We start from the raw sequence: 52,869 nt of genomic DNA on the forward strand, positions 1-52,869 counted from the left end.
GGGGTTTCATCATGACGGCACTCGCTGGCTTGGTTCGATGTCAGGATTTTACCCAGCCGCAGGCGTCTCGGCCGAGGTTTTTAGAGGTGGCCTTAGGCCATGTCTACAGTTTCCAGAGAATCTTTTTCGAATCGATCCCCCAATCGGACCCGATATGCGGAAGAACTTGAGACAACCTGGGCCGGGACTGGCCCAAAACGATGCTGTCCTCGCGGCTGGAAACCAACGGCTGCGGGAGCACAAGCTGATCGACATCGGTCCGGCGGTGGAGTGCAGTCGGGTGACGACTCTTCTCGGGCGGCCTTACCCGGTCCAGTTTCGACATCAAGGCGCAATCGATGCCTGGACGCGGGCGCTCGGGACGACCGAGGTCTGGCGTCGCTGGCAAGATCCAGGCACGCTGTGTTGGCAGATCAGGAAGGAGATCCTGCGGCAGTTCGAACTCGCACGTCCCGAGCGCCCGCTATCGGGGGTGATGGCCGAGATGCTCGCCGAGGATATGCAAAGGCTCGCGGTCGAGATCAGCGTGAACCTGAAATACCATTTGCAAAAAGGGACGGTGATCGAGGCTACGCCGGCACTGGAAACGCTGTTGACGCACTCGGACGTGGCCTCAGTCTGCCGATGAGCATGGTGGCGCCCCCTTATCGCGCCCAGTACCTGCGCTTCGGAGAAACGGCGATGCGTTACCTGAAGGTGCCGGTTGCACAGGCTGCCGACCATTTCTTCGACGGGGTGTTCTGTTTCCTGACGCCGCCCGCCGAGCCTTGCGCCGCCGGGGAGGCGCGCTGGACTCTGGAACTCGTCTTCGCCAGCAAGCGCCGGGATCTCTACAGGGGCCATGTCTCGCTGCTCGGCGAGACCGACAGGGGAAGCACCACGGTAGGCGAATGGTTGACCAGGGTGCTTGGCGCCGTCAAGGAGCAGCGGGACGGGGAGTTCCATCGGCCGATGTACGCTGCGGTCAGCTACGTGGTGAGGGTGTTCCTGTACATGGCGTTGAAACAGGCGCGCGTGACCGAGCACCGGGACCACGGCGAGGCACTGCGCCGCGCCGCCGGCCTGGGTGAGCGCAAGCGCGCCAAACTCTTGCAGAGATCGGCTTCCCTGTACGACGGCATTACCGTCGGTCCCGAGTCTCTGCCGTCAAGCGCTTCGGCTTGCGCGTCTGGAGGTGGCGTGACCCCGCACTGGCGCCGTGGGCACTTCCGGATGCAGCCCTGCGGTGCCGGCAACCAGCAGCGTAAGCTCATCTTTGTCGCGCCGGTGCTGGTGCATGCGGAGCATCTGCAGGGCGAGGTGCCCACGCCAAAATCCTACCGGGCCGGCGCGGGCGCAGTCACTGCGGCTTGATCCATGCCTAGCCCCTGTGATTGGCAGGACGCGGGTACCGGCAGGTGCAGCATGGCCTTGATTTCGGGGCGGCGGGCGACGCCATTCGTCCCGGTCAGGAACGTGCTCCAGCCAAGCCGGCGTGGCGTCGCCCTCGTGCTCAGCGTGAAGCGTTCGATGCAGGGAGGCGCCAGCAGCAGCCGTAGTTCGTAACGCACCGTTGGCGTCGCAAACAGGCTGGCCATCTCCGCCAGGGCCGCCAGCGTACTTCCCCCAGGAAGAAAACCCTGGACCTGAGCCTCATCCAGAGGGCCAATGTGCAGTCGGGCGCGCAGGTCGTGGCGCCACTGGCGCACGCCGAGCGCCGCACTGCTGCCCAGCGTCGGCGCCGTGACGCCGAGCGTACTGCGCCGGTTCAAGGGGACCGGCGCCCAACAGCCCACGAACTGCTCCAGTTGGACCGGAAGCCCGAAGTAGGCGCTCAACACCTGTTCGACCGTGCCTGCCGAAACCGGCCGGGTCCTGAGCAGGCCCGAGAAGTAGGCTGCCGTCTCCTGCCTTACCTGAGTGGCCGGATACGTGCGTCCGATGGCGGAGGTGGATTTCACGCCCGCCATGGCGGTCAGCATGGGAAGCAGGCGGTCCTGGCCCTGGACGTCGAGGCTATGCTCGACCCGGTACTTGGCCCAGGCTTCGTAGAACAGCCCAATCAGGCGGTTCGACAGCACGTCGAGCAGTTCGCGCTGGTTCGCGTCGCCGTCATGCGCCTTGCGGGCGGCGATCCGCTCGGTATCGTGGAGGGGAAGGGTGCCGCCGGCACCCAGCAGTCCAATGAATGCCGGCGTGATCCGGATGCGTTTCAGTCCGCCCTTGCGCAGGGAGGCAAGAGAATCCGGCACGTCCGGCTCGACCTCGAGCGAATGCACTTCGCTGGCCGGGAACGAGAGGGACAGGTTGTTCTGGAACCTGAGCACCTCGCGCATGGCACGCTCGTAGGGAATGCCCTGGCGCCGCAGTTCGCGCAGCAGGAGGTTGAGTAGCTGCGTGAATTCGAACTGGTGCGGTTCGGCCAGCAGCACGCCGATCACACTAGATTCATGCGTCCGCTTCGTGGCTTGCATCGGAACAGTTCCTTTCCGCTTTGCTGAGACAGGATGACGAGTTCGACAAAGCTGTTGATATGCACGTATAGCGCGAAGAACTGGTCGAGGACCTGCACGAACAAATGCAGGCCGGCGCCGGCGTAGGCTTCTTCGTCGAGCGTGAGGCGGATCTCGGTGCCATGCACCAGGGAGGAGCCGCGTTTGTGCCGCATCCAGGCCGTGGTCTCGCTCTGATCGAGGGCGACAATGCCGCCGATCTGCCGGCGCGAGACCGGCGACGGTGCGAAGTCGTACAGTGCCAGCATCTCCCGCAGGCCGTGCGCCCCTTCCAGCACCAGCGAATGATGGTTGAGCGCGAGGTGCGAGATCAGGCGCCAGTGCATGCCGGGTGTGTGCGCCAGCCGAACCGGACGCGTCGGCCTGCGCAACAGGCGGATCACGTTGCCACCCGTTGCACCGGGAACGGCCAAGTCTCCGTCCGGCGCGCCGATCTTGAGCGAGCATGGCAGGTCGCGGTTGGTGCAATTCAGATCGATGGACAGGACGTTGCGTTCTATTTCGAGCGGCTCGCAGTCGGCGTTGACGAGTGTGATCGATTTCTCATGGCCGGGACTGCAAATGGCAAGGGTTTCGTCATGGCGCATCAGCCAGTAGCGTCCACGTCCGGTGAGGCTTTCGTCGCCGTGCTGAAGCGAATAAAAGGGGCGAAATTCGGTGACGGTCGTGCCCGAGCCTTGCTGGCGCACCAAGTGCACCTGGTCGACCGAGTACACCTCGTACGCTTGCGGATGATTGCCGTGGGCCAGCAGGGTGTAGTCGGCCGACAGCTGGTCATAGGTGATCGGCACGCCCGGTTGCCTGAACAGGTTCACGACCGGCGTGCAGCCGGGCAGAAGATGCTGTTTGGACAGGCTCGCCAGCATTCGCGCCTTGTCGCCCTCGGGACGAATGTCGGCGATCGCCAGGCGCAGCGTGAAATGCGTGCGGCCGGCGGGTACACGTGCAAGCAACGCCCGGATGTCAACGTCGAGGAAATTGAATTTCTCGGGAAAAGCAAAGTACTCGGCGAGAATGCGGTAGGCCGTGTGGGAACGTGCATCAAACGGAACGAGCGCATCATCGTCAGCGAATCCTGCGGGCGTGACGGGAATGACCGGCAACCGTTCCCAGGGCCCGTCGTCTTCCAGTTGAAGATACGCGCACCGGGTGTACATGAATAAGGCATCGCGTAGTGCCGCGCAGAACGACGCATCGCCATCGGCGTACAGGCGTATGGCGGCAGCCGTGGAAGCGCAGAGCGGCTCACCTGGCCGCGCCGATGCGAACTTCATCGTCAGCGTGGCGCCGACGCCCGCGGGCAGGCGGGTAGCGACAGGTGCGCAGACGGCGGTGTCGAAGCTCGCGTCAAGCAGCACGACGGCCGAAGGCTTGACGTCGTAGACGGTCTTGAAGGTGCAAGCGACGCCGGCTACTGGCGTGGATGCGAGCAGGGCGCCACGAGGCATGTCGGGAATCGTTCCTGATTCTTCTTTTCCGCCTGGCTCTCCCAGCACGCGCGCGATCGCGCACGAGGGAAAAGGTCGCAGGTAATGAGGAAACAGCAGATTGAGCAGCGCCTCGGTGAACTGCGGATACGAATCGTCCACGCGCTTCGCGACGCGTGCGCTGAGCAAGGCGACGCCCTGGATCAAGCGTTCCACGTGCGGGTCGTCGCACGTGTCTCCGCCCAGCTGCAGTTTCGCCGCGACCTTGGGGTAGCGCTGCGCATACTCCCGGCACAGCGACCTGAGGGTGACGAGCTCGCGCTCGTACTTCGTGAACAGTTCATCCATGGGATCGGTGCTTTTCGCGTTCTAGTCCGTGCCTTCGATCGAATACTGCTGGAGGGAAGGCCGGAACACGGCGTTGAAGGACATCGGTTCGCCCAAGTGCGCGCCTTTGAGGCGGGCGGTGATGACGAAGTCGACGCGGTTGATCGCCCCCTGTCTCGGTCGCAGTGTCACCGCCACCTGATGCAGTCGCGGCTCGTGGCGGACGATTGCCATCTGGACGGCTTTGCAGATTTCCTGCTGATCGTCGTCGCTGCCCATACACATGCTGGCGAAGTCGATGAGGCCATAGTTCACGATCGATCCGGATACTGCCGAATAGGATTCCAGCGACGCCAGCGACAGCGCCGACCGGGTATTGAGGAGCGCCTGCAGGTCGCGCGTGACGCTGCGCATGGCTTCTTCCATTGCCCGCGCGCGCGTTTCGCGCTTGTTGCCCGATGGCGGGGCGTCATCCTCGTCGAGGCGATCGAACAAGCCGCGGGTAAAACCTTGCATGGTGTTCTCCTCCAAGGGGCCGGAAGCGACCACGGCAGCCATTATCGAGCCTTGCATGTGAAAAACGTTGCGCATCCACAATGGAGTGACGTGCGCAGGCCATTGGCACAACAGGATGAGCAAGATCAACGACTTCGACGAGTTGCGAAGTCATGCTTCCAAGAATCTGTCTGGTAAAAAACACTTCGAGGAGGAGCTCATGAGCGCGGCATCCAAGATCATGTGGTTGGAAGGCCTGACGTTAGGTCCGCAACATTTCCAGCGCCAGGATCTGTACCACGAAGCGCGGCTCAAGCGGATAGCCTCGGCCCTGAACCCGTACTTCTGGGGCGTGTGCGCGGTGCAATGGAATCTGGCCGGGCTGGGCAATAGCCGTCTTGGTGCGAGCGCGATGTCGATCATTTTCCCGGATGGGGAAATCTACGAGGCGCCCGAAGCCGACCTGTTGCCTGAGGCGGTCGACCTCTCGCGCCTGCCGGCTGACATCAGTACGTTCACGTTTTACGCCGCGCTTGCCCTCGTCAAGCCGCACGGCGGCAATGCGGACGAGAATGGGCGCTACGTGTGCCGCGAAATCGAAACAGTCGATCTGTTCAGCGAGGCCCTGGCGATCGAAGTGCCGTTCCTCAAAAAGCAGCCGAGGTTAATTACACACGCCGAGACGAGTGGCCTGCATGACAGCGTTCCCGTGGTTCGGATCCGGCGCGCGCCGGAAGGCGGTTTCGAGATAGACCCTTCATTCATTCCACCGAGCGTGACGATCGGCGCCGCCCCGGCCCTTCGCGGCTTGCTGGATGAACTGGTCAGCGTGATGACAGCGAAGATCGAATCGCTTCAGCGTACGCACCGCAAGGCGAGCAGCGAAGTGTACGAAGTCGGCGCGGGCGACATTTCGTCGTGGTGGATGCTCAATATCCTGAGCACGGCCAACGCCCAGCTGATGCACTGCGCCCGGTCCCCGGGATTGCATCCGGAAGCCATGTTTCGGCAAATGCTATCTGCCGTGGGCGGCCTGATGACGTTTTCCGACCGCTTCAAGACAGCCGATCTGCCGGCCTACCGTCACGAAGCGCTGGGTGAGGCGTTTACGGAGCTCGATGGATTGTTGCGCGATCTGGTCGATACGGTGATCGGGACAAAATATTTCATCATTCCGCTGGTCGCCGAGCAGGGCCGGCGTGCGTATTCGCATGCGGTGCTGGACCCGGCAAAAGTCACGCAACAGACACAGCTATGCCTGGCAGTCACCGCCGATATGCCGGGACTCGAACTGGTGGCGACGGTCCCCATCCGGCTCAAGGTTGCCGCACCCGATGCCATCGAAAGTATTGTCAAGTCGGCGTTGCCGGGTGTGCCGCTGGCGCATATGCCTCAGGTACCGCCGGCGATCCCGGTGCGGCCCAATACCTATTACTTTTCGTTGTCGACGAAGAGCGTGCTGTATGAAAAGACCTTGGAAGCCGGGGCGCTGGCGGTGTACGTCCCGGATGGCATCCCGGGACTGAAGATCGAGCTGATCGCCATTGCCTGATCCGGGCCAAGGCTGACGTCGGCCGGCGTATTACGCATCAATGCTCTCGGATTGCGAATATTTATGATCGTGCTTGCGTCGCATCGGCTGCGACCGGGAAGAATTCCGCAATGTTACCCAGGGTTCCATGGGTTCCCTGCGGCGTTGATGACCCGGTAGGGAATCTCGACGACGTCAGGGTACGACCTGCAGGAGATGGGCGGCTGGAAGTCAGCCGCGATAGTGCGGCGGTATGCGCACCTGGCGCCGGCGCAGATGGCGCGTCACGCAGCGGTAGTAGATGGGCTGCTGCGCGTCACAAGCACGGCACAGTAGGTAGAAGAGGGGACTGCCGCAGATACAAAAAAAGCGTCACGATCACTCGTAACGCCTTGATTTGATACTGCAAATTCGTGGTAGGCCGTGCGTGGCTCGAACACGCGACCAACGGATTAAAAGTCCGCTGCTCTACCAACTGAGCTAACGACCCGAAAGAGGCAGCATTATAGCCGACGCTTCCGGTTCGCGCCAGGGCTATCTGATATTTTCGACATGAACACAGGTCACGACAGCGCGGACGTCACCTTCAGCACCTCATCCGCCGTCGTCACACCCTCGACCACTTTCATCGCCCCCGCAATGCGCAGCGGCTTCATCCCATCCTTCACGCTCTGCTCGCGCAAGGTCCGCATCTCGCCAGATTCGCGGATCAGGCGTCCGAACCCTTCGCTCACCGTCAGCAGCTCATAAATGCCGGTCCGCCCACGATACCCGGTCTGCCGGCATTCCGGACATCCCACCGGCCGGTACACGGTCGACGGCTTCGCGATCTTCCACGCCCCGCCGATGCCGTCCCACACCTCGTCGCTCAATTCCCCGCCCGGCGCCTTGCAGACCGGGCAGAGCGTGCGCACCAGCCGCTGCGCCATCACGCCGATCAAGGTGGCTTCCAGCAGATAATCCGGCACCCCCAGTTCCAGCAGGCGCACCACCGCCGACGGCGCATCGTTGGTATGCAGGGTCGACAACACCAGGTGTCCCGTCAGCGCCGCCTGGATTGCCATCTCGGCCGTTTCCAGGTCGCGGATCTCGCCCACCATGATGATGTCGGGGTCCTGCCGCATCAGCGAGCGCACGCCATCGGCAAACGACAGGTCGATCCCCGGCTGCACCTGCATCTGGTTGAACGCGGGTTCCACCATCTCGATCGGATCCTCGACCGTGCACACGTTCACTTCGCTCGTGGCCAGCGCTTTCAGGGTGGTGTACAAGGTCGTGGTCTTGCCCGATCCCGTCGGCCCCGTCACCAGAATGATCCCGTGCGGGCGCTGCGTCAGCGCATCCCAGCGCTCTGCATCATCAGGCGGGAAACCCAGTTCCGGCAGGGTCTTGACCACAACTTCCGGATCGAAGATGCGCATCACCAGTTTTTCGCCAAAGGCGGTCGGCATCGTCGACAGCCGCAATTCCACTTCCTGGCCGCCGGCGGTGCGCGTCTTGATGCGGCCATCCTGGGGCCGGCGTTTTTCGATCACGTCCATCCGCCCCAAGAGCTTGATGCGCGCGGTCATCGCGATCATCACTGCCGCCGGCACCTGATAGACCTGGTGCAGCACCCCATCGATGCGAAAACGCACGGTCGCGAATTCGCGCTTGGGTTCGAGGTGGATGTCCGAGGCGCGCTGCTCGAAGGCGTAACCCCAGAGCCAGTCGACGATATTGACGATGTGCTGGTCGTTGGCGTCGAACTGCTTGTTCGATTTTCCCAGTTCGACCAGCTGCTCGAAGTTGTTGCGCATCGCGACGTCCTGCCCGCTGCTGCGGGCGGCGTCACGGATCGACTTGGCCAGCGCGAAGAACTGCGCGATGTACTGGGCGATGTCGAGCGGATTGGCCAGCACGAGCTCGATGCGGCGGCGCGCGACCTTGGCGATCTCGGGTTCCCATTCGGTCAGCGACGGATCGGCGGTCGCCACCACCAGCGTGGTCGCCGTCATTTCCACCGGCAGGATATTGAAGCGCGCCGCGTAGCTGGCCGACATCACGTCCGCCACCTTGGTGAAATCGATCCTGAGCGGGTCGATGCGGATGAAAGGCAGGCCCACCTTGGCCGCGCACCATTCGGTCAGCACATCCAGCGTCAGCAGCCGGTGCGGCGGCAGGTTCGACACCAGTTTGCACTGCGCCACCGCCGTCAGCGGATGCATGATGCCCGGCGCATTTTTCAGGATGCCCTGGGCCCGGGCGAAATCGGCTTTGACGGTGTCCTTGGTGACGATCCCGTCGGTCAGCAGCCACGAGAAAATCGATTGCAGGTCGAGCTTGCGCAGGCTGGCGGGTTTTTGCGGGATGGCGTTCACGGTGGCCCTGGCTGAATGGTCAATCGGTGGCGAGCAATCCCTTGACCCAGGATTTGGCAGGCAGCTTGGTTTGCGCCACGATCTGCGCGGCGCGCGCCTCGAGCGCGTCCTTGTCGAGCGTGGGGCGGGTCTTGAAGCACAGCGCCACCACGTTCCCGTCGTGCACCTCGGGCAGGCAGATCACGTGGCCGAAGGCGAACTTCATCGCCTTCAGGTTCTTGGCGAAGCTTGGATGGTCGCCGAACAGGTTGACGGTCATGATGCCGTCCTGCGTCAGGCAGGCGGCGCAGGCCTGGTAGAACTCGGGCGTGTCGAGCACCGGGCCGCGCGCGGTGGCGTCGTACAGGTCGCACTGCAGCACGTCATAGGCCTCATGGTTGGCCGGATCCCCGACGAAGTCGAGCGCATCCATCTCCAGCACGCGCAGGCGCGCGTCCTCGGGCGGCAGCTTGAACATCGCGTTGCAGATCGTGATCACCGACGCGTTGAGCTCGACGGCGGTCACGCTCGCTTGCGGGAACTGGCGATAGCAGAACTTGGTCAGGGCGGCCGTCCCCAGGCCGAGCTGGGCAATGGCCTGCGGCGCCTCGATGAACAGCATCCACGCCATCATCTGCTGCGCGTATTCGAGCTCGAGCCAGTCGGGCTTGCGCAGGCGCATGGCGCCCTGGACCCATTCGGTGCCGAAGTGGAGGTAACGGACACCGTTCTGTTCGGACAGCGTGACGGGTGCGAATGTCGGCTTGCGCGCGGGACGGCGCGAGGATTCGACTTGTTCGATGGATTTGCGTTTGATGAGCATAGAGAAGCCTGATGGAATCGCCCTATTATCGGGGGACGGGTTCCCCCAGCGCAAGCTCGGGGCCGAATACGACAACGCGGCCTCATGGGCCGCGTTGCTCGATTCTCAACGGTTCGCCGATGCGCGATCAGTACTGGCTGTATGCCTGCTGCCCGTTGTAGCTGTCCAGCGGCTCGACCGAGACGCGCAGGCGCACGCGGTTGCCCGGATCGCGGTTCATCAGCGACGTGTAGGTCTGGCCGCGGTATTCATACGTCACGTTGTAGCCGGCGGTGCGCGACTCGATCGCTTCCACGGTGCGGCATTGCTGCACCGCTTGTTCTTGCACGGTGCTGCCGACCGGGCGGCCATTGTTCTGCACGCGGTCGCCCACCATGGCGCCAGCGATCGCGCCGGCCGCCGATGCGGCGACTTTACCGTTGCCACCGCCGACCTGGCTGCCCAGCAGGGCGCCGGCGATACCGCCGATGATCGTGCCGCCGGCGCCGCGTTCCTGCTGCACCGGCACTTGCACGTAGTCGGTGCGGCATTCCTGGCGTGGGGTACGCACCTGCTCGAGGCGCGGCTCGACGCGCACCACGCGGCCGAAGTCCTCGAAGTCGGCGGCCTGGGCCAGCGGCAGGGTGGCGACGCCGAGGGCCGAGATGATCAATTTGGCTTGCAAGTTCATGGGAGTACCTCGTTGAGTGGTGCGACTTGATTCGTCGATTGGTTGCAGACTTCATGGTACGCCTATCGCAAAAAACCATCGAATCCACGTGGCAACAAAATGTAACAGCGAATAAAGCCTGGTCCAACACGCGCCAGAATGAAACCGGCCCCCGGAAGGGCGTTTCTGTGTCACATATGTACGTACCGATTCTTACAAATGGGCATCGGAAACTCACATTTGGGTTGCTTCCAATACCACAAAACGTTACCCTTACACAAATCATGGACTTATTGGCGTATAGCAACGACAGCGAGGTAAGAAGCAGCAGCGCTCCCCAGCGCCGCGAGGGGTGGCGCGATGGCGCGTTATTGACAGGTCGATTTGAGGAAAAAATGAGTTTGTTGATGAGAGTGGCGCCAAATCTTGTTCAAGCCATTCGCGCGTTTCGCGTTGCCGATTTGCAACAGGAGGCTGGGCGACTCGGACATCATTTCCTGTACGCCCACTGCGCCAATACGCTCACCAAGCAGCAGGTGTGCGCCCGCATCGGCGAGAATTTTTATTTCCCCAAACCGTGCAGCAAGAATTTCGATGCGCTGCGCACCTGCCTGACCGAGACCATCCACGAGGCCGGCCCCCAGCCGGGCTTCATCGTCGTGCTCGAGCAACTGCCGAGCGCGCAGAAGTTCGACAAGGAAGCGCGCGAAAACCTGCTCGACGTGTTCCGCGACGCGGCCGAATTCTGGGCCGAGAAAAAGGTGCCGTTCCGCGTGTTCTACTCGTTCGCGACGGTCCCGCCGACCGCCTGAGTCCCTCGAAACCCTCCCCGTAAGGGACCCGAGGGCTGCGGCCGGCAGCCGTCCTTACGGTACAATGCCGGCTATGAAAAACATCGTGATTCTCATCTCCGGCCGCGGAAGCAATATGGAAGCGGTCGTGCGCGCGCTCGATGCCGAAGGTTGGCCGGCCCGCATTGCAGCGGTGATCAGCAACAAGCCCGACGCCGGCGGCCTGGCGTTTGCCCAGTCGCGCGGCATCCCGACCGCCGTGGTGTCGAACACCGATTTCGCCACCCGCGCCGAATTCGACGCCAGACTGCAGGAAGTGATCGACACCTTCCAGCCCGACCTGGTCGTGCTGGCCGGCTTCATGCGCATCCTGACCGCGCCATTCGTGGAACACTATGCGGGCCGGATGCTGAACATCCACCCGTCGCTGCTGCCCCTGTTCCCGGGGCTGCACACGCACCAGCAGGCGCTCGACGCCGGCATGCTTGAGCACGGCGCGACCGTGCATTTCGTCACCGCCGAACTCGATCATGGCCCGTCGGTGCTGCAGGCCAGGATCCCGGTCCTGCCGGGCGACACGCCGGACCTGCTGGCCGAGCGCCTGCTGGCCGAGGAACACAAGCTCTACCCACGCGCCGTACGCCTGTTCGTCGAAGACCGCCTGGTCATCGAAGACGGCGCGGTGCGCATCGTCGCGCCCACGGACCACCCCCAGGCCGACGCCATCAGTATTTAATCAAGGATTTACATGAGATTGCCTCCAGCGATCGTCGCCAAGACCGAAGAAGTCTTGCGCGAGATTCTCCGTTTTACCTCGCCTGCCGATGTCACCCTGTCGCGCTTCTTCAAGGACAATCCACGCTTCGGCGGCCGCGAGCGCGGCGTCATCGCCGAAGCCGTGTACGCCGTGCTGCGCAATAAATCGTTCTTCACCGACTTCGCCGGCCATGGCAACACGCCATCGATGCGCAAGCTGGCCCTGCTGGGCCTGGCCGAGACCGTCGGCATCGACAGCATCGGCGGCCTGAGCGACGACGAGACCGATTTCCTCACCCGCATCAAGGAAGTCGACCGCAACCTGCTGCCGGGCCCGATCCGCGCCAATCTGCCGCAATGGCTGTTCGACAAGCTGGTGGCCCAGTTCGGCGAGCAGGAAGCGTTCGAGCTGGCGGCGGTGCTGAACACCCCGGCGCCGCTGGACCTGCGCGTCAATTCCATCAAGGCCGAGCGCGACGACGTGATCGCCCAGCTGGCGCAAGCGCCGATCGTGGCCGAGCCGATGCCGTTCGCGCCGCTGGGCCTGCGCGTGCAAAAGAAGCCGGCGCTGCAAAACCTGCCGCTGTTCAAGGAAGGCGCGATCGAAGTGCAGGACGAGGGCAGTCAGGTGCTGGCCCAGATCGTCGGCGCGCGCCGCGGCGAGATGGTGGTCGACTTCTGCGCCGGCGCCGGCGGCAAGACGCTGGCCCTGGGAGCGCTGATGCGCAATACCGGCCGCCTGTATGCGTTCGACGTGTCCGAGAAGCGCCTGACCAAACTGAAGCCGCGCATGGCGCGCAGCGGCCTGTCGAACGTGCATCCGGTGGTGATCGCGCACGAGCGCGATGCCAAGGTCAAGCGCCTGGCCGGCAAGATCGACCGCGTGCTGGTCGATGCGCCGTGCTCGGGCCTGGGCACCCTGCGCCGCAACCCGGACGTCAAGTGGCGCCAGCAGCCGGGCGCCATCGCCGAGATGCAGGAGAAGCAAGCTTCGATCCTGGACGCGGCCTCGCGCCTGGTCAAGAACGGCGGCCGCCTGGTGTACGCCACCTGCAGCCTGCTGAACGAAGAGAATGACTTCATCGTCGACGGCTTCCTGGCCAAGCATGACGACTTCGAGCTGGTGCCCATGCGCCAGGTGCTGGCCGAGCAGAAGATCGCGCTCGAAATGGACGACTACCTGAAACTGCTGCCGCACAAGCACCAGACCGACGGCTTCTTCGCCGCCGTCCTGCAGCGCAAGGCGCTGGTCAAGCCGGCCAAGGTCGTCGCCGCTGACGACGCCGACGCGGACGCCGCCGCCGCTGACGTCAGGGCCGAGTAAGGAGTCGCGATGCCGCTGTCCGACCTGGTGAGCGTTCTGCTGGACGATGCGCGCCGTCCCGCCATCGCCTGGCAGATCGTCGCCCTCGTCCTGTGCGTGGCGCTGGGCTGGGGCCTGGCGCGGCTGATCCACCGTTCGCTGCTGAAAGACCGGGCCCAGACGGCCGGCCTGATCAGTGTCGGCCTGGGCAGCTTCAGCCGCGTGCTGTGGCCGCTCCTGACCGTCGGACTGCTGGCGCTGGCCAAGACCGTGCTGGCGCAGTACCAGGGCGTGTCGCTGCTGCGCGTGGCCCTGCCGCTGTTCATGTCGCTGGCGGTGATCCGCACCTTCTTCTACCTGCTGCGGCGCGCTTTCGCGCGCCACGGCCAGCTGGGGGCGGCATTGCAGACCTTCGAGAAGGTGTTCGCCTTCGTGGTCTGGATCGTCGTCGCCATGCACCTGACCGGCATCCTGCCGGACGTGATGCGGGCACTCGAAAATACCGTGCTACCGGTCGGCAAGAACAAGATTTCGATCGCCGACCTGCTGCAGGGCGCGATCTCGATCGTCGTGCTCATGATACTGGCGCTGTGGGCCGGCGCCTCGCTCGAAGAACGCCTGATGGGTTTCGAGCGCATGCACAGCTCGCTGCGGGTGGCGATGGCGCGCGTGGGCCGCGCGGCCCTGATCCTGGTCGCCGTGCTGTTCAGCCTGTCGCTGGCCGGACTCGACCTGACCGTGCTGTCGGTATTCGGCGGCGCGCTGGGCGTCGGCCTGGGGCTGGGCATGCAGCGCATCGCCAGCAACTACGTGTCCGGTTTCATCATCCTGTTCGAGCGCAGCCTGTCGATCGGCGATCCGATTACGCTGGACAAGTATTCCGGCAAGGTGGCGCGCATCAATACCCGGTACACCGTGCTGCGCGGCGCCGACGGCACCCAGACCCTGCTGCCGAACGAGATGCTGATCACGGGCGTGGTGCAGAACCAGTCGGGCGCCAACCGCAACGTGCGCGCGGTCACCAAGCTGGTCGTGTCCTATGACAGCGACTTGTCGGTGGTGATGCCGCTGCTGGAAGCGCAGCCGCAGGGTGTGGCGCGCGTGCTCGAGACGCCGGCGCCGAACGTGCTGCTCAATGGTTTCGTGGCCGACGGCTACGAGCTCGAACTGGGCTTCTGGCTGGGCGACCCCGAGAACGGGCAGGGCGGTCCGATCTCCGACGTGAATCGCAAGATCTACGCACTTGTGCATTCCGGCGCGATCAAACTCGGACATCCGTCGATGGACACGCGGCTGCTCGACGCCCATATTACGAAGGTGGTGGGGCGGACTCCTCAGGAATAAGGCCGGGACAAGACCGGGACTGGCGCAAATTTGGGCGAGTAAAACTGCCGTGCGGCAGTAGAACCACGTAAAATGCCCGGTTGAGATGTGCGATCACGGTGGTTGCACATCGGATAAGCCCTTTGGAGACTGAATGAATTTCTTTGACGACGCCCTGCACGCCGTGCTGTCGTTCCTGTCGACCGGCCTGCTCGATTTCTCGGCATGGCAAGTCGTGATTTATACGCTGGTGGTGACCCATATCACGATCGCCGCCGTGACGATCTACCTGCATCGTCACCAGGCGCACCGTGCGCTCGACCTGCATCCGATCCCGAGCCACTTCTTCCGCTTCTGGCTGTGGCTGACCACCGGCCAGGTCACCAAGGAGTGGGCGGCGATCCACCGCAAGCACCACGCCAAGTGCGACACCGAAGAAGACCCGCACAGCCCGCAGACGCGCGGCATCCGCAAGGTGCTGTTCGAAGGCGCCGAACTGTACCGCGCCGAAAGCAAGGTCAAGGAAACCATGGACAAGTATGGCCATGGCACGCCGGACGACTGGATCGAACGCCATGTGTACACCGGCCGCAGCACGCTCGGCGTGGTTTCGCTGCTGGTGATCAACGTCGCCCTGTTCGGCGTGCTCGGCCTGACCGTGTGGGCGATCCAGATGATGTGGATCCCGATCACGGCGGCCGGCATCATCAATGGCCTGGGCCACTGGTGGGGTTATCGCAACTACGATTGCAACGATGCCGCGACCAATATCTTCCCGTGGGGCATCCTGATCGGTGGCGAAGAGTTGCACAACAACCACCACACCTATGCCACCTCGGCCAAGCTGTCGAGCAAATGGTATGAGTTCGACCTGGGTTGGGCGTATATCCGCATGCTGGAAACGGTCGGCCTGGCCAAGGTGAAGAAGGTGGCGCCGAAGCCGAAGCTGGCCAAGGACAAGGCGCAAGCCGACTTCGACACCCTGCAGTCGGTGATCGCCAACCGCTACGACGTGATGGCCAAGTACGCCAAGTCGGTACGCCACGCTTTCCACGAAGAATTCGAGCACCTCAAGCACAAGGCGCAACTGGAATCGCGCTTCCTGAAAAGCTCGCGCAAGCTGATGCAGCGCGAGCCGGCCAAGCTGGAATCGTCGCAGAAGCAGCAGCTGGTCGAGCTGTTCCGGCACAGCAAGGCGCTGGAAACCATGCACAACATGCGCGTCGAACTGGGCGCGATCTGGGAGCGTTCGCATTCGACCCGCGACCAGCTGCTGCACCAGCTGCAGGACTGGTGCAACCGCGCCGAAGCCTCGGGCATCAAGGCGCTGCAGGAGTTCTCGATGCGCCTGCGCACCTATGCCTGACCGACTGCGTCGCTAGGGGTATACAACAACGGCTTCTTCGGAAGCCGTTGTCGTTGGTGGCTTACGCGCTGCGCCGCAGCGGCGGCCAGGTCAGGTAAGTCAGCGCCCGCCACACCCATTCGAGCGGCCCGTACTGGAAGCGCGCCAGCCACCAGTGGCTGAACACGATCTGCAGCGCGCACAACAGCAGCGCGATGCCGACCTGTTCGCTCCTGCAGATGCCCCACCAGCCGAGCCCATGGGCGTAGAACAGCAGGGAAAACACCAGCGACTGCATCAGGTAATTGCTCAGCGCCATGCGGCCAAACGGCGCCAGCATGCGCACCCGGGCCAGGACGCCGCTGCCGTGCAGCGCCAGCAGCACCGCCGCGACGTAGCCGAGCGAGGCGGGCAGGCTGCCCAGGGTCATCAAGGCGTTCGCCAGGTCGTAGCCGCCGTCGTCGACGCCGGGAGGACGGCCGGTGCTGATCAGGCTGCTGAGCAGGCCAAGCCCGACCCCGAAGCCGATCCCGCCCACGGCCAGGCGCTGGAACAGACGCACATGGCGTCCGGCGTTGGCGATCACGCCGGAGCGCACGAACCAGACCCCGACCAGGAACACGCTCACGCCGACCACCACGAAGCCGGTTTCATCGCGCATGCGCGCCTCCAGGTGGCCCAGGCGCATCGCCACCGCGTCCGCGTAGCCGCCATTGGTGAGCACCTGCTTTTCTTCGATGCTGCGCGCCGTGCGCTCGCGGTATTGCAAGAGGGTGGCGGACGCGGCGTCGGTCTGTTCGCCGGTGGCGCTGGTGACGCTGGAGACGGGCCCTGACTGGGGCGCGAAGTGACGCACCGCGCCGTCGAGCGAAGTGAGGCCATAGGTGAGCACGAAGATCGCGACGCCGGCGCGCAGCGGCCGCGCCCGTTCTGGCTGGTCAAAGCCCCAGGCCAGCAGTCCGAGCAGCACGAGGGCCGCCCCGATCGCCAGCAGCGCCCCCATATCGCCCTTGCCGCCGGCGAAGTCGAGCATGGCCGCCAGCAGCATCAGGCTGCCCGGGACGATCGCCACCAGCGGGAACAGCGCGCGCTGCTCGCTGCGCAGGTACACGCCCACCAGGCCGGTGAACACGAGTGGCGTGACCAGCCAGCCGGCAAAGCCGAAGCCCGGCAGCTGGGCCAGCAGGAAGCAAGCGGCCAGCGCGCCGATCAGCCAGCGCGCGCGGGCGAACAGCATCAGCATCAGGGCCAGCGCGCCGATCGCATAGCTGATCAGGATGTCGCCGCTCCACAGCAGCAGGTAGTGCAGCAGGCCGAACAGGCCGAGGACGGCGATCCGGCGGCCATAGGCAGGCAGGAAGGGACGCTCGGCCGTGCGCGAGCGTTCCAGCATCAGGGCGAAGCCCATGCCGAACAGCAGCGAGAAAATGGTCCAGAACTTGCCGCTGACAACATAAGCGACGAGGAAGGCGGTCAGCCAGTCCAGGCCGTGCAGCCCGGCCGGGATGCCGTTGCCGGATTCGGCCACCGGGCGGTTGAAGAATTCGACGTTGGCGATGCAGATGCCGATCAGCGCGAAGCCGCGCAAGACATCGAGGGCATCGAGACGGTCGTGGGTGGGGATGGGAACGAAGGTGGAGGAGGAAGGCGAACTGGTCATTCCCCGATGGTAGCGCGGATTGACGGGACAACAAAAAACCGCCGGGCTTGCGCGCCGGCGGCTTCGTCAAGAAGACAAGATCGATTATTTGATCTTGGTTTCCTTGTAGATCACGTGCTTGCGTGCCTTCGGGTCGAATTTGGTGATTTCCATCTTCGCCGGCATCGTGCGCTTGTTCTTGGTGGTGGTGTAGAAGTGACCGGTACCTGCGGTCGATTCCAGCTTGATTTTGTCGCGGCCAGTTTTTGCCATGATAGCTCCCTAATTAAACTTTTTCGCCGCGGGCGCGCATGTCGGCCAGCACGACGTCGATGCCGAGCTTGTCGATCACGCGCAGGCCGGCGTTCGACAGACGCAGCGAAACCCAACGGTTTTCGGATTCGACGTAGATACGACGGTTCTGCAGGTTAGGCAGGAAACGACGCTTCGTTTTGTTGTTAGCGTGGGAGACGTTGTTACCAACCATCACACCCTTGCCGGTTACTTGGCAAACACGTGCCATAGTGCACTCCTTAAATATGTTCCAGAATTGGAAAAACGAGAGTATAGCGTGAAAAGCAAAGCGGAATCAATCACTTACGAAAAACAAAGGTGTCTTAACGCAGTGGAAAAATTTAACAATTCCCGATGAGTGTCGTAACTCGCTGTTTACGCTGTGTAATTTCAAGCAAATATGAGGGGCTGCGCCCGGACGCGGGCGCGGCCCGTTGAGGTTTATCGGTCACAGCTGTCCATTCTCGGCAAACGAGTGCACCTGGTTGCCCGCCACCACGAAGTGGTCCAGCACCCGGATGTCGACCAGCGCCAGCGCCTGCACCAGCGCGCCGGTCAGGCGCAGATCGGCCTCGCTCGGCTCGGCCACGCCGGACGGGTGGTTGTGCGCCAGGATCACCGCCGCGGCATTCCTGCGCAGCGCTGCCTTGACCACCTCTCTTGGATAGACGCTCGTCTGCGTGAGCGTGCCCCTGAACATCTCTTCGCAATTGATCAGGCGATTTTTCACGTCCAGGAACAGGACCATGAACGATTCATGCGTCTGCAGCGCGAACTGGCTGCGCAGGAAGTGGCGCACCGCTTCGGGCGAGCACAGCGCTTCGCGCCGGAACTGCTCGGCCACCGCGCGCCGCGCCAGCTCGAGCGCGGCCTGCAGTTGCGCGTACTTGGCCGGTCCCAGGCCGTGCAGCCGGCCGAACTCGCCCGATTCGGCATGCAGCAGCCGGTGCAGCGAGCCGAAGTGCGCCAGCGTGTCGCCCGCCAGCGTCACCGCGCTCTTGCCGGCCACGCCCACGCGCAGGAAGATGGCCAGCAATTCGGTGTCCGACAGCGCATGCGCTCCATCGCGCAGCAGGCGCTCGCGCGGACGGTCTTGTTCGGGCCAATCGCAAATTCCCATGTTTGATTCCTCGCCAAAAAAAGAGGCAGCCAAGGCGCAAGCCGCGCGCGTGGCTTACAATAGCGGTTTGCCTGATCAGGTATGCCCGTCACCACAAAGAACATGTCCAACGCTGCTCCCGTCGTCAACGAATCCTCTTACCTGACTCTGCATTACCGTCTGGCAGTTGCCGGTGGTTCTGATGTGATCACGACCTTCAATGGCACGCCCGCCACCTTGCTGCTGGGCCAGGGCCAGTTGGCGCCCTTCCTCGAGGCGCTCCTGATCGGCCTGCCGGAAGGCACGCACCAGACCTTCGAGCTCAGCGCTGCCCAAGCGTTCGGCGAGCGTAACCCGGAGCTGATCCAGTCGGTGTCGAAGGCGACCCTGGAAGACAATTCGGTGCCCGGCACCGAATACAACGTGGGCGAAGTGGTCGAGTTCAATGCGCCGAAGGGCGGCCGCTTCGCCGGCGTGCTGCTCGAATTGCGCGACGATGCGGCGCTGTTCGATTTCAACCACCCGATGGCTGGCCGCGCCCTGCAATTCGAGGTGAAACTGATTTCGGTTCTGTAAGAATGACAGGAACAATCATGGAAAACGAAATTCTGCTGGCCCAGCCGCGCGGCTTCTGCGCCGGCGTCGATCGCGCGATCGAGATCGTCGAGCGCGCCTTGAAACAATTCGGCGCGCCGATCTACGTGCGCCACGAGATCGTGCACAACGCCTACGTGGTCGAAGACCTGCGCACCAAGGGCGCGATCTTCATCGAGGAACTCGAAGACGTCCCGCCTGGCAACACCCTGGTGTTCTCGGCCCACGGCGTCTCGAAGGCCGTGCGCGCCGACGCCGAGGCGCGCGGGCTCTCCATCTTCGACGCCACCTGTCCGCTGGTGACCAAGGTCCACGTCGAAGTCGCCAAGATGCGCAAGCAAGGCGCCGAGATCATCATGATCGGCCACGACGGCCATCCCGAGGTCGAAGGCACCATGGGCCAGGCCGAAGAGGGCATGCACCTGGTCGAGACGGTCGACGACGTGCAAAAATTGCAGGTGCGTAATCCCGACCTGCTGGCCTATGTGTCGCAGACGACCCTGTCGGTCGACGACACCCTGGACATCATCGCCGCGCTCAAGGTGCGCTTCCCGAACATCATCGAGCCGAAGAAGGGCGACATCTGCTACGCCACCACCAACCGCCAGGAAGCCGTGAAGTTCATGGCGCCGCAGGTCGAGGTCGTGGTCGTCGTGGGCAGCCCGAACAGCTCGAACTCGAACCGCCTGCGCGAAGTGGCCGAAAAAATGGGCACGCCGGCCTATATGGTGGACAACGCCGGCAACATCGACCCCAGCTGGATCGCCGGCAAGAAGCGGATCGGCGTGACCGCCGGCGCCTCGGCGCCCGAGGTGCTGGTGCAGGCCGTGATCGACCGCCTGAAGGAACTGGGCGCGGCCAGCGTGCGCGCGCTCGAAGGCGTCGAGGAGCACGTGACCTTCCCGCTGCCGAAAGGCCTGGACGGCGCACGGACCGAGCCGGCAGCGCCTGCTACCTGAACTTTATTTCTCGTTTTCTCAGAAAACAAAATTTGCTACCGTAGCGATTTACCGTGATTAGTTTTCCAAGAGCCAAGTTATGATGGCGGGCTCGGAAAATTTGTCATGGTGAGCAGACCATGAGCGGCACTTCGGGAGTCATCCCGCAGTGCCGTTTTTACTGGTCGCTTCACTCGATACAGGCAGCTCAATACAGGCGGAACGATGGAAACCTTTATTCAACAGCTACTGAACGGCCTGGTGCTGGGCAGTATGTATGCGCTGGTCGCGCTCGGCTACACGATGGTGTACGGCGTGCTCAACCTGATCAACTTCGCCCATGGCGACGTGCTGATGATCGGCGCCATGATCGGCCTGACGATCCTGCAATTGCTCGAGGCTTATATTCCCGGCTTGCCGGGCTATGTCCAGCTGGCGGCCGCCATCCTCGGCGCGATTCCCCTCACCATGCTGGTCAGCATCCTGATCGAGCGCGTCGCCTACCGCCGCCTGCGCGATGCGCCGCGCCTGGCGCCCCTGATCACGGCGATCGGCGTCTCGATCCTGTTGCAGACCTTCGCCATGATGATCTGGGGCCGCAGCCCGCTCCCGTTCCCGCAACTGCTGTCGTCCGAACCGATCATGATTGGCGGGGCCATGATCTCGCAGACGCAAGTGCTGCTGCTGGTGCTGGCAGCCGTCGCCATGGGCGCCCTGGTGCTGCTGGTCGAGCGCACCAAGATGGGCCGCGCGATGCGCGCGGTGGCCGAGAACCCGCGCGTGGCCGGCCTGATGGGCGTGGACGCGAACCGCGTGATCGTCGCCACCTTCGCCATCGGCGCCGCGCTGGCGGCCGTCGCCGGCGTGATGTGGGGCGCCAACTATGCGTCGATCACCTTCACCATGGGCGTGCTGCCGGGCCTGAAGGCCTTCTGCGCCGCGGTGCTGGGCGGGATCGGCAACATCTATGGCGCCATGCTCGGCGGCCTGCTGCTCGGGATCATCGAAGCGCTCGGCGCCGGCTACATCGGCGACCTGACCGGCGGCTTCCTCGGCAGCCACTACCAGGACATCTTCGCCTTCGTGGTGCTGATCCTGGTCCTGACCCTGCGTCCGTCCGGCATCATGGGCGAGCGCGTGGCCGACCGCGCCTGACCACGAGGAGAACACCATGGCACTCCTGACCTTCGACACCCAGCACAAGCCGCGCCAGGCGTACGTCAGCATGGCGATCGTGCTGGCCATCATGCTCGCGTTCCCCTTCGTCGCCTCGCAGTATGGCAACTCGTGGGTGCGCATCATCGACATCGCGCTGCTGTACATCATGCTGGCGCTCGGCCTGAACATCGTGGTCGGCTTCGCGGGCCTGCTCGACCTGGGCTATATCGCCTTCTTCGCCGTCGGCGCCTACCTGGTGGGCCTGTTCTCGTCGCCGCAGTTCGCGGCGCTGCTGGAGTCGCTCATCTATTATTCGCCGGCGCTCGGCGAAGCGCTGGTGGCCTTCTTCGGTCCCGAGATCGCCCAGAACGGCATCCACCTGTCGCTGTGGGCCATCGTGCCGCTGGCGGCGTTGTTCGCCGCGCTGTGCGGCGCGCTGCTGGGCGCCCCGACTCTCAAGCTGCGCGGCGACTACCTCGCCATCGTGACGCTCGGCTTCGGCGAGATCATCCGCATCTTCATGAACAACCTGAACGACCCGATCAACTTCACCAACGGGCCGCAGGGGATCAACATGATCGACCCGATCCGCGTGTTCGGGGTGTCGCTGGCGGGCGAGCCGGGGTCTGGCGCCAACGTCATGATCGGCGACTACGCGATGCCGTCGGTGAACGCCTATTACTTCCTGTTCCTGGCCATGGTGATCGCGACGATCTTCATCACCGGGCGCCTCCAGCATTCGCGCCTGGGCCGGGCCTGGGTGGCGATCCGCGAAGACGAGATCGCGGCCAAGGCGATGGGCATCAATACCCGCAACGTCAAGCTGCTGGCGTTCGCCATGGGCGCGTCCTTCGGCGGCGTGGCCGGCGCGATGTTCGGCGCCTTCCAGGGCTTCGTGTCGCCCGAATCGTTCTCGCTGACCGAATCGATCGCGGTGCTGGCGATGGTGGTGCTGGGCGGCATCGGCCACATTCCGGGCGTGGTGCTGGGCGGCGTGCTGCTCGCGGCCTTGCCCGAGGTGCTGCGCCACGTGGTCGATCCGGCGCAGCAGGCGCTGTTCGGTAAAGTGGTCATCGAGGCCGAGGTGCTGCGCCAGTTGCTGTACGGCCTGGCCCTGGTGCTGATCATGCTGATCCGCCCGGCCGGCCTGTGGCCGTCGCCGAACAGGGAAGAGCGTCCCAACGCCGCCCTGGCGCGCGAGGAAGAAGAAGCGGCGGCCGCGCGATGAGTGGATATACCATGAGCGAACAAATCCTCCTGAACGTGCAGGGCGTGAACAAGCGCTTCGGCGGCCTGCAGGCGCTGACCGACGTCGGCATCCGGATCATGCAGGGCCAGATCTATGGCCTGATCGGCCCCAACGGCGCCGGCAAGACCACCTTCTTCAACGTGATCACGGGCCTGTATCAGCCGGACAGCGGCACCTTCGAGCTGGCCGGCAAGCCGTATTCGCCCTCGGCGCCGCACGACGTGGCCAGGGCCGGCATCGCCCGCACCTTCCAGAACATCCGCCTGTTCGGCGAGATGAGCGCGCTCGAGAACGTGATGGTCGGCCGCCACGTGCGCACGAAGCAGGGCGTGCTGGGCGCGATCCTACGCCACAGGGCGGCGCGCGAAGAAGAAGCGGCGATCCGGGCGCGCGCGCAGGAGCTGCTCGAGTTCGTCGGCATCGGAAAGTATGCCAACCGCACTGCGAAATTCCTGTCCTACGGCGACCAGCGCCGCCTGGAAATCGCGCGCGCGCTCGCCACCGATCCGCAACTGCTGGCGCTGGACGAACCGGCGGCCGGCATGAACGCCACCGAAAAGCTGGCGCTGCGCGAACTGCTGGTGAAAATCAAGGCCGAGGGCCGAACCGTGCTGCTGATCGAGCACGACGTCAAGCTCATGATGGGCCTGTGCGACCGCATCACGGTGCTCGAATACGGCAAGCAGATCGCCGAAGGCTTGCCGGCCGAGATCCAGAAGAACCAGGCGGTGATCGACGCCTACCTTGGAGGTGCCCACTGATGGCTGACATCGTTCTGAACATCGCCGGCCTGAAGGTTGCCTACGGCGGCATCAAGGCGGTCAAGGGCGTCGACCTCACCGTTGCGAAAGGCGAGCTGGTGACGCTGATCGGCGCCAACGGCGCCGGCAAGACCACCACCCTGAAGGCCATCACCGGCACCCTGCCGCCGTGCAAGGTCGAGGGGACGATCACCTATCTCGGCCAGCCCCTGCGCGGCACGCAGTCGTTCCGCATGGTGCGCCAGAAGCTGGCCATGGTGCCGGAAGGGCGGGGCGTGTTTACCCGCATGTCGATCCACGAAAACCTGTTGATGGGCGCTTACACGCGCGACGACCAGGCCGGAATCGATGCCGACATCGAGAAGTGGTACACCGTCTTCCCGCGGTTGAAAGAGCGGTCCAGCCAGCTGGCGGGCACGCTGTCGGGCGGCGAGCAGCAGATGCTGGCGATGGCGCGCGCATTGATGAGCCATCCGACCCTGCTGCTGCTGGACGAGCCGTCGATGGGCCTGGCCCCGATCATGGTCGAGAAGATCTTCGAGGTGATCCGAGACGTGTCGCGGCAAGGCATCACGATCCTGCTGGTGGAGCAGAACGCCAGGCTGGCGCTGCAGGCCGCGCACCGCGGCTACGTAATGGATTCGGGCGCGATCACCATGAGCGGCAATGCGCGCGATATGCTCGACGATCCGCGGGTGCAGGCGGCTTACCTCGGCGAATGAACCAGTCGTAGGGTCGGCGGCTCCGCCGCCGACGCGGTGATCGTTACCGGCTCCGATGCCGCGCCGGATGATTTGGCCGCCAACCATCACCGCGTCGGCGGCTCAGCCGCCGACCCTACGGCAAGGTCAGATGCAAGAAGGCCGGAGACGCGATTGCGTCTCCGGCCTTCGTTATTTGACCAGCCGCAGCTTAGGCCGCAGCGGCAGCCGTGGCAGCGCTGGCAGCATTGCCAGCCTTCGCAGCAGTTGCAGAAAATTGCGACACGGCGGCGTTCATATTGCTTTCCATCGCTTCGACCGCCTGCTTGGAGGTCTTGCTGAATTGCTCGTAGCCGGCGTTGGCGTTGCTGATCGCGGTCTTGACGGCGGCGACGAAGCTTTCCGAACCGGCCGGGGCGTTCTTGCTCACTTCGTCGACCAGCGAGATGACCTTGCGGTTGGCTTCGACGATCTGGCTTTCGGCGGCTTTCGAGAACTCGGCGCCGGTGCCGGTGGCGATCGAGGCCAGCTGGCGGCTGTACGACAGGGCTTTCTCCGCGTTCGGCTGGGCCTGCGCGGCGGTCAGCGAGAAGAACTCTTGCGGGTCCTTGGCGCTCAGCAGCTGGCGGGCAGCGGCCGACGAATCTTCCAGAGTCGAGCGCGCGGTGCTGATGTTCAGCTCAACCAGCTTTTCCATGCCTTCGAAGGTTTTCGAGGTCAGTGCCGAAAACAGGGCGAATTGCGATTCGAGGCTGGCCTTGGTGGCGTTCGAAAATTGTTCAGGGATTGCAAACATGTGGCTCTCCAAATATGTCGTTTCAAGAATGGACTATTGCCTGTGAAACAGGTTCTTCATCAAACCGCAACGAAACTCTTTTTGTGCACCGCAACAGGACAGATTCTCTGTCAGTTCGGTTGAAGCGTCAAGTGTTTTTGATGCGTTGCACCATCCAAGATACATAATTCCGTTGAATGCATTTAATGCAAGAAAAGTCAATTGATCTCGCGCAAACCTTGTGCATCTTTCGGCCAGTCAAAACTCCATTGTAGAGAGCATGCTAGACTCGGTGCTTGCGATTCATTCAATGTCGTGCGCTGCGCCAGGACCATGTCTACCCACGTCACCTCCATGCCCGGCAGCTCCTGGCTGTCGCCCGTGCCGCTGTTCTTCGTCTTCCTCTGGAGCACGGGTTTCATCGTCGCCAAGCTCGGCCTGCCATACGCGCCGCCGCTGACCTTCCTCATCGTGCGCTGCCTGGGCGTGCTGGCGGTGCTGCTGCCGTTGATGCTGCTGTGGCATGCGCCATGGCCGCGTGGGCAAGTCCTGCCCATCGCGGTCTCCGGCCTGCTGCTGCAGGCGGGCTATCTGGGCGGCGTATGGGCCGCCATCAAGCTCGGCATGCCGGCTGGATTGACCGCCCTGATCGTCGGCATGCAGCCGATCCTCACCGCCGCTGCTGCGCCGCTGATCGGCGAGCGGGTGCGGCCGATACAATGGCTGGGCCTGCTGCTCGGCCTGTCCGGCGTGGGGCTGGTGGTCTACGCCAAGCTGGGGCTGGCCGGGCTGTCGCCCGCCGCCCTCGGCCTGTGCGTGTTCGCACTGCTGAGCATTACGGCCGGCACCATGGTGCAGCGCCGGTTCTGCCCGCGCTTCGACCTGCGCAGCGGCACCGCGATCCAGTTCGGGGCCACGGTGCTGGTGCTGGCGCCGATCGCGGTGTGGCTGGAAGACCTCGATCCGGCGTTCTCGAGCATCACCTGGAGCGCCGACTTCATCATCGCCTGGCTGTGGTCGGTGTTCGCGCTGTCGATCGGCGCCATCTTCCTGCTGTTTAAACTCATCGGCCGCAGCCAGGCCACCGAGGTGACCAGCCTGATGTACCTGACCCCGCCGACCACGGCCATCATGGCCTGGCTGCTGTTCGGCGAAACCTTCAACGTGCTCGGCCTGGCCGGAATGGCGGTGGCCGTCGCCGGCGTCGCTTTCGTCGTGCGCAAACCACAGGAGACCCCATGACCATCGACAATCCCAGCCAGGCGGCCGTCGACGCCGCCATCACCTCGCGCCGTTCGATCCGCGCCTTCCTCGACAAGCCGGTCGCGCGTGAAGACATCGTCCGCATCCTGGACGTGGCGGCGCGCGCGCCGTCCGGCACCAACACCCAGCCGTGGAAAGTCCACGTGCTGACCGGCGAAGCACGCGCGCGCCTGTCGCGCGCGATCCTGGCGGCGTATGCCGACCCCGAACAGGCCGTCCAGCATCAGGAGGAATATCCCTACTATCCGCGCGAATGGGTGTCGCCGTACATCGACCGGCGCCGCAAGGTCGGCTGGGATCTATACGGCCTGCTGGGACTGAAGCGCGACGACAAGGCCGGCATGGCGGCCCAGCATGGGCGCAATTTCACCTTCTTCGATGCGCCGGTCGGGATGATTTTCACCATCGACCGCATCATGGAGCAGGGCTCGTGGCTCGATTATGGAATGTTCTTGCAGAACATCATGGTGGCGGCGCGGGCGAGGGGGCTGGATACCTGCCCACAAGCCGCTTTTACGCAGTATCATCGGATCATCGCGGCCGAACTTGGGCTGGCGCCGAGCGAGATGGTCGTGTGCGGCATGGCGCTGGGCTGGGCCGATCCGGCGCGGATCGAAAACACGCTGCAAACCGAGCGCGAACCCAGCCAGGGATTCGCCCGCTTCCTGGATTGAAGCGTCCATCAAGTTAGACACTAAACTAACAACCAACAATATCTCATTGATATCAAAAGGAAGTTTGCGAGCGGGGAAGGTGTTGGTTTTCGCGGATTATTGCCGCATGGAATGTTCTTTTCGCTTGCGATCGAGCGTCGTTCCGCTACACTTTCATCTGTATCTCATCAGTTTGGTTCAGGGGCGTTTCGATGTTTAAACTTGTTTTGGCTGCGGTTGTCGCCACGTTGTTCGCTATTGCACCAATGCAGGCATCCGGTGCGGGGGCGGGCGCAGGTGCGGGCGCAACCGAACAGGCGCAGAAGTCCAAGCCTGCCAAGGTTGCCAAGAAAAAGCCCAAGCGCAAAGCCAAGGCCCGCGCCACCAAGAAGCGCAAGGAAGTCGCCAGCGTCGGCGCCAATGGCCAGCGCATGGTGCGCCGGGTGCGGACCGTCAACGGCAAGCGCGTCGTCACCTATCACCCCGCGCGTACCGCGGCGGCCGCGGTCGCGGCGGTCGCGACGGCGGGCGACAGGGCGGGCCTGGACAAGACGGACGATCCGCTGTCCCTGCGCTCCAGCGTCGCCTATGTGGTGGACCAGAACAGCGCCGAAGTGTTGTTCGAGAAGAACGCCAACGTCGCGCTGCCGATCGCCTCGATCACCAAGCTGATGACCGGCATGGTCGTGATGGAGGCCAAGCAGGATCTCGACGAAGTGCTGCGCGTCACCGACGCCGACGTCGACCGCCTGAAATACAGCAGCTCGCGGCTGCCGGTCGGCGCGCGCATGACGCGGCGCGAACTGCTGCACATCACCCTCATGAGTTCCGAGAACCGCGCCGCCTCGGCGCTGGGCCGCAACTACCCGGGCGGCATCGAAGCCTTCGTCGCCGCGATGAACGCCAAGGCGCGCGCACTCGGCATGAAGGACACCCGTTACGTCGATACCAGCGGCCTGTCGAGCCGCAACGTCTCGAGCGCGCGCGACCTCGTCAAGCTGGTGATGGCGGCCCACGAAGACCCGCTGCTGCGCGAATTCTCCACCACGCCGAAATCGACCGTGCAGGCCAGCGGTCGCACCATGCATTACGCGAACACCAACTACCTGGTGTCGCTGCCGGACTGGAACATCGGCCTGCAAAAGACCGGCTTCATCAATGAAGCGGGGCGTTGCCTGGTGATGCAGGCCATGATCCATGGCCGCAATGTGGTGATGGTGTTCCTGGATTCGAAAGGCAAGATGTCGCGCACGGCCGACGCCGGCCGCATCCGCCGCTGGATCGAGTCGCTGCCGGACCGCATGGACGTCGACGCGGTGCGCACGCCGACGATCACGGCCAGCGCCCCGGCGCTGCCGCATTAGTCACGACGGGGCGGCTTAAGGGCGCCTCGAAAAACCGTTGCGAGCGGCAGCAGTTTCGGTCGGGCCGCGCAGGTTGAGAAGCGCAGCTGTACTGGAGTACAGCGAGCATCGCAGACCGAAAATGCAACGCGCAGCAGGTTTTTCGACGTGCCCTTATACCGGCGTCGACCGGTAACCGAGCGTCGACGAAATCCGCGACGCCGTCTGCACCAGATCTTCGAGCCAGTCTTCCTGCAAGCGGTCGGCCGGCGCCGAGATCGACAATCCCGCCACCAGCTTGCCGCTGTCGTCATGGATGCCGGCCGCCATGCAGCGCACGCCCAGTTCCAGTTCCTCGTTGTCGCGCGCATAGCCGCGCGCCCGCACCAGGCTCAGCTCGCGCTCCAGCCGCGCCAGTTCGGTGATCGAATTGCGCGTGTGGCCCGCCAGCCCCGTGCGGGTGGCATAGGCGCGGATCGCCTTGACGTCGTCCACCGACAGGAACAGCTTGCCGGTCGAGGTGAGGTGCAGCGGGCCGCGCCCGCCGATGGCGCGCACCACCTGCATGCCCGAGCGCTCCGAGAAGGCGCGGTCGATGTAGACGATCTCGTCGCCCTGGCGCACCGACAGGTTCACCGTCTGCTGGGTCTTGCGGTGCAGGGCGCGCATGGCGTCGAGCGCCGCTTCGCGCACCGACAGCCGGCTCTTGACCACGTTGCCCAGTTCCAGCAGGCGCATGCCGAGGCGGTAGGTGCCCGGCTCGACCCGGTCGACGAAGCGCGTGACCACCATGTCGTTGAGGATGCGGTGCGCGGTCGAGGGATGCAGGCCCGATACCCGCGACAATTCCTTGAGGCTGACCGGATCGGTATAGCTTGCCAATGCATCGAGCAGCGCCATCATGCGCTCGATGACCTGGATCGATGTCTTGGCTGGGGTGGGCGTTTCCATTTTCATGATGTGGTTGGTGCAGTGCAGTATCGTTCCCTTTATACCATGATGTGAAAAGATGATGCAAACCGGCGGGTTGCGTCGCGGGCCGACTTGCCACATGCTTGTACGGGACCGGGCATAATGTCGTTCCCGCATGTTGGATGCCAGGCACGATGGAAAACCCGATCAGCGAGTTCAAGACCTTGCGCGGCCTGGAGCGGCTCGGCGCCGCCTGCCGCAACACCTGGGACGGCCTGCGCTGGGCCTGGCGCAGCGAAGCGGCGTTCCGGCAAGAGGTCGTGGTGATCGCCATCGCCAGCGTGGCGGCGCTGCTGCTGCCGGTGTCCGGTTTCCAGAAGCTGGCCCTGATCGGCGTGCTGGTCGTGGTGATGGTGGTCGAGCTGATCAATTCGGCGATCGAGGCGGTGGTCGACCGCATCTCGCTGGAGCGCCATCCATTGTCCAAGGCGGCCAAGGACCTGGGCAGCGCCGCGGTGGCCCTGACCCTGCTGCTGGCGGCCGCCACCTGGGCCGTCGTGCTGTACAACCGTTTTGTTTGACGCCATCCGCGTGGGTGGCGGGTTCATTCAGGACCGCCCCTGCCGGCGGCGCGCTGCCGGCGTTTGCGGGCGGCAATATGTATGACTTAACCATGGAGAAGACTATGACCTTACGCCTCGGCGACACCGCTCCCGATTTCGAGCAGGATTCCAGCATCGGCAAGATCCGCTTCCACGAGTGGGCAGGCGAATCCTGGGTGGTGCTGTTCTCGCACCCGGCCGACTTCACGCCGGTATGCACGACCGAGCTGGGCCTGACCGCCAAGCTCAAGCCGGAGTTCGACAAGCGCAACGTCAAGGCGATCGCGCTGTCGGTCGACCCGGCCGACAAGCACCTCGACTGGATCCGCGACATCGAGGAAACCCAGCAGACCGTGGTCGGTTTCCCGATCGTGGCCGATGCCGACAAGACCGTGTCCGAGCTGTACGACATGATCCACCCGAACGCCTCGGCCACCGCCACCGTGCGCTCGCTATTCGTGATCGACCCGGCCAAGAAAGTGCGCCTGACTATCACCTACCCGATGAGCACCGGCCGCAACTTCGACGAAGTGCTGCGCGTGATCGATGCCCTGCAACTGACCGACGGCTACACCGTCGCCACGCCGGGCAACTGGAAGGACGGCGACCCGGTCATCATCCCGCTGACCGTCACCGATCCCGAAGTGATCAAGCAGAAGTATCCGAAAGGCTTCGAGGCGCCGCGTCCTTACCTGCGCCTGACGCCACAGCCAAACAAGTAATCCGCATCGAATGGCTGGCTGCACGGGCGCGATTGCCCGTGCGCACCGCAAGACGGCGAACCCAGGTTCGCCGTTTTTCGTGGTGTTCAGCCAACGAACCCGCGATGGTCAGCGTCATGGGACGAATATCTTTGCATAAGCAAATGAGAAAGCTGTCCTTTGGAAACCGGCAGCCTGCGCCTTACCCTGTACGCTACAGGAGAGCTCGGCATGTCGATGACGTATGTAATAGCAGGATTCGCGGTAGGTTTGTTGGTCGGCATGACCGGCGTCGGCGGCGGCTCGCTGATGACGCCCCTGTTGACCCTGATGTTCGGGGTCTCGCCCTCGGTCGCGGTCGGCACCGACCTCGCCTTCGCCGCGATCACCAAGAGCGCCGGCACCATCACCCACCGCTTCACCCGCACCGTGCACTGGCCGATCGTCGGCCGACTGTGCCTGGGCGCGCTGCCGGCGGCCGTGGTGGCCGCCATCGCGCTCAACTACTTCGGCGCGCTCAGTGAACAGCTCGGGCAGGTGATCCGCTACACGATCGCCGGCTCGGTGATGCTGACCGTGCTGGCGCTGCTGCTGCGCAGCCGCCTGATGGCCTGGATCCATGCCCACCCGGAACGCCAGCTGCAGGGCCGCACCCTGGCGGTGGTCACCATCATCTCCGGCGCCGTGCTGGGCGTGCTGGTGACGGTCTCCTCGATCGGCGCCGGCGCCATCGGCGCGACGCTGCTGGTGTTCCTGTATCCCAAGCTGACCCCGGCCGAAGTGGCCGGCACCGACATCGCCTACGCGGTGCCGCTGACCGCCATCGCCGCGCTCGGCCACTGGTGGCTCGGCTCGATCGACTGGATGTTGCTGCTGACCCTGCTCGTCGGTTCGGTGCCCGGCATTACCCTTGGCGCCATGGCGGCGCGCGCCGTCCCGGAGCGGTTCTTGCGCGCGCTGCTGGCCACCACGCTGACCGCGGTGGCCGCCAAACTGGTGCTGTAAACTGCGCTCTATCAAATAGCGTTTACCGTCTATGCAAATAAGTATTCTTTCGTTTGCTTTATGAATATAGCGTGAGAATATTCGAGTCCAATAGAAGAATTTGTAATAAGGATTCGCATGACTTCGCTTGCATTGCCGGGCAGCACGGCAACACCCAAGCCCAAGCGACCGGGCCGGGTAATTCCCGGCTTCGGCATTTCGCTGGGCTTCACGCTGTTCTACCTGGCGCTGATCGTCCTCATTCCGCTGTCGGCAGTGTTCCTGAAAACCTCCACCATGAGCTGGGCGGATTTCTGGGCCACCGTCACGTCCGAACGCGTGATGGCGTCCTACCGCCTGAGCTTTGGCGCATCCCTGATCGCGGCCGCCATCAACGTCGTCTTCGGCGGCATCGTGGCCTGGGTGCTGGTGCGTTACCAGTTCCCCGGCAAGCGCTTCGTCGACGCCCTGGTCGACCTGCCGTTCGCGCTGCCGACCGCGGTGGCCGGCATCACGCTCACCGCGCTGTACGCCCACAACGGCTGGATCGGCCAGTACCTGGCGACGCTGGGCATCAAGGTGGCGTTCTCGCCGCTGGGCGTGGTGGTGGCGCTGACCTTCATCGGCCTGCCGTTCGTCGTGCGCACGGTGCAGCCGGTGCTCGAAGAAGCCGAGCGCGAACTCGAGGAAGCCGCCGCCAGCCTGGGCGCGCCGCCGCTGCAGACCTTCGTGCGCGTGGTGCTGCCGACCATCGTGCCGGCGCTCCTGACCGGCTTTGCGCTGGCCTTCGCCCGCGCCACCGGCGAATACGGCTCCGTCATCTTCATCGCCGGCAACCTGCCGATGGTGTCCGAGATCACGCCGCTCTTGATCATCTCCAAGCTGGAGCAGTACGACTACACCGGCGCGACCGCGATCGCGGTGGTGATGCTGGTGTTCTCCTTCATCCTGCTGCTGACGATTAACCTTCTTCAGGCGTGGACGCGCAAACGGGCGGGCAAGGCATGAGCGCGGTCCTCGACAACGTGGCGCAGCCGGCGAAACGCCCCGCCAACAACAAGCGCCTCGACACCAGCGTGCTCGAGCCGCGCTGGGTGCGCGTGGCCCTCATCGCCGTCGCGCTCGTCTTCCTGACGCTGTTCCTGTTCATTCCGCTGGCGGCGGTGTTCACCGAAGCGCTGAAAAAAGGATGGCAGGTCTACGTCGAAGCGATCGTCGATGCGGACGCCTTATCCGCGATCAAGCTGACCCTGATCGCAGCCGCGATCTCGGTGCCGCTGAACCTGGTGTTCGGCGTGGCGGCGGCATGGGCCATCACCAAGTTCGAATTCCGCGGCAAGAGCCTCCTGCTGACGCTGATCGACCTGCCGTTCTCGATCTCGCCGGTGATCGCGGGCCTGATGTACGTGCTGCTGTTCGGCGCCTCGGGCTGGTTCGGTCCCTGGCTGGCGGAACACGACATCAAGATCCTGTTCGCGGTGCCGGGCATCGTGCTCGCCACGGTGTTCATCACTTTCCCGTTCGTGGCGCGCGAGCTGATTCCGCTGATGCAGCAGCAGGGCACCGAAGAAGAGGAAGCCGCGCTGGTGCTGGGCGCCTCGGGCTGGTCGACCTTCTGGCGCGTGACGATGCCGAACATCAAATGGGGCCTGCTGTATGGCGTGATCCTGTGTAATGCCCGTGCGATGGGCGAGTTCGGCGCGGTGTCGGTGGTGTCGGGCCACATCCGCGGCGAGACCAACACGATGCCGCTGCACGTCGAGATCCTCTACAACGAATACAACTTCACGGCCGCCTTCGCCGTCGCATCGCTGCTGGCGCTGCTCGCCCTGGTGACCCTGGCCGTCAAGTCCATAATCGAATGGCGTCTGCACGAAGCCCGCAGGGCTTCGACCGACGCCCCTCACTGAAACAACGCCGGAGCCACGCATGACGATCGAAGTACAACATATCCGCAAGCAGTTCGGCCAGTTCACGGCGCTCGACGACGTTTCGCTGCAGTTCCCCGACGGCGAACTGACCGCCTTGCTGGGCCCGTCGGGCTGCGGCAAGACCACGCTGCTGCGCATCATCGCCGGCCTCGAATACCCGGATTCCGGCGCCGTGCTGCTCGACGGCCAGGATTCCTCGCACCGCCATGTGCGCGAGCGCCAGGTCGGCTTCGTGTTCCAGCACTATGCGCTGTTCAAGCACATGACCGTGTTTGAGAACGTCGCCTTCGGCCTGCGCGTCAAGCCGCGCAAGGACCGCCCGAGCGAAGCCCAGATCCGCGAGAAGGTCAAGCAGCTGCTCGAGCTGGTGCAGCTCGACTGGATCGCCGACCGCTATCCGCCGCAGCTCTCGGGCGGCCAGCGCCAGCGCATCGCCCTGGCGCGCGCGCTGGCGGTGGAGCCGCGCGTGCTGCTGCTCGATGAACCGTTCGGCGCGCTCGACGCCAAGGTGCGCAAGGAACTGCGGCGCTGGCTGCGCCGCCTGCACGACGACCTGCACGTGACCTCGATCTTCGTCACCCACGACCAGGAAGAAGCGCTCGAAGTGGCCGACCAGGTGGTCCTGATGAACAAGGGTCGCGTGGAGCAGCTGGGCAGCCCCGACCAGGTGTACAACAACCCGGCCTCGCCCTTCGTGTACGGCTTCCTGGGCAACGTCAACCTGTTCCATGGCCGCGTCAACGACGGCGTGCTGGCCAGCGGCGATGTGAGTTTCCAGGCGCCGCAGCACGCCGGCGTGCGTGACGGCGCCGGCATCGGCTACGTGCGGCCGCACGACCTGGACGTGGAGCGCTACACGCCCGGCGCCGAAGGCGTGGTGGCCAAGCTGCGCCGCGCGCATGCGATCGGCCCGCTGGCCCAGCTCGACCTGGAGCGCGCCGACAACCAGCAGCTGATCGAGGCGGTGATGCCGAACGAGCGCTTCGCCAGCCTGGGCCTCAAGGAAGGCGAGACGCTGGTGGTGCGTCCGCGCCGCATCGAAGTGTTCGTCGACGAAGGAAACGCGATATGAACTTCCAACAGTTGCGCTCGGTCCGCGAAGCGGCCCGGCGCGACTTCAACCTGACCGAAGTCGCCAACGCACTGTTCACCTCGCAGCCGGGCGTCTCGCGCCAGATCCGCGAGCTGGAGGAAGAGCTGGGCGTGGTCATTTTCGAGCGCAACGGCAAGCGCCTGACCGGCCTGACGCCGCCGGGCAAGGGCATCCTGCGCATCGTCGAAAAGCTGCTGGTCGAAGCCGAGAACCTGCAGCAGGCCAGCCGCGAGTACGCTGCGCAGGACAGCGGCACGCTCACGGTCGCCGTCACCCACACCCAGGCGCGCTACGCGCTGCCGCAGGTGGTGCAGTCGTTCCGCGCCGCCTTCCCCAATGTGCGCATCGCCTTGCAGCAGAGTTCACCGGAACACATCGCCGAATGGGTGGCTTCCGGCAAGGCCGACATCGGGATCGCGACCGAGGGCCTGTCGGCTTTCCCCGACCTGGTGTCCTTCCCGTGCTACCGCTGGAGCCACCTGGTCGTGGCGCCCGAGGGCCATCCGATCTTCGCCAGCGGCTCGCTGCTGCGCCTGGAAGACCTGGCCGAGCACCCGCTCATCACCTATGACGTCGGCTTTACCGGCCGCAGCCACATCGACGCCGCCTTCGTCGAGGCCGGGCTGGCGCCGGACATCGTGCTCACCGCGATGGATTCGGACGTGATCAAGCAGTACGTGTCGCTGGGCCTGGGCGTGGGCATCGTCGCCTCGATGGCGTTCGACCATGGCCGCGACAAGGGGCTGCGCGCGATCGAGGCCTCGCATCTGTTCGCGCAGAACGTGACGCGCCTGGCGGTGCGCCGCGGCACGTACCTGCGCGCGTATGCCTTCCACTTCATCGAACGTTTCGCCCAGGGCTATACGCGGGCCGATATCGAGAAGGCGATCGCGACGGCGGAATGAGGAAACGGGGCGTGTGTCCCAATGACGTCAAGTGAAGGCGAAAGTCTTCTTGAGTTAGCGAAAAAACGTCGTCCCCACGCAGGCGGGGACCCAATCTTGCAAGCGTTTCGACGACGCTTGCAGAACTTGGGTCCCCGCCTGCGCGGGGACGACGTAGTTGACGGTTCGGCTTGTCGCCCTGGCCTACTGGCCCGGGTTCGTGATCCGGCCATGAATCTCATCGATGCGCCGCACCACTTCGTCACTGAGGGTGATCTGCGCCGCATCGATGTTCTCTTCCAGCTGCGCCAGCGTGGTCGCCCCGACGATGGTCGAGCCCATGAACCACCTCGAATAGCACCAGGCCAGCGCCATCTGCGCCGGCGTCAAGCCGTGCGCGCGCGCCAGCGCCGCATACTCGCGGGTGGCCTCCAGGACCGCCGGGCGCAGGTAGCGCGGGCTCCAGGTCGGCGGATAGATGCTCAAGCGGCCGCGCGCCTGCGGGTCGTCGACGTACTTGGCGCTCAGCTGGCCGAAGGCGAGCGGGCTGTAGCCCAGCAGGCTCACGTCCTCGCGGTAGCAGACTTCGTCCAGCAGGGTGGTCTCGAATGCGCGCGCGGTGAGGTTGTACAGGTTCTGGATGGTGGCGATGCGCGGCAGGCCGTGGATCTCGGCCTGCTTGACGAATTCGCACACGCCCCACGGGCTTTCGTTGGACACGCCGATGTGGCGGATCTTGCCTGCCTTGACCAGGTCGGCCAGGGCGCGCAGGGTGTCCTCGATCGCCACGCCGCCGCGTTCCTTGCGCGGATCGAACGCGTTGGCGCCGAAGATCGGCACGTTGCGGCTCGGCCAGTGCAGCTGGTAGAGGTCGATGTAGTCGGTCTGCAGGCGGCGCAGGCTGGCGTCGACGGCCGCGCGCAGGTTGGCGGCGTCGAGGTTGTGTCTTGAACCGCGGATCCAGGCCTGGTTGCCGTTCGGGCCGGCGATCTTGGTCGCCAGCACCAGCTTGTCACGGCCGCCGCGCGCCTTGAGCCAGGAGCCGATGAAGCGCTCGGTCGCACCCTGGGTCGCCGCGCTCGGCGGCACCGGATACAGCTCGGCGGTATCGATGAAGTTGATGCCGCGCTCGAGGGCGTAGTCCAGCTGGGCGTGCGCTTCCTGCTCGGTATTCTGCTCGCCGAAGGTCATCGTGCCGAGGCAGACGGCGCTCACCGCGAGGTCGGTGCGGCCCAGCGTCTTGCGCTGCATGCTCATCTCTTCTTTTTCGTGCCGCTCTCGCGCAGCGCGTCGGCGCACTCGCGCACCAGCCTCGGGCCCGCGTAGATCAGGCCGCTGTACAGCTGCACCAGCTGGGCGCCGGCCGCGATCTTGGCCTTCGCGTCCTGGCCGCGCATGATGCCGCCCACGCCGATGATCGGGATGTCGTCGCGCAGCTCGGTCTTGAGCGCGCGGATCACGATGTTGGACTGCTCGAACACCGGGGCGCCGGACAGGCCGCCGGCCTGCTGCGCATGCTTCATGCCCTCGACGTCGCGCCGGTTGAGCGTGGTGTTGGTGGCGATCACGCCGTCGATCTTGTGGCGTAGCAGGGCGCCGGCGATGTCGCGGATCTGGTCGCCGTCGACGTCGGGCGCGATCTTGAGCGTGATCGGCACGTAGTGGCCGTGGTGCTCGGCCAGCCTGGTCTGCTCCGCCTTCAGCTGCGCCAGCAGGCCGTCCAGTTCCGAGGCGCCCTGCAGCTGGCGCAGGTTCTTGGTGTTGGGCGACGAGATGTTCACCGTCACGTAGCTCGCATATGGATAGACCTTGCGCAGGCAGTGCAGGTAATCCTCGGCCGCGCGTTCGATCGGCGTGTCGGCGTTCTTGCCGATGTTCAGGCCCAGCACGCCCTGGCGCTCCTGGTAGAAGCGCGATGCCTGGACGTTGGCCACGAAGGCGTCGACGCCGCCGTTGTTGAAGCCCATGCGGTTGATGATGCCGCGCGCGCGCGGCAGGCGGAACATGCGCGGCTTGGGGTTGCCGGCCTGGCCGCGCGGGGTGACGGTGCCGATCTCGATCGAGCCGAAGCCGAGCGCGGCCAGGCCGTCGATGTAGGCGCCATCCTTGTCCAGGCCGGCGGCCAGGCCGACCGGGTTGGGGAAGGTGATGCCCATGACGGTGCGCGGGTCGGGCAGGGGTTTCCGGAATCCGCCCGTCAGGCCGAGCGCGGCTGCCCGACGCAGCATGGGCAGGGTGAAGTTGTGGGCCGTCTCCGGATCGAGCGAGAACAGTGCGGGGCGAACGAGGGTGTACAGGAATTTGTCGGGCATGGGGAACTCTAAAAGGATCTCCCCATCATTCTAACGTGATGCGCTGCGGCATACGTAGTCAAGTAGCGACGACTTTGTTAGCACTTGTATCACACGCCATGGCAGCGCCGGGAGCGGACTGCTAACGCTGCAGCACGCCCCATTCGCCGTCGATGCGGGCTTCGAGCGGCCGGAAGTTGATCTTGTAGGCCATCTTGGGGCTCTGTTCGATCCAGTACCCGAGATAGACGTAGGACAATCCCAGCTCGTGGGCCTGGTTCACCTGCCACAGGATATTGTAGGTGCCGTAGGAGGCATTCTCGACGTCGGGGTCGAAGAAGGTATATACCGACGACAGGCCGTCGGACAGCACGTCGATGATCGACACCATGCGCAGCAGGCCGTCCGGTTCGCGGAATTCGACCAGGCGCGTGTTGACGCGGCTTTGCAGCAGGAACTGGGCGTACTGGTCGCGGCTGTCCTGGTCCATGCCGCCGCCCACGTGGCGCGTGGTCTGGTAGCGCAGGTAGAGCGCGTAGTGCTCGTCGGAGAAGGCCAGGTTGGCCACCATCGCGACCAGGTCGCCATGGCGTTTCCAGGCGCGGCGCTGGGTGCGGTTGGGCGTGAAGTCCGCGCACTTGACGCGCACCGGGATGCAGGCCTGGCAGCCGTCGCAGTAGGGGCGGTAGGTAAAGATGCCGCTGCGCCGGAAGCCATTCTTGACCAGTTCGGAATACACGTCGGCATTGATCAGGTGCGACGGTGTGGCGACCTGCGAACGCGCCTGGCGCGCGTCGAGATAGCTGCAGGGGTAGGGCGCCGTCGTGTAGAACTGCAGCGTCGCGAATGGCAGGTCGTGTAGGTGCGTCATGCAAAAAACTCTCGAGACGACGTGTGATGGGCCTATTCTAGCGAAAACCGGTCGGGCCCACCGTTAGCCATCCAACGGTATCGCGGGCGAATTGCCGGTCTGGTCGGGCTGCACGGTGGACGCCGCGGCTGGCATGGACGGCGTGGACGGCGCGGATGGTGCCGCGCCTGGCGCTGCGAGCGGCGCACCGACCGTCCAGTGGCGGATGGGCGGCTCGGCGATGGCGGCGCGCAGGTGCTCCAGGAAGCGGCTGCGCGGGATCGGCGCCGCGCCGAGCGAGGCCAGGTGGCCGGTCTCCTGCTGGCAGTCGATCATCTGCACGCCGTGCCGGCGCAGGAAGGCCACCAGGTAGGCCAGCGCGACCTTGGAAGCGTCGGACACCCGCGCGAACATCGATTCGCCATAGAACATGCGGCCGATGCAGACGCCATAGGCGCCGCCCACCAGTTCGCCGTCGAGCCAGACTTCGGACGAGTGGGCATAGCCCAGCGCGTGCAGGCCGCTGTAGCCGCCGATGATCTCGTTCGAGATCCAGGTGCCGGGGCCGTCGCGGCGCGGCGCGGCGCAGGCGCGCATGACGTCGGCGAACGCGGAGTCGAAGCGCACGTCCCAACGCCCCCCTTCGAGGCGGCTGCGCTCGACCTTGCGTAGCGTCTTGGCCAGGCTGTCGCTCACCTTGAAGTCGGCCGTGTACAGCACCATGCGCGGGTCGGTGCTCCACCACAGGATGGGCTGGCCTTCGGAAAACCAGGGGAAAATACCGTTGCGGTAAGCCTGCAGCAGGCGCGGCGGCGACAGGTCGGCGCCGGCCGCGAGCAGGCCCGGCGCCTCGACCGTCAATGCCTTGGATACGTCGGGAAACGGCGTATCGGTCTCGAGCCAGGGAATCATCTCAATCCGGTTCGCGTGGGGCGATCATCGGGCGATCGATGTCGCGGCTGTGAAAGCCGTAGTCGCCCCCCTCGCGCACTTTGATCCAGTCGGCGAAGAACAGTTCCAGCGTGCTGCGGATGGTGGGGAAGGCCAGGTCGTCCCAGGGGATGTCGGCTTCGGTAAACAACTGCACGTCCAGGCTTTCGATGCCGGCCGCGAAGTCCAGGTCGAGCAGGCGCGCCCGGTAGAACAGGTGGACCTGGTGTACGTGGGCTACGTTGAGCAGGGTGAACAAGGGGCCGAGCTCGACGTTGGCGCCGGCTTCTTCCTCGGTCTCGCGCAGCGCCGCCTGCCCGGTGGTCTCCTCGTTTTCCATGAAGCCGGCCGGCAGGGTCCAGTAGCCGTAGCGCGGCTCGATCGCACGCTTGCACAGCAGGACCTGGAGCCGGCCGTCGGCCTCCCAGACCGGGATCGAGCCGACCACGAGTTTCGGATTCTGGTAGTGGATCGTGTGGCAATGGGTGCAGACGTAGCGCGGCCGGTTATCGCCTTCGGGAATGGTGAGCAGGACGGGGTGGGCGCACTCGGAGCAGAATTTCATGGTTGTGTGACGAATTGGTATTGCCCTTACTTTACACCGAATGCGGGGGCGATAGGGCTGCGCCCGGGTGGTGAGCAGGCCCTGTCGTCGGCCGGACCATGCGCTATATCGTGTTGCAATCGCATATCGCCGCAGTATTGCATTTGCCTAATAACGGGAATGCGCGTATAATTCATTTCACAGACGCGGGGTGGAGCAGTCTGGCAGCTCGTCGGGCTCATAACCCGAAGGTCACAGGTTCAAATCCTGTCCCCGCAACCAGTTTCAAAGCCGCTGACTCGCAAGAGTCAGCGGCTTTTCCGTTTTCCGGGCCGATGTTTTTCGAGTCGGGCAACGTCTTTCCCCATCTTAACGGCCTCGACGCAGGTCAAACCCGCTCGCCTTTGCTGCAATGCACACGAGCCCGGCCTGTCCAACCCTGCGAACCGCCGCGCGACGCGCGATGGCGACAGTCAGGGGCGATGACCATGATCGATGTAGACGACATCAACGAGGCCTGGGGCTGGGTCGGCATGAGCGCCGTCGAAGTTCTCGGGGCCAATGCCTTCGGCAACCTCATCATCCGCGACGAGGACGACCATTTCTGGTGCCTGCGTCCGCAAGAGCTGGTCTGCGAGCCGCTGGCGCGCAGTCGCGCCGCGCTCGACGCGCTGGCCTACAACCAGGATTTTCTCAACGACTGGTACATGCCCGAGGCGGTGCGCCTGGCTGAAGCCGCGCTGGGGCCGCTGACCGAGGGGCGCAAATACTGCCTCAAGATTCCCAGCGCGCTGGGCGGGCACTACGGCTGCGACAACCTGGCCACGGTGCCGCTGGCAGAGCTCATCCGATTTTCGGGCGAGGGTGCGCAGCAGTTCGACGGCTTGCCGCGCTGGAACTGACGCCCTGGCGACGACCATGCCGGGCGCCGGTTTCCGGTAAGGAGCAAGCGCTACCTGTCCCGGCAAGGGGCAGGCGCTTATTCCTTGCGCGCGGCGGCCTGGGGCCGCAGGCGTCCGGCGACCATCTGCCACGCGACCGACGGCACGTACAATGGCAGCAGCGGGTCCATTGCCAGGTGGCGGCGCAGCAGCGGGGCGTTGATGGTCTTGCGATGCGCCAGCCGGTGGACGATGTCCTTGAGCATGGTCTGGCGCAGAAACCGGAGCTTGGCGCGGTTGCGCCCCCGTTGCTCGGCGTTGAGCCTGAACAGGCGCGGCAGCGCGAGCTCGAGTTTGGTTTCGTAATGCAGGCGGTCCATCGACTTTTCGGTGCCCCAGCCCGAGCCGGCGTAGATGTTCACGCCGCGGCCATAGGTCACTTCCGCTGTGGTGCCAAATACATAGCTCTTCGTCAGGGTGCTCAGCGTCAGCCAGAACAGGAAGTCCTCGCCGGCATAGACGAATTCTTCGCGAAAACGCTGGTTGGCGAACTTGCGGAAGCGGTACACGACGGTCGACGTGCCGATGACGTTGGCGCCGAGGATCTGTTCCGTCATGTCGCCCTGGTACTGCGCAACCGGGAAGCCGCCCGGCAACACCGGGTGCGCGTCTTTCCTGAACGCCGTGCTCTGCTCGAACACGGTGTTCGACTGGCCGAGACGGAAAAAATCCGAAAAATAGAAGTCGTTACCCGGCGCCAGGGCGGCGTTCGCATGCAGCAGGTGCGTATCGTGCCACTCGTCGTCCGAATCCAGGAAAGCCACGTAGTCGCACTGCGGCGACACGCTGTCGAGCCCCTTGTTGCGCGCCGCGGCGGGTCCGCCGTTCGGCTGTTCGATCACGCGTATGTTCAGGTGCGGCCAGCGCCGCTGCACGGCCTCCACCTCCCCCCGCGCCGGCACCGGCGAGCTGTCGTCGACCACGATGACTTCGGCAGGGTATAGCTGCTGGCCGCCGATCGAGGCCAGCGCCTTTTGCAACACGCCTTCCTGGCGCTGAAAGTAAGGAATCACGACGGCGATCGCCGCGCTCGCAGGCGCGGCGGCAGTGCTGCCTGCGCTGCTGGAAGAGGTGGAAAGCGGGGTGTTCATGTTGCTGAATATATCATACGTCCTTGCCGGAACGCCGTCTGTCTTTCCAATTGAAAACATCGCCGGGCGACGTTCGCGCCTGCTATTCGGCCAGGCTGGCCCACAGGTAGGCGGCCGCCATGGTGCGGTGCGGCGCATAGCGCGCCAGCAGGCGCTGGGCTTCGGCCAGGGTCGGCCGCTCGGCGCTGCCGGTCAGATTGTGCAGCGCGGTACGCACGGCCACGTCGCCTTCGAGCGAGCAATCTGGGTAGCCATAGCCGCGTAATAGCACATAATTGACGGTCCAGGGGCCGACGCCTTTGATCGCCAGCAGTTCCTGGCTCACCTGGGCGGCGTCGCGGCTGCGCTCGAGCGCCAGGCTGCCGTCGACCACCATGCGCGTCACGCGCAGCACGGTCTCGGCCTTGGCGGTCGAGAACTTGCGACTGGTGAGCTCTTCCAGCGCCAGGCGGGCGACGTCGGGTGCTTCCGGGTAACACCACAAGCCAGTCGAATGCCGGCGGCCGGCCAGCTGGATCAATGTGCGGCGCAGGGCGATTGCGAAGCCGAGGTTGATCTGCTGGCCGATGATGGCCCAGGTCAGGGCCTCGAACACGGTGGCCGATTGCACGATGCGCAGGCCCGGCGCGCGCGCGAGCACGGGACCGAGCACGGGATCGGCGTGCGCGAAGGCGGCAAAGGCGGCCGGGTCGATGCGCAGGCCCAGCACGTTCAGCAGCGCGTCCCGGGCCAGCGCGTCGAGCGCGGGCATGCCGGGCATGTCGGACATGTCTATCGGCACGTCGAAGGCGATGCGGCAGCGCGCCATGCCGTCGTCGAAACGGATGTCGAGCAGGGTCGGCACGCCGTCCAGCAGCACGCCCTTGCGCAGGCCTTGCGGCGACACCTGCTCGGCCAGGCCTTCGGCATCGCGGCCGTGGAAGGCAATGACGTCGGCCACCCGGTAGCCCGGCGGCAGGGCGATGGCCTGCGTCGCCTCCACCGTCTTCACCGTCTCCATCATTTGCCGCCCGCCGCCGCGGCTGCGCGCCCGACGCGCGGCCGGAAGCCCGTCACCAGCGCAGTCCCGAGCAGCACGATGGCCGCGCCGGCGATCGTGTGCCAGCCGATGGCTTCGTGCAGGAACAGCGCGCCCCACAGGATGCCGAACAGGGGATTGAGGAAGGTGACGGTGAGCGCCGAGGTGGTGCCGACTTCCTCGATCAGCTTGAAATAGAGGATGTAGGCGATGCCGCTGCAGACCACGCCCAGCGCCAGCACGGCGGCCATGATGCCCGGCGTCGGCTCGCCCGGCGCCGGGAAGAAGGCGACCAGCGGCAGCACCAGGATGGCGGCCGCCCACATCGAGCCGTGGGCGTTGGCGAACGGCGCCACCGCCGGAGCAGATTTCGCATACTGGCTGGCGATGCTGTAGCTGAACGCCGCGACCAGGGCCGCGCCGACCGCGATGCCGGCGCCGGGCCGCTCGGCGACGTGGTCGAAGCCGACCAGCAGCGCCACGCCGCCGGTGCCCAGCAGCAGGCCGAGCGCGCTGCGGCTGGCTACCCTCTGCCGCGCCCACACGGCGCCGACCAGCGCGCCCCACATCGGCGCGGTGGCGTTCAGCACCGACAGCACCGAGGCCGACAGGGTGCGCGCGGCGAAGGCGAACAGCAGGAAGGGCAGGGCCGAATTGAACAGGCCGAGGATCAGGTAGTGCTTCCAGTGGCGGCGCACGTCGAGCGGGGCGCCTTTGCCGCGCAGGTGGAACACCCAGGCCACCAGCGCCAGGAACAGGGCGGCCAGGCCGACCCGGTATTCGATCAGCACCGCCGGCCCGAGCACGGGCGCGGCAATGCGCATGAAGAGGAAGGAGCCGCCCCAGATGGCGGCCAGCGCCACCAGGCGCAGCATGTTCGCGGTGTTCATTAATAAAAAGATGGCCCGTCTGATAACGGGCCATTGTGGCAGGACCGGCGCTTTCCTGCCAGCCGCTGCTTGCTGTCGAATGCGCGCCCGATCCGCGTTCAGGCCGCGCTGGCCAGGGTCAGCGCGGCGGCGTGCGGCACCAGCATCGTCTGCGGCACCGCGTTCTTCACGGCCGTCATCTCGGCCATGATCGAGATCGCGATCTCGGCCGGCGTCTTGCTGCCGATGTAGATCCCGATCGGGCCGTGCAGGCGCGCCAGTTCGGCCTCGGTGAGGTCGAACAGCTTGAGGCGCTCGCGCCGCTTGGCGTTGTTGGCGCGCGAGCCGATGGCGCCGACGTAGAAGGCGTCGGACTTGAGCGCTTCCATCAGCGCCAGGTCGTCCAGCTTGGGATCGTGGGTCAGCGCCACCACGGCGCTGCGCGCATCGAGCTTCGCGTCGATCACCAGGTCGTCGGGCATGGCGTGCACCAGGCTCACGCCGGGAATGGAAAAGCCGCTGCGATATTCCTCGCGCGGGTCGCACACCGTGACGCGGTAATCCATGCCGGCCGCGATCGTGGCCAGGAAGCGCGACAGCGGGCCGGCGCCGATGATGTACAGGCGCCAGCGCGGGCCGTGCAGGGTGTGCAGCACGCCATCCTCGATGCGCTGGATGGCGCTGGCCTGGGCTTGCTCGAGGGTGACCGCGCCGCTGGCCAGGTGCACGCGACGCTCGACCAGCTCGCCCCCATCCAGGCGCGCCAGCAGTTCGGGAATGCGGCTCTCGGTCGACAGCGGCTCGATCGCCAGTTCGATGGTGCCGCCGCAGGGCAGGCCGAAGCGGTGCGCCTCGTCGGCGCTGATGCCGTAGCTGATGATTTCGGGGAGGGCGATCTCGATGCCGTTGTCGCGCACGCGGGCGATCAGGTCGTCTTCGATGCAGCCGCCGGAGACCGAGCCGACCACCTGGCCATCCTCGCAGATGGCGAGCGTGGCGCCGACCGGGCGCGGGCTCGAGCCCCAGGTCTTGATCACCGTGACCAGCTGGCAGCGCTGGCCGCCGGCAAGCCAGGCGGCGCAGGTCTTCAGTACGTCGAGGTCGATGCTGTCCATGATGTGGTCGCCGCCGTATGCGGGATAGATACGAGATGGACAATCATACAAAAAAAGCGGGGAGGGCGTCGGACCGGGCGTGCGCGGCATGGCGCCGCCGCGCACGCCGGCCGGGTCAGGGCACCAGCGGTTTCTTGCCGCTCTGCTTGGCCTTCACCTCGGCCACCGCCTTGTCGATCGCCGCGAGCCGCTGCGTGGTCGACGGATGGTTGGCCGTGTAGCCGTTGAGGATGCGCGCCGGGTAGGTGGCCGCCAGGCGCTTCCAGAAGGCGGACGCCCCTTCGATGCGGTAGCCGGCGCGCGCCGCCAGGTAGATCGCCAGCCGATCGGCCGCCACGTCGTCGGCCACCGGCATGGCCTTGATGCCGCCGCTGCCGATCAGCATCGACGTATCGGGCGTGATCGCGGTGAGGTTGTCGATGATGCTGCCGATGGTGGCTGCATTGCGCTGCGTGGCCGCGTGGCCCAGCATATTGTGCGCCATCGTGCGCGCCACCACGTAGGCCAGCTCGTCGTCGTTGCGGGCGAAGCCCAGCATGCCGCGGGTGACCATCACGCGCGAGCCGTCGGCGTAGGCGTTGATGTTGTCGGCGTTGCCCAGCTCGATCGCGAAGGCGCAGGCGCGGGTGACCGGGATGGTCAGGTCGCGCTGGTTGCCGTTGCGCTCGATCGACAGCGGCAGGCTGGCCTGCTTCGACACGATCGGGCCGAACACGGCGCCGGCCTTGGACAGGGCGTTCGGGCCCTCCGGCAGCGGCGTGCCGGCGGCGGCCAGCAGGTGGTCGCCCTGGCGCAGGCCGGCCCGGGCCGCGCCGCTGCCGTTGAGGACGTTGGTGACCTGCAGGCGCTCGCCCATGCCCAGCACCACCCAGGCGGCCTCGTTGTACTGGCCCGGATAGGTGTAGCGGTTCTTGGCCGTGAAGCCGAGCAGGTTGCGCGCGTGCCTGGTGCACAGCTGGGCGTTGTCGATCAGGAGGGGGGCCGCGATCCGGTACAGGCGGTCGTGCTGGGTCGCCATGCGGGTGAGCGTGTCGGCCGCCGCCGCCATCTGCGGCGTGACCTCGGGCTTGCCCGGCGCCTGGCTCGGGATCACCCCCGGCGTGGTCGACGATTGCATCTGGCCCGGCGTGCTGCAGGCGGCCAGCAAGGCCGCGGCGCCAGCGATCAGGGCCGCTGACTTGAAGCGTTCAAGACGGTGCATAGGGATCATGGTCCTCCTCTGTTATTGTTTGCCGGTGCTGCCGAAGCCTCCGGCGCCACGGTCGCTCGATGCGAACTCTTGTACCACGTTGAAGCCGACCTGCAGCACCGGCACCACGATCAGCTGCGCCAGGCGGTCCATCGGCTGCAGCACGAAGGCGGCGGCGCTGCGGTTCCAGGTGGAGACCATCAGCTGGCCCTGGTAATCGGAGTCGATCAAGCCTACCAGATTGCCCAGAACGATGCCGCTCTTATGGCCGAGCCCACTGCGCGGCAGGATCATGGCGGCGTAGCCCGGGTCGCCGATGTGGATGGCGAGACCCGTCGGCACCAGCACCGTCTGGCCGGGCTCGATGGTGAGCGGCGCGTCGAGGCAGGCGCGCAGGTCGAGGCCCGCGCTGCCCGGGGTGCCGTAGGCCGGCAGCAGGTCGTGCATGCGCGGGTCGAGGATTTTCAGATCGATATTCTTCATGTGGTGCTTGTCGTCGATGATTCAGGTGAGCAGCGAGCGTTGTTCGATGCGCTTGGCGATTTCGGACACCAGCTGGCGCGCCAGGGTCAGCTTGTCGGCCCGCTCGAGCACCGTCTGGCCGCTCTCGTCGAACAGGATCACGGTATTGTCATCCTGCCCGAAAGTCTGGTGGCCGATATTGCCCACCAACAGGGGAATGCCCTTCTTTTCGCGCTTGGCGGCGCCGTACCGTTCCAGCTGCTCGGATTCGGCCGCGAAGCCGACGCAGTAGGGCCAGCCGGACAACGACACCGTGCCGGCCACCGCGGCCAGGATGTCGGCGTTCTGCGTGAATTCCAGTTGCGGCGGCGCGCCGTCCGCCGTCTTCTTGATCTTCTGGTCGCTGGCATTTGCCACGCGCCAGTCGGCCACCGCCGCCACGCCGATGAACACGTGCTGGCCTTCCACGCCCGCCATCACGGCGTCGTGCATCTGTTGCGCGGTCAGCACGTCGATGCGGCGCACGCCGTGCGGCGTGGGGAGCGACACCGGGCCCGAGACCAGAGTCACTTCGGCGCCGGCTTCGCGCGCCGCGCGCGCCAGCGCATAGCCCATCTTGCCCGACGACAGATTGGTGATGCCGCGCACCGGATCGATCGGCTCGAACGTGGGGCCGGCCGTGATCAGGACGCGCCGTCCGGCCAGCACCTTGTGCTGGAACGAGGCGATCAGTTCTTCGACCAGTTCGTCGGCTTCGAGCATGCGGCCCAGGCCCGTCTCGCCGCAGGCCTGCGATCCGCAGCCGGGACCGAACAGGCCAATGCCGTCTTCGACCAGCCGGGCGACGTTGCGCTGGGTGGCCGGGTTTTCCCACATCTCGACGTTCATCGCCGGCGCCACGTGCAGCGGCACGTGGCGCGGCCGCGCCAGGCACAGCGTCGACAGCAGGTCGTCGGCCGCGCCGTGCGCGAGCTTGCGCATGAAGTCGGCCGAGCAGGGCGCGATCAGGATCGCATCGACGTTGCGGGTCAGGTCGATGTGGGCCATGTTGTTGGCCATGCGCGCGTCCCACTGGTCCAGGTAGACCGGCTGGCCCGAGAGGGCCTGCATGGTGACCGCGCCGATAAAGTGCGTGGCGGCGTCGGTCATGACCACCTGCACGCTGGCGCCCTGCTTGACCAGGGCGCGGCACAGCTCGGCCGCCTTGTAGCAGGCCACGCCGCCGGTCAGGCCGAGGACGATGCGCTTGCCTTTCAGCTCCATGTTCAAGCTCCTTGCGCTCAAGACTTGTTAACCCGGCGCAGCTCGTCGAGGACGAACAGGACGGCGCCTACCGAGATGCCGATGTCGGCGATGTTAAAGGCCGGGAAGTGACCGATGCCGGCCCAGTAGAAATCGAGGAAGTCGATCACGTGGCCGTGCACCACGCGGTCGATGCCGTTGCCGATCGCGCCGGCCATGATCAGGGCCAGGGCAAAGCAGAACAGGCGCTGGCTCGAATTCTTCGACATCATGTAGATGCAGAACACCACGGCGGCGATCGCGATTCCCAGGAACAGCCAGCGCTGCCAGCCGCCGGCGTCGCCCAGGAAGCTGAACGCCGCGCCCGGGTTGTACACCTTGATCAGGTTGAAGAAGCTCGTGATCGGCAGCGTCTCGGCATAGGCGAAGGTGCGTTCGACGGTGATCTTGGTGACCTGGTCGAGCAGGACGATGATCAGGGACAGGCCGATCCAGGGGAACAGGCTGGCGGTACTGCCGCGGGTGACGAGGGATGGACTCGACTTCGGGCCTGCTGCGAGGGGTTTCTTTTTGGTTGCCATGGTGTGTGGTGTCGGTGCGCGCCATGCCGCCCGGGATGGCGGCATGGCGGAAAACCCGCGGGTCGCTCGACCCGCGGGAGCTTAGGCGTAGCGGCGCTTTTCGCCGGCGCCGAACAGGTTGCTGGTGCAGCGGCCGCACAGCGTCGGATGCGCATGGTCGTGGCCGACGTCGCGGCGGTAATGCCAGCAGCGCTCGCATTTCTCTGCGCTCGATGGCGCCACTTCCACGGCTTCGTCGGCGTCGTTTGTCACTTCGCCGACGCTCGCCTGCGAGGTGATGAAGACGAACTTCAGGTCGTCGTCCAGGCTGGCCAGCACGCGGTACTTCTCGCCCGCGGCCTTGATCGCCAGTTCCGCCTGCAGCGAGGAACCGATGGCGCCCGAGGTGCGCACTTCCTCGAGCTGCTTGGTGACGTCGGTACGGACCTGGCGCAGCAGCGCATACTTGGCCAGCAACGCCTCGGCGTCAGGCAGTTCCGGGAAGGTCCACAGCGTCTGGGTGAAGATGGTCTCGTCGCTGTCGGCATACCCCTGCTGGCCGGCGAACACGGCCCAGGCTTCCTCGGCGGTGAACGACAGGATCGGCGCCATCACGCGCAGCAGCGAATGGGCGATATGCCACAGCGCGGTCTGCGCCGAGCGGCGCGCCGTCGATTCCACGCCCGTGGTGTACAGGCGGTCCTTCAGGATGTCGAGGTAGAAGCCGCCCAGGTCTTCCGAGCAGTAGTTCTGCAGGCGCGAGACGACCGGGTGGAACTCGTAGCGCTCGAAGTGGCCTGCGATGTCGTTCTGCAGTTGCGCCATCGAGGCGATCGCATAGCGGTCGATCTCGAGCAGTTCAGGCATCGGCACCGCGTGCTTGGCCGGGTCGAAGTCCGAGGTGTTGGCCAGCAGGAAGCGCAGCGTGTTGCGGATGCGGCGGTACGATTCGGTCACGCGCTTGAGGATCTCTTCGCCGATCGACAATTCGCCCGTGTAGTCGGTCGAGGCCACCCACAGGCGCAGGATGTCGGCGCCGAGGGTATCCGAGATCTTTTGCGGCGCCATCGTGTTGCCGAGCGACTTGGACATCTTCTTGCCGTTCTCGTCGACGGTGAAGCCGTGGGTCAGCAGCGCCTTGTAGGGCGGGGTCCCGTTGAGCATCGACGAGGTCAGGAGCGACGAGTGGAACCAGCCGCGGTGCTGGTCCGAGCCTTCCAGGTACAGGTCGGCCGGGAAGCGCGACTGCGCCTTGTGCGAGCCGCGCAGCACCGTCTGGTGGGTGCTGCCCGAATCGAACCAGACGTCCAGCGTGTCCTTGTTCTTTTCATAGGTCGCGGCGTCCTCGCCCAGCAGGGTGGCCGGGTCGAGCTCGTGCCAGGCGTCGATGCCGCCCGCTTCGATCAGCTTGGCGACCTGTTCCAGCAGTTCCGGCGTGCGGGGGTGCAGCGCGCCGGTTTCCTTGTGCACGAAGAAGGCCATCGGCACGCCCCACTGGCGCTGGCGCGACAGGGTCCAGTCCGGACGGTTCTCGATCATGCCGTGCAGGCGCGCCTGGCCCCAGTCCGGGAAGAACTGCGTCTTCTCGATGCCGGCCAGCGCGCTCTGGCGCAGGGTCGGGCCGCCGTCCTTCGGCGTGACGTCCATGCCGGCGAACCACTGGTTGGTGGCGCGATAGACGATCGGGGTTTTATGGCGCCAGCAGTGCATGTAGCTGTGATCGAACATCTTCAGTTCGAACAGGGCGCCTGCGCCCGTCAGCGCGGCGCAGATCGGTTTGCTCGCTTCCCAGATGGTCATGCCGCCGAACAGCGGCAGGGTCGCCGCGAAGCGGCCGTCGCCCATCACCGGCTTGAGCATCTCGTCGTCCTTCATGCCGTGCGCCTTGCACGACTGGAAGTCTTCCAGGCCGTAGGCCGGGGCCGAGTGGACCACGCCGGTGCCGCTGTCGACGGTCACGTAGTCGGCCAGGTAGACCGGCGAGGTGCGATCGTAGAACGGATCCTGGGCGTGCAGCGGGTGCTTGAAGCGGATCCCTTCGAGGCTGGCGCCGACCGTGGTGGCGATGACGGTGCCTTCCAGCTTGTAGCGGGCCAGCACCGTCTCGACCAGTTCCGAACCCAGGATCAGCAGTTGCGGCTGACCGTCACGCTCGACCCGCACCAGCGAATAGTTCACTTCCGGGCCCACGTTCAGGGCCTGGTTCGACGGGATGGTCCACGGGGTCGTGGTCCAGATCACGATGAAGCCGTTCTCGACCGGGAGTTTATCCAGGCCGAAGGCGGCGGCGATCTTGTCGTGTTCGTGGAACGGGAAGCCGACGTCGATCGCCGGATCGCGCTTGTCCTGGTATTCGACTTCGGCCTCGGCCAGCGCCGAACCGCAGTCGAAGCACCAGTTGACCGGCTTGAGGCCCCGGTACACATAGCCTTTTTCCAGCAGGATGCCGAGCGCGCGCAGCTCGTCGGCTTCATTGCTGTAGGCCATGGTCATGTATGGGTTGTCCCATTCGCCCAGCACGCCCAGGCGGATGAAGCCTGCGCGCTGGCGGTCGATCTGCTCGAGCGCATAGGCGCGCGCCTTGTGCAGCACTTCGGCGGTCGGCAGGTTCTTGCCGTACAGTTTTTCGATCTGGATCTCGATCGGCATGCCGTGGCAATCCCAGCCCGGCACGTAGGGCGCGTCGAAGCCGGCGATGGTGCGCGACTTGATCACCATGTCCTTCAGGATCTTGTTGACGGCGTGGCCCAGGTGGATGTCGCCGTTGGCGTACGGCGGACCGTCGTGCAGGATGAACGTCGGACGGCCGGCGGCGGCCTTGCGCACGCGCTCGTAGATTTTTTTATCCTGCCATTGCTTGACCCAGCCCGGCTCGCGCTTGGCGAGGTCGCCGCGCATCGGGAATGGGGTGTCGGTCATATTGACCGGGTATTTGCTCTCAGGCTTTTTCTGGCCCTTGGTTGCCTGGGACTGGCCGTTGTTCTGTTTGGTATCGGACATAAGCTTCTTCTGGTAAGTATTCGGTGTGCACGGCGCAAGCTGCCGCGGCAGAGTCTGGTGAGGCGCTTCCAACGAGCCGGCGCGGCTCGGGAAGCGCGCTCAAATTCGGTCGGTCGCCGTCAGCGCGCTGTTGCGGTGGGCGAAGAAGGCGCGCGCCTGGGCCGCGTCGTTGTCGATCGCGGCGGTGAGCGTGGCCAGGTCGTCGTATTTCTCTTCGTCGCGCAGCTTGGCCAGGAATTCCACGCGCACCAGCTTGCCGTAGCATGGCTGGTCATAGTCGAACACATGGACTTCAAGCAGCATACGGCCGGCATCTTCGACAGTCGGACGCACGCCCAGGCTGGCCACGGCCGGCAGCGGCGCGTCGGCCAGGCCGTGCACCTGCACGACGAAGATCCCGGACAGGGCGGGACGGTGCGCCACCCGCAGGTTCATGGTCGGAAAGCCGAGCGTGCGGCCGAGCTTTTGGCCATGGATCACGTGGCCCGACATCGCATACGGATGGCCGAGCAGCTCCCTGGTACGCAGAAAATCGCCTTCCAGCAGGGCGGCGCGCACGGCGGAGGACGAGATGCGCTGGTCGCCGTGCATGACGGCGCCCAGGGTGTGGACGTCGAAACCGAACTCGCGGCCGGCCTCGGCCAGCATCGCGATATCGCCCTGGCGCCTGGCGCCGAAGCGGAAATCGTCGCCGACCATCAGCCACTTGACGTGCAGGCCGTCGACCAGCACGCGTTCGACGAAGTCGCGCGGCGACATGGCGGCGAACTGTTCGTTGAAATGCTCGACGATCACGCGGTCGATGCCGGCCTGGTCGAGATCTTCGAGCTTGTCGCGCAGGTTGGCGATGCGGGCCGGGGCCCGCGACAGGTCGCCGGACTTGCGGGCGAAGTATTCGCGTGGATGGGGTTCGAACGTCATCACGGCCGCTTCCAGGCCGAGCCCGGCGGCGGCGCTGCGCACGTGGGCCAGCAGGGCCTGGTGGCCGCGATGGACGCCGTCGAAATTGCCGATCGTGAGCGCGCAGGGCGCGCGCGCCCTGTCGTTGGGAAGTCCGCGAAATACCTTCATCAAATCTGGGTCCGGTTGCACGCCGCGCGACAATGGAGCGGCGCGAAAACCCTGATTATATACGGTAACTGCGCGGTAACCCGTAGGGTCGGCGGCTCTGCCGCCGACGCGGTGATTGTTAAGGAAGCGCTGATTTAATCGTCGACCGATCCCGGCTGGCGTGCGAGCTGGCACAATGACGTCTTCGATTCCTGCTGAGCCGCCATGAAGCAAACCACGTTCTCCGACGCCGAGTTCACCAACAAAAAGAAGCAGACCCGACGTGATCGGTTCCTGGCCGAGATCGAGGCTGTGACGCCTTGGCCAGCACTGGTCGCTGCGCTGTTGCCGTACTACCCGAAGGGCGACGGACGCGGCCGGCCGCCAGTCGGCCTGGAGCGAATGCTGCGCATGTACATCGCGCAGCAATGCTTCGGCCTGTCGGAGGAAGGCATCGAGGATGCGATCTACGATAGCCAGGCCATTCGCGGCTTTGTCGGCATCGACCTGACGCACGAGTCGGCACCGGACGCGACGACGCT

General features: G+C 65.1%; 53 protein-coding genes and 2 tRNA genes. 27 read left to right on the forward strand and 28 right to left on the reverse strand.

All coding sequences use genetic code 11. The annotated features are described in order from the left end of the window. Together ABIB38_RS21755 and ABIB38_RS21760 are read left to right on the forward strand one after the other, a co-directional pair. On the forward strand, positions 1-628 hold a 628-nt coding region (locus tag ABIB38_RS21755), incomplete at its 5' end, for a hypothetical protein (protein ID WP_429206787.1). A 53-nt stretch (positions 629-681) separates the two neighbouring features. Beyond that, the gene (locus ABIB38_RS21760; RefSeq protein WP_429206788.1) at positions 682-1,353 is read left to right on the forward strand and encodes a hypothetical protein; all 672 of its coding nucleotides are present in this window, start codon (positions 682-684) and stop codon (positions 1,351-1,353) included. Here ABIB38_RS21760 and tssG read toward each other — a convergent pair. Genes tssG through tssE form a run of 3 tightly spaced genes read right to left on the reverse strand, consistent with a single transcriptional unit; the run spans position 1,317 to position 4,762 of the window. Next, positions 1,317-2,453 carry a type VI secretion system baseplate subunit TssG gene (gene tssG / locus ABIB38_RS21765; protein ID WP_429206789.1) on the reverse strand — a complete coding sequence of 379 codons (1,137 nt, stop codon included), beginning with the start codon at positions 2,451-2,453 and terminating at the stop codon, positions 1,317-1,319. The two genes, ABIB38_RS21760 and tssG, sit on opposite strands and share 37 nt — an antisense overlap. Continuing rightward, complete coding sequence (gene tssF / locus ABIB38_RS21770) at positions 2,417-4,267, reverse strand: type VI secretion system baseplate subunit TssF (RefSeq protein ID WP_429206790.1); 1,851 nt, start codon at positions 4,265-4,267, stop codon at positions 2,417-2,419. Before tssF ends, tssG begins: the two co-directional genes overlap by 37 nt. Positions 4,268-4,288: 21 nt before the next feature. After that, positions 4,289-4,762, reverse strand: a complete 474-nt coding sequence (tssE, locus tag ABIB38_RS21775; protein ID WP_429206791.1) for a type VI secretion system baseplate subunit TssE — start codon at positions 4,760-4,762, stop codon at positions 4,289-4,291. A gap of 115 nt (positions 4,763-4,877) precedes the next feature. Here tssE and tssK point away from each other — a divergent pair, with 115 nt between their 5' ends. After that, complete coding sequence (gene tssK / locus ABIB38_RS21780) at positions 4,878-6,293, forward strand: type VI secretion system baseplate subunit TssK (protein ID WP_429206792.1); 1,416 nt, start codon at positions 4,878-4,880, stop codon at positions 6,291-6,293. A 393-nt stretch (positions 6,294-6,686) separates the two neighbouring features. Here tssK and ABIB38_RS21785 read toward each other — a convergent pair. From ABIB38_RS21785 to ABIB38_RS21800, 4 genes are all read right to left on the reverse strand, one after another. Further along, positions 6,687-6,762: transfer RNA gene (locus tag ABIB38_RS21785), tRNA-Lys, on the reverse strand. A gap of 73 nt (positions 6,763-6,835) precedes the next feature. Next, positions 6,836-8,632, reverse strand: a complete 1,797-nt coding sequence (locus tag ABIB38_RS21790) for a GspE/PulE family protein (protein WP_429206793.1) — start codon at positions 8,630-8,632, stop codon at positions 6,836-6,838. A 19-nt stretch (positions 8,633-8,651) separates the two neighbouring features. After that, on the reverse strand, positions 8,652-9,434 hold the full coding sequence (locus ABIB38_RS21795) for a spermidine synthase (protein ID WP_429206794.1): 783 nt from the start codon (positions 9,432-9,434) through the stop codon (positions 8,652-8,654). Positions 9,435-9,561: 127 nt separating this feature from the next. Then, positions 9,562-10,104: a glycine zipper 2TM domain-containing protein gene (locus tag ABIB38_RS21800; RefSeq protein ID WP_429206795.1), complete on the reverse strand. Its 543-nt coding sequence runs from the start codon at positions 10,102-10,104 to the stop codon at positions 9,562-9,564. A 263-nt stretch (positions 10,105-10,367) separates the two neighbouring features. Between ABIB38_RS21800 and ABIB38_RS21805 the strand changes: the two genes are divergently transcribed. The 5 genes from ABIB38_RS21805 to ABIB38_RS21825 all read left to right on the forward strand — a co-directional run bounded on the left by ABIB38_RS21805 (position 10,368) and on the right by ABIB38_RS21825 (position 15,622). Beyond that, the gene (locus tag ABIB38_RS21805; RefSeq protein WP_429206835.1) at positions 10,368-10,895 is read left to right on the forward strand and encodes a barstar family protein; all 528 of its coding nucleotides are present in this window, start codon (positions 10,368-10,370) and stop codon (positions 10,893-10,895) included. Between the two features lie 73 nt (positions 10,896-10,968). Continuing rightward, on the forward strand, positions 10,969-11,610 hold the full coding sequence (gene purN, locus ABIB38_RS21810) for a phosphoribosylglycinamide formyltransferase (RefSeq protein ID WP_429206796.1): 642 nt from the start codon (positions 10,969-10,971) through the stop codon (positions 11,608-11,610). Between the two features lie 12 nt (positions 11,611-11,622). Beyond that, the gene (locus ABIB38_RS21815) at positions 11,623-12,954 is read left to right on the forward strand and encodes an RsmB/NOP family class I SAM-dependent RNA methyltransferase (protein WP_429206797.1); all 1,332 of its coding nucleotides are present in this window, start codon (positions 11,623-11,625) and stop codon (positions 12,952-12,954) included. 9 nt (positions 12,955-12,963) lie between these two features. Next, positions 12,964-14,277 (forward strand): mechanosensitive ion channel family protein, encoded by a 1,314-nt coding sequence (locus ABIB38_RS21820; protein ID WP_429206798.1) that lies wholly within the window; start codon positions 12,964-12,966, stop codon positions 14,275-14,277. A 133-nt stretch (positions 14,278-14,410) separates the two neighbouring features. Next, positions 14,411-15,622 (forward strand): DesA family fatty acid desaturase, encoded by a 1,212-nt coding sequence (locus ABIB38_RS21825; RefSeq protein WP_429206799.1) that lies wholly within the window; start codon positions 14,411-14,413, stop codon positions 15,620-15,622. 61 nt (positions 15,623-15,683) lie between these two features. Here ABIB38_RS21825 and ABIB38_RS21830 read toward each other — a convergent pair whose 3' ends face one another. The 4 genes from ABIB38_RS21830 to radC all read right to left on the reverse strand — a co-directional run bounded on the left by ABIB38_RS21830 (position 15,684) and on the right by radC (position 18,654). Beyond that, complete coding sequence (locus ABIB38_RS21830) at positions 15,684-17,261, reverse strand: DUF418 domain-containing protein (protein ID WP_429206800.1); 1,578 nt, start codon at positions 17,259-17,261, stop codon at positions 15,684-15,686. 84 nt (positions 17,262-17,345) lie between these two features. Further along, positions 17,346-17,513, reverse strand: coding sequence for a 50S ribosomal protein L33 (gene rpmG, locus ABIB38_RS21835; RefSeq protein ID WP_005665735.1), 168 nt, complete (start codon positions 17,511-17,513; stop codon positions 17,346-17,348). A gap of 13 nt (positions 17,514-17,526) precedes the next feature. Further along, a complete protein-coding gene (gene rpmB / locus ABIB38_RS21840) occupies positions 17,527-17,763 on the reverse strand; it encodes a 50S ribosomal protein L28 (protein ID WP_123069134.1) in 237 nt (78 codons plus the stop codon). 219 nt (positions 17,764-17,982) lie between these two features. Beyond that, positions 17,983-18,654: a RadC family protein gene (gene radC / locus ABIB38_RS21845; protein ID WP_429206801.1), complete on the reverse strand. Its 672-nt coding sequence runs from the start codon at positions 18,652-18,654 to the stop codon at positions 17,983-17,985. Positions 18,655-18,756: 102 nt separating this feature from the next. Here radC and ABIB38_RS21850 point away from each other — a divergent pair, with 102 nt between their 5' ends. From ABIB38_RS21850 to ABIB38_RS21875, 6 genes are all read left to right on the forward strand, one after another. Next, the gene (locus ABIB38_RS21850; RefSeq protein WP_429206836.1) at positions 18,757-19,209 is read left to right on the forward strand and encodes an FKBP-type peptidyl-prolyl cis-trans isomerase; all 453 of its coding nucleotides are present in this window, start codon (positions 18,757-18,759) and stop codon (positions 19,207-19,209) included. Positions 19,210-19,226: 17 nt separating this feature from the next. Continuing rightward, on the forward strand, positions 19,227-20,186 hold the full coding sequence (gene ispH / locus ABIB38_RS21855) for a 4-hydroxy-3-methylbut-2-enyl diphosphate reductase (protein WP_429206802.1): 960 nt from the start codon (positions 19,227-19,229) through the stop codon (positions 20,184-20,186). A gap of 204 nt (positions 20,187-20,390) precedes the next feature. Then, positions 20,391-21,320, forward strand: a complete 930-nt coding sequence (locus tag ABIB38_RS21860) for a branched-chain amino acid ABC transporter permease (protein ID WP_429206803.1) — start codon at positions 20,391-20,393, stop codon at positions 21,318-21,320. Positions 21,321-21,336: 16 nt separating this feature from the next. Then, positions 21,337-22,551 carry an ABC transporter permease subunit gene (locus ABIB38_RS21865; RefSeq protein WP_429206804.1) on the forward strand — a complete coding sequence of 405 codons (1,215 nt, stop codon included), beginning with the start codon at positions 21,337-21,339 and terminating at the stop codon, positions 22,549-22,551. Positions 22,552-22,562: 11 nt separating this feature from the next. Next, positions 22,563-23,333 (forward strand): ABC transporter ATP-binding protein, encoded by a 771-nt coding sequence (locus ABIB38_RS21870; protein WP_429206805.1) that lies wholly within the window; start codon positions 22,563-22,565, stop codon positions 23,331-23,333. After that, the gene (locus ABIB38_RS21875) at positions 23,333-24,055 is read left to right on the forward strand and encodes an ABC transporter ATP-binding protein (protein WP_429206806.1); all 723 of its coding nucleotides are present in this window, start codon (positions 23,333-23,335) and stop codon (positions 24,053-24,055) included. Before ABIB38_RS21870 ends, ABIB38_RS21875 begins: the two co-directional genes overlap by 1 nt. A 190-nt stretch (positions 24,056-24,245) precedes the next feature. On the opposite strand, the gene ABIB38_RS21880 is transcribed toward ABIB38_RS21875, so the two are convergent. Next, positions 24,246-24,830: a phasin family protein gene (locus ABIB38_RS21880; protein WP_429206807.1), complete on the reverse strand. Its 585-nt coding sequence runs from the start codon at positions 24,828-24,830 to the stop codon at positions 24,246-24,248. Between the two features lie 312 nt (positions 24,831-25,142). On the opposite strand from ABIB38_RS21880, the gene ABIB38_RS21885 reads away from it, so the two are divergent. The 3 genes from ABIB38_RS21885 to pbpG all read left to right on the forward strand — a co-directional run bounded on the left by ABIB38_RS21885 (position 25,143) and on the right by pbpG (position 28,089). Continuing rightward, entirely contained in the window at positions 25,143-26,051 is a 909-nt protein-coding gene (locus tag ABIB38_RS21885; RefSeq protein WP_429206808.1) for a DMT family transporter, read from the forward strand. Beyond that, positions 26,048-26,746, forward strand: a complete 699-nt coding sequence (locus ABIB38_RS21890) for a nitroreductase (protein WP_429206809.1) — start codon at positions 26,048-26,050, stop codon at positions 26,744-26,746. The genes ABIB38_RS21885 and ABIB38_RS21890 overlap by 4 nt, the downstream gene beginning before the upstream one ends. A 191-nt stretch (positions 26,747-26,937) precedes the next feature. Next, on the forward strand, positions 26,938-28,089 hold the full coding sequence (gene pbpG / locus ABIB38_RS21895) for a D-alanyl-D-alanine endopeptidase (RefSeq protein WP_429206810.1): 1,152 nt from the start codon (positions 26,938-26,940) through the stop codon (positions 28,087-28,089). Between the two features lie 153 nt (positions 28,090-28,242). Here pbpG and ABIB38_RS21900 read toward each other — a convergent pair whose 3' ends face one another. Further along, positions 28,243-29,025: an IclR family transcriptional regulator gene (locus tag ABIB38_RS21900; protein WP_429206811.1), complete on the reverse strand. Its 783-nt coding sequence runs from the start codon at positions 29,023-29,025 to the stop codon at positions 28,243-28,245. A gap of 149 nt (positions 29,026-29,174) precedes the next feature. On the opposite strand from ABIB38_RS21900, the gene ABIB38_RS21905 reads away from it, so the two are divergent. From ABIB38_RS21905 to ABIB38_RS21935, 7 genes are all read left to right on the forward strand, one after another. Further along, the gene (locus ABIB38_RS21905) at positions 29,175-29,561 is read left to right on the forward strand and encodes a diacylglycerol kinase (RefSeq protein ID WP_429206812.1); all 387 of its coding nucleotides are present in this window, start codon (positions 29,175-29,177) and stop codon (positions 29,559-29,561) included. Between the two features lie 104 nt (positions 29,562-29,665). After that, the gene (locus tag ABIB38_RS21910) at positions 29,666-30,304 is read left to right on the forward strand and encodes a peroxiredoxin (RefSeq protein ID WP_429206813.1); all 639 of its coding nucleotides are present in this window, start codon (positions 29,666-29,668) and stop codon (positions 30,302-30,304) included. A gap of 210 nt (positions 30,305-30,514) precedes the next feature. Continuing rightward, positions 30,515-31,288, forward strand: coding sequence for a sulfite exporter TauE/SafE family protein (locus ABIB38_RS21915; RefSeq protein WP_429206814.1), 774 nt, complete (start codon positions 30,515-30,517; stop codon positions 31,286-31,288). Between the two features lie 117 nt (positions 31,289-31,405). Beyond that, a complete protein-coding gene (cysT, locus tag ABIB38_RS21920; RefSeq protein WP_429206815.1) occupies positions 31,406-32,275 on the forward strand; it encodes a sulfate ABC transporter permease subunit CysT in 870 nt (289 codons plus the stop codon). Continuing rightward, complete coding sequence (gene cysW / locus ABIB38_RS21925) at positions 32,272-33,177, forward strand: sulfate ABC transporter permease subunit CysW (protein ID WP_429206816.1); 906 nt, start codon at positions 32,272-32,274, stop codon at positions 33,175-33,177. The genes cysT and cysW overlap by 4 nt, the downstream gene beginning before the upstream one ends. Positions 33,178-33,196: 19 nt before the next feature. Then, positions 33,197-34,270, forward strand: a complete 1,074-nt coding sequence (locus ABIB38_RS21930) for a sulfate/molybdate ABC transporter ATP-binding protein (RefSeq protein WP_429206817.1) — start codon at positions 33,197-33,199, stop codon at positions 34,268-34,270. Continuing rightward, positions 34,267-35,196: a CysB family HTH-type transcriptional regulator gene (locus ABIB38_RS21935; RefSeq protein ID WP_429206818.1), complete on the forward strand. Its 930-nt coding sequence runs from the start codon at positions 34,267-34,269 to the stop codon at positions 35,194-35,196. Before ABIB38_RS21930 ends, ABIB38_RS21935 begins: the two co-directional genes overlap by 4 nt. Before the next feature lie 183 nt (positions 35,197-35,379). Here the strand turns inward: ABIB38_RS21935 and ABIB38_RS21940 are convergent, their stop codons facing one another. The 5 genes from ABIB38_RS21940 to ABIB38_RS21960 form a co-directional block, all read right to left on the reverse strand. Beyond that, the gene (locus tag ABIB38_RS21940; protein WP_429206819.1) at positions 35,380-36,426 is read right to left on the reverse strand and encodes an aldo/keto reductase; all 1,047 of its coding nucleotides are present in this window, start codon (positions 36,424-36,426) and stop codon (positions 35,380-35,382) included. A gap of 2 nt (positions 36,427-36,428) precedes the next feature. Next, positions 36,429-37,487, reverse strand: a complete 1,059-nt coding sequence (locus tag ABIB38_RS21945) for a quinone-dependent dihydroorotate dehydrogenase (RefSeq protein WP_429206820.1) — start codon at positions 37,485-37,487, stop codon at positions 36,429-36,431. A gap of 121 nt (positions 37,488-37,608) precedes the next feature. After that, positions 37,609-38,337, reverse strand: coding sequence for an arginyltransferase (locus ABIB38_RS21950; RefSeq protein WP_429206821.1), 729 nt, complete (start codon positions 38,335-38,337; stop codon positions 37,609-37,611). Between the two features lie 63 nt (positions 38,338-38,400). Beyond that, positions 38,401-39,228, reverse strand: coding sequence for a leucyl/phenylalanyl-tRNA--protein transferase (aat, locus tag ABIB38_RS21955; protein ID WP_429206822.1), 828 nt, complete (start codon positions 39,226-39,228; stop codon positions 38,401-38,403). A 1-nt stretch (position 39,229) separates the two neighbouring features. After that, positions 39,230-39,811: an NUDIX hydrolase gene (locus ABIB38_RS21960; protein ID WP_429206823.1), complete on the reverse strand. Its 582-nt coding sequence runs from the start codon at positions 39,809-39,811 to the stop codon at positions 39,230-39,232. A 184-nt stretch (positions 39,812-39,995) separates the two neighbouring features. On the opposite strand from ABIB38_RS21960, the gene ABIB38_RS21965 reads away from it, so the two are divergent. Next, positions 39,996-40,072 (forward strand) — tRNA-Met (locus ABIB38_RS21965). Positions 40,073-40,278: 206 nt separating this feature from the next. Further along, positions 40,279-40,692 carry a T6SS immunity protein Tdi1 domain-containing protein gene (locus ABIB38_RS21970; RefSeq protein ID WP_005665771.1) on the forward strand — a complete coding sequence of 138 codons (414 nt, stop codon included), beginning with the start codon at positions 40,279-40,281 and terminating at the stop codon, positions 40,690-40,692. A gap of 77 nt (positions 40,693-40,769) precedes the next feature. On the opposite strand, the gene ABIB38_RS21975 is transcribed toward ABIB38_RS21970, so the two are convergent. From ABIB38_RS21975 to ABIB38_RS22020, 10 genes are all read right to left on the reverse strand, one after another. Next, a complete protein-coding gene (locus tag ABIB38_RS21975) occupies positions 40,770-41,822 on the reverse strand; it encodes a glycosyltransferase family 2 protein (protein WP_429206824.1) in 1,053 nt (350 codons plus the stop codon). A gap of 82 nt (positions 41,823-41,904) precedes the next feature. Beyond that, positions 41,905-42,825, reverse strand: coding sequence for a DNA-3-methyladenine glycosylase 2 (locus tag ABIB38_RS21980; RefSeq protein ID WP_429206825.1), 921 nt, complete (start codon positions 42,823-42,825; stop codon positions 41,905-41,907). After that, positions 42,822-43,730 carry a DMT family transporter gene (locus ABIB38_RS21985; protein WP_429206826.1) on the reverse strand — a complete coding sequence of 303 codons (909 nt, stop codon included), beginning with the start codon at positions 43,728-43,730 and terminating at the stop codon, positions 42,822-42,824. Before ABIB38_RS21985 ends, ABIB38_RS21980 begins: the two co-directional genes overlap by 4 nt. A 98-nt stretch (positions 43,731-43,828) precedes the next feature. Beyond that, the gene (locus ABIB38_RS21990; protein WP_429206827.1) at positions 43,829-44,824 is read right to left on the reverse strand and encodes an XdhC family protein; all 996 of its coding nucleotides are present in this window, start codon (positions 44,822-44,824) and stop codon (positions 43,829-43,831) included. 115 nt (positions 44,825-44,939) lie between these two features. After that, positions 44,940-46,034 carry a M48 family metalloprotease gene (locus ABIB38_RS21995; RefSeq protein WP_429206828.1) on the reverse strand — a complete coding sequence of 365 codons (1,095 nt, stop codon included), beginning with the start codon at positions 46,032-46,034 and terminating at the stop codon, positions 44,940-44,942. Between the two features lie 12 nt (positions 46,035-46,046). Beyond that, the gene (dut, locus tag ABIB38_RS22000) at positions 46,047-46,496 is read right to left on the reverse strand and encodes a dUTP diphosphatase (RefSeq protein WP_429206829.1); all 450 of its coding nucleotides are present in this window, start codon (positions 46,494-46,496) and stop codon (positions 46,047-46,049) included. Positions 46,497-46,517: 21 nt separating this feature from the next. After that, a complete protein-coding gene (gene coaBC / locus ABIB38_RS22005) occupies positions 46,518-47,738 on the reverse strand; it encodes a bifunctional phosphopantothenoylcysteine decarboxylase/phosphopantothenate--cysteine ligase CoaBC (protein WP_429206830.1) in 1,221 nt (406 codons plus the stop codon). Positions 47,739-47,755: 17 nt separating this feature from the next. Next, a complete protein-coding gene (gene lspA / locus ABIB38_RS22010) occupies positions 47,756-48,298 on the reverse strand; it encodes a signal peptidase II (RefSeq protein WP_429206831.1) in 543 nt (180 codons plus the stop codon). 81 nt (positions 48,299-48,379) lie between these two features. Next, positions 48,380-51,277 carry an isoleucine--tRNA ligase gene (gene ileS / locus ABIB38_RS22015; RefSeq protein ID WP_429206832.1) on the reverse strand — a complete coding sequence of 966 codons (2,898 nt, stop codon included), beginning with the start codon at positions 51,275-51,277 and terminating at the stop codon, positions 48,380-48,382. Between the two features lie 99 nt (positions 51,278-51,376). Continuing rightward, positions 51,377-52,348: a bifunctional riboflavin kinase/FAD synthetase gene (locus ABIB38_RS22020; protein ID WP_429206833.1), complete on the reverse strand. Its 972-nt coding sequence runs from the start codon at positions 52,346-52,348 to the stop codon at positions 51,377-51,379. A gap of 204 nt (positions 52,349-52,552) precedes the next feature. Here ABIB38_RS22020 and ABIB38_RS22025 point away from each other — a divergent pair. Further along, positions 52,553-52,869, forward strand: a 317-nt coding sequence (locus tag ABIB38_RS22025) for a transposase (RefSeq protein WP_429206834.1), incomplete at its 3' end; no start/stop codon positions are given.

The sequence above is a fragment of the Massilia sp. UYP11 genome (assembly GCF_050434805.1).
Lineage (GTDB): Bacteria > Pseudomonadota > Gammaproteobacteria > Burkholderiales > Burkholderiaceae_D > Telluria.

What these genes read in the sequence shown, in the direction of transcription:
- ABIB38_RS21760 (WP_429206788.1), top strand. Translation starts at nt 682, where the DNA reads ATGCGTTACCTGAAGGTGCCGGTTGCACAGGCTGCCGACCATTTCTTC.
- tssG (WP_429206789.1), bottom strand. Translation starts at nt 2,453, where the DNA reads ATGCAAGCCACGAAGCGGACGCATGAATCTAGTGTGATCGGCGTGCTG.
- tssF (WP_429206790.1), bottom strand. Translation starts at nt 4,267, where the DNA reads ATGGATGAACTGTTCACGAAGTACGAGCGCGAGCTCGTCACCCTCAGG.
- tssE (WP_429206791.1), bottom strand. Translation starts at nt 4,762, where the DNA reads ATGCAAGGTTTTACCCGCGGCTTGTTCGATCGCCTCGACGAGGATGAC.
- tssK (WP_429206792.1), top strand. Translation starts at nt 4,878, where the DNA reads ATGAGCAAGATCAACGACTTCGACGAGTTGCGAAGTCATGCTTCCAAG.
- ABIB38_RS21795 (WP_429206794.1), bottom strand. Translation starts at nt 9,434, where the DNA reads ATGCTCATCAAACGCAAATCCATCGAACAAGTCGAATCCTCGCGCCGT.
- ABIB38_RS21800 (WP_429206795.1), bottom strand. Translation starts at nt 10,104, where the DNA reads ATGAACTTGCAAGCCAAATTGATCATCTCGGCCCTCGGCGTCGCCACC.
- ABIB38_RS21805 (WP_429206835.1), top strand. Translation starts at nt 10,368, where the DNA reads ATGGACTTATTGGCGTATAGCAACGACAGCGAGGTAAGAAGCAGCAGC.
- purN (WP_429206796.1), top strand. Translation starts at nt 10,969, where the DNA reads ATGAAAAACATCGTGATTCTCATCTCCGGCCGCGGAAGCAATATGGAA.
- ABIB38_RS21815 (WP_429206797.1), top strand. Translation starts at nt 11,623, where the DNA reads ATGAGATTGCCTCCAGCGATCGTCGCCAAGACCGAAGAAGTCTTGCGC.
- ABIB38_RS21820 (WP_429206798.1), top strand. Translation starts at nt 12,964, where the DNA reads ATGCCGCTGTCCGACCTGGTGAGCGTTCTGCTGGACGATGCGCGCCGT.
- ABIB38_RS21825 (WP_429206799.1), top strand. Translation starts at nt 14,411, where the DNA reads ATGAATTTCTTTGACGACGCCCTGCACGCCGTGCTGTCGTTCCTGTCG.
- ABIB38_RS21830 (WP_429206800.1), bottom strand. Translation starts at nt 17,261, where the DNA reads ATGACCAGTTCGCCTTCCTCCTCCACCTTCGTTCCCATCCCCACCCAC.
- rpmG (WP_005665735.1), bottom strand. Translation starts at nt 17,513, where the DNA reads ATGGCAAAAACTGGCCGCGACAAAATCAAGCTGGAATCGACCGCAGGT.
- rpmB (WP_123069134.1), bottom strand. Translation starts at nt 17,763, where the DNA reads ATGGCACGTGTTTGCCAAGTAACCGGCAAGGGTGTGATGGTTGGTAAC.
- radC (WP_429206801.1), bottom strand. Translation starts at nt 18,654, where the DNA reads ATGGGAATTTGCGATTGGCCCGAACAAGACCGTCCGCGCGAGCGCCTG.
- ABIB38_RS21850 (WP_429206836.1), top strand. Translation starts at nt 18,757, where the DNA reads ATGTCCAACGCTGCTCCCGTCGTCAACGAATCCTCTTACCTGACTCTG.
- ispH (WP_429206802.1), top strand. Translation starts at nt 19,227, where the DNA reads ATGGAAAACGAAATTCTGCTGGCCCAGCCGCGCGGCTTCTGCGCCGGC.
- ABIB38_RS21860 (WP_429206803.1), top strand. Translation starts at nt 20,391, where the DNA reads ATGGAAACCTTTATTCAACAGCTACTGAACGGCCTGGTGCTGGGCAGT.
- ABIB38_RS21865 (WP_429206804.1), top strand. Translation starts at nt 21,337, where the DNA reads ATGGCACTCCTGACCTTCGACACCCAGCACAAGCCGCGCCAGGCGTAC.
- ABIB38_RS21870 (WP_429206805.1), top strand. Translation starts at nt 22,563, where the DNA reads ATGAGCGAACAAATCCTCCTGAACGTGCAGGGCGTGAACAAGCGCTTC.
- ABIB38_RS21875 (WP_429206806.1), top strand. Translation starts at nt 23,333, where the DNA reads ATGGCTGACATCGTTCTGAACATCGCCGGCCTGAAGGTTGCCTACGGC.
- ABIB38_RS21880 (WP_429206807.1), bottom strand. Translation starts at nt 24,830, where the DNA reads ATGTTTGCAATCCCTGAACAATTTTCGAACGCCACCAAGGCCAGCCTC.
- ABIB38_RS21885 (WP_429206808.1), top strand. Translation starts at nt 25,143, where the DNA reads ATGTCTACCCACGTCACCTCCATGCCCGGCAGCTCCTGGCTGTCGCCC.
- ABIB38_RS21890 (WP_429206809.1), top strand. Translation starts at nt 26,048, where the DNA reads ATGACCATCGACAATCCCAGCCAGGCGGCCGTCGACGCCGCCATCACC.
- pbpG (WP_429206810.1), top strand. Translation starts at nt 26,938, where the DNA reads ATGTTTAAACTTGTTTTGGCTGCGGTTGTCGCCACGTTGTTCGCTATT.
- ABIB38_RS21900 (WP_429206811.1), bottom strand. Translation starts at nt 29,025, where the DNA reads ATGAAAATGGAAACGCCCACCCCAGCCAAGACATCGATCCAGGTCATC.
- ABIB38_RS21905 (WP_429206812.1), top strand. Translation starts at nt 29,175, where the DNA reads ATGGAAAACCCGATCAGCGAGTTCAAGACCTTGCGCGGCCTGGAGCGG.
- ABIB38_RS21910 (WP_429206813.1), top strand. Translation starts at nt 29,666, where the DNA reads ATGACCTTACGCCTCGGCGACACCGCTCCCGATTTCGAGCAGGATTCC.
- ABIB38_RS21915 (WP_429206814.1), top strand. Translation starts at nt 30,515, where the DNA reads ATGTCGATGACGTATGTAATAGCAGGATTCGCGGTAGGTTTGTTGGTC.
- cysT (WP_429206815.1), top strand. Translation starts at nt 31,406, where the DNA reads ATGACTTCGCTTGCATTGCCGGGCAGCACGGCAACACCCAAGCCCAAG.
- cysW (WP_429206816.1), top strand. Translation starts at nt 32,272, where the DNA reads ATGAGCGCGGTCCTCGACAACGTGGCGCAGCCGGCGAAACGCCCCGCC.
- ABIB38_RS21930 (WP_429206817.1), top strand. Translation starts at nt 33,197, where the DNA reads ATGACGATCGAAGTACAACATATCCGCAAGCAGTTCGGCCAGTTCACG.
- ABIB38_RS21935 (WP_429206818.1), top strand. Translation starts at nt 34,267, where the DNA reads ATGAACTTCCAACAGTTGCGCTCGGTCCGCGAAGCGGCCCGGCGCGAC.
- ABIB38_RS21940 (WP_429206819.1), bottom strand. Translation starts at nt 36,426, where the DNA reads ATGCAGCGCAAGACGCTGGGCCGCACCGACCTCGCGGTGAGCGCCGTC.
- ABIB38_RS21945 (WP_429206820.1), bottom strand. Translation starts at nt 37,487, where the DNA reads ATGCCCGACAAATTCCTGTACACCCTCGTTCGCCCCGCACTGTTCTCG.
- ABIB38_RS21950 (WP_429206821.1), bottom strand. Translation starts at nt 38,337, where the DNA reads ATGACGCACCTACACGACCTGCCATTCGCGACGCTGCAGTTCTACACG.
- aat (WP_429206822.1), bottom strand. Translation starts at nt 39,228, where the DNA reads ATGATTCCCTGGCTCGAGACCGATACGCCGTTTCCCGACGTATCCAAG.
- ABIB38_RS21960 (WP_429206823.1), bottom strand. Translation starts at nt 39,811, where the DNA reads ATGAAATTCTGCTCCGAGTGCGCCCACCCCGTCCTGCTCACCATTCCC.
- ABIB38_RS21970 (WP_005665771.1), top strand. Translation starts at nt 40,279, where the DNA reads ATGATCGATGTAGACGACATCAACGAGGCCTGGGGCTGGGTCGGCATG.
- ABIB38_RS21975 (WP_429206824.1), bottom strand. Translation starts at nt 41,822, where the DNA reads ATGAACACCCCGCTTTCCACCTCTTCCAGCAGCGCAGGCAGCACTGCC.
- ABIB38_RS21980 (WP_429206825.1), bottom strand. Translation starts at nt 42,825, where the DNA reads ATGATGGAGACGGTGAAGACGGTGGAGGCGACGCAGGCCATCGCCCTG.
- ABIB38_RS21985 (WP_429206826.1), bottom strand. Translation starts at nt 43,730, where the DNA reads ATGAACACCGCGAACATGCTGCGCCTGGTGGCGCTGGCCGCCATCTGG.
- ABIB38_RS21990 (WP_429206827.1), bottom strand. Translation starts at nt 44,824, where the DNA reads ATGGACAGCATCGACCTCGACGTACTGAAGACCTGCGCCGCCTGGCTT.
- ABIB38_RS21995 (WP_429206828.1), bottom strand. Translation starts at nt 46,034, where the DNA reads ATGATCCCTATGCACCGTCTTGAACGCTTCAAGTCAGCGGCCCTGATC.
- dut (WP_429206829.1), bottom strand. Translation starts at nt 46,496, where the DNA reads ATGAAGAATATCGATCTGAAAATCCTCGACCCGCGCATGCACGACCTG.
- coaBC (WP_429206830.1), bottom strand. Translation starts at nt 47,738, where the DNA reads ATGGAGCTGAAAGGCAAGCGCATCGTCCTCGGCCTGACCGGCGGCGTG.
- lspA (WP_429206831.1), bottom strand. Translation starts at nt 48,298, where the DNA reads ATGGCAACCAAAAAGAAACCCCTCGCAGCAGGCCCGAAGTCGAGTCCA.
- ileS (WP_429206832.1), bottom strand. Translation starts at nt 51,277, where the DNA reads ATGTCCGATACCAAACAGAACAACGGCCAGTCCCAGGCAACCAAGGGC.
- ABIB38_RS22020 (WP_429206833.1), bottom strand. Translation starts at nt 52,348, where the DNA reads ATGAAGGTATTTCGCGGACTTCCCAACGACAGGGCGCGCGCGCCCTGC.